The organism is Nocardiopsis sp. ATB16-24 (assembly GCF_030271535.1).
Classification (GTDB): Bacteria; Actinomycetota; Actinomycetes; order Streptosporangiales; family Streptosporangiaceae; genus Nocardiopsis.
This window is the reverse complement of sequence record NZ_JASCXJ010000005.1, coordinates 57,672-113,611: the sequence shown is the minus strand read 5'-3', so window position 1 is coordinate 113,611 and position 55,940 is coordinate 57,672. Positions and strand designations below refer to the sequence as shown.

Annotated in this window: 55 protein-coding genes and 1 pseudogene (2 of these 56 cut by a window edge); 25 read left to right on the top strand and 31 right to left on the bottom strand. The window is 66.8% G+C overall.

Annotated elements, in window-relative coordinates; genetic code table 11:
- Positions 1–782: the 3' portion of an LLM class F420-dependent oxidoreductase gene (locus PFX91_RS08115; RefSeq protein ID WP_285730592.1), read on the top strand. Its footprint begins 85 nt before the window's first position; 782 of the gene's 867 nt are visible here — the last part of the coding sequence; its start codon lies beyond the left edge, outside the window; it ends in the stop codon at positions 780–782.
- A 10-nt stretch (positions 783–792) separates the two neighbouring features.
- Here PFX91_RS08115 and PFX91_RS08110 read toward each other — a convergent pair whose 3' ends face one another.
- Entirely contained in the window at positions 793–1,695 is a 903-nt protein-coding gene (locus tag PFX91_RS08110) for a serine hydrolase (RefSeq protein WP_285730591.1), read from the bottom strand.
- Positions 1,692–2,585: a LysR family transcriptional regulator gene (locus tag PFX91_RS08105; RefSeq protein WP_285730590.1), complete on the bottom strand. Its 894-nt coding sequence runs from the start codon at positions 2,583–2,585 to the stop codon at positions 1,692–1,694. The genes PFX91_RS08110 and PFX91_RS08105 overlap by 4 nt, the downstream gene beginning before the upstream one ends.
- A 227-nt stretch (positions 2,586–2,812) precedes the next feature.
- Here PFX91_RS08105 and bla point away from each other — a divergent pair, with 227 nt between their 5' ends.
- The 5 genes from bla (at position 2,813) to PFX91_RS08080 (ending at position 6,480) form a co-directional block, all read left to right on the top strand.
- Positions 2,813–3,727, top strand: coding sequence for a class A beta-lactamase (gene bla, locus PFX91_RS08100; protein WP_285730589.1), 915 nt, complete (start codon positions 2,813–2,815; stop codon positions 3,725–3,727).
- 114 nt (positions 3,728–3,841) lie between these two features.
- Complete coding sequence (locus PFX91_RS08095; RefSeq protein WP_285730588.1) at positions 3,842–4,192, top strand: DUF3817 domain-containing protein; 351 nt, start codon at positions 3,842–3,844, stop codon at positions 4,190–4,192.
- A gap of 126 nt (positions 4,193–4,318) precedes the next feature.
- Entirely contained in the window at positions 4,319–4,717 is a 399-nt protein-coding gene (locus tag PFX91_RS08090; protein ID WP_285730587.1) for a PI-PLC domain-containing protein, read from the top strand.
- On the top strand, positions 4,657–5,352 hold the full coding sequence (locus tag PFX91_RS08085; RefSeq protein WP_285730586.1) for a PI-PLC domain-containing protein: 696 nt from the start codon (positions 4,657–4,659) through the stop codon (positions 5,350–5,352). Before PFX91_RS08090 ends, PFX91_RS08085 begins: the two co-directional genes overlap by 61 nt.
- Before the next feature lie 318 nt (positions 5,353–5,670).
- Positions 5,671–6,480 (top strand): peptidoglycan recognition protein family protein, encoded by an 810-nt coding sequence (locus tag PFX91_RS08080; protein WP_285730585.1) that lies wholly within the window; start codon positions 5,671–5,673, stop codon positions 6,478–6,480.
- A gap of 227 nt (positions 6,481–6,707) precedes the next feature.
- Here PFX91_RS08080 and PFX91_RS08075 read toward each other — a convergent pair whose 3' ends face one another.
- Positions 6,708–7,079, bottom strand: a complete 372-nt coding sequence (locus PFX91_RS08075; RefSeq protein ID WP_285730584.1) for a hypothetical protein — start codon at positions 7,077–7,079, stop codon at positions 6,708–6,710.
- Here PFX91_RS08075 and PFX91_RS08070 point away from each other — a divergent pair.
- The 3 genes from PFX91_RS08070 to PFX91_RS08060 all read left to right on the top strand — a co-directional run bounded on the left by PFX91_RS08070 (position 7,061) and on the right by PFX91_RS08060 (position 9,251).
- On the top strand, positions 7,061–7,411 hold the full coding sequence (locus PFX91_RS08070; protein ID WP_285730583.1) for an SDR family NAD(P)-dependent oxidoreductase: 351 nt from the start codon (positions 7,061–7,063) through the stop codon (positions 7,409–7,411). The genes PFX91_RS08075 and PFX91_RS08070 overlap by 19 nt on opposite strands.
- Positions 7,412–7,536: 125 nt before the next feature.
- A complete protein-coding gene (locus tag PFX91_RS08065; RefSeq protein WP_285730582.1) occupies positions 7,537–8,622 on the top strand; it encodes an S-(hydroxymethyl)mycothiol dehydrogenase in 1,086 nt (361 codons plus the stop codon).
- Positions 8,619–9,251, top strand: a complete 633-nt coding sequence (locus tag PFX91_RS08060; protein WP_285730581.1) for an MBL fold metallo-hydrolase — start codon at positions 8,619–8,621, stop codon at positions 9,249–9,251. The genes PFX91_RS08065 and PFX91_RS08060 overlap by 4 nt, the downstream gene beginning before the upstream one ends.
- A 191-nt stretch (positions 9,252–9,442) precedes the next feature.
- Here the strand turns inward: PFX91_RS08060 and PFX91_RS08055 are convergent, their stop codons facing one another.
- The 4 genes from PFX91_RS08055 to PFX91_RS08040 form a co-directional block, all read right to left on the bottom strand.
- On the bottom strand, positions 9,443–9,907 hold the full coding sequence (locus tag PFX91_RS08055; RefSeq protein WP_285730580.1) for a GNAT family N-acetyltransferase: 465 nt from the start codon (positions 9,905–9,907) through the stop codon (positions 9,443–9,445).
- Positions 9,864–11,030 carry a hypothetical protein gene (locus tag PFX91_RS08050; protein ID WP_285730579.1) on the bottom strand — a complete coding sequence of 389 codons (1,167 nt, stop codon included), beginning with the start codon at positions 11,028–11,030 and terminating at the stop codon, positions 9,864–9,866. Before PFX91_RS08050 ends, PFX91_RS08055 begins: the two co-directional genes overlap by 44 nt.
- Before the next feature lie 385 nt (positions 11,031–11,415).
- Positions 11,416–11,874, bottom strand: a complete 459-nt coding sequence (locus PFX91_RS08045; RefSeq protein WP_285730786.1) for an Hsp20/alpha crystallin family protein — start codon at positions 11,872–11,874, stop codon at positions 11,416–11,418.
- A 230-nt stretch (positions 11,875–12,104) separates the two neighbouring features.
- A complete protein-coding gene (locus tag PFX91_RS08040; protein ID WP_285730578.1) occupies positions 12,105–12,689 on the bottom strand; it encodes a DUF4352 domain-containing protein in 585 nt (194 codons plus the stop codon).
- Between the two features lie 847 nt (positions 12,690–13,536).
- On the opposite strand from PFX91_RS08040, the gene PFX91_RS08035 reads away from it, so the two are divergent.
- The 3 genes from PFX91_RS08035 (at position 13,537) to PFX91_RS08025 (ending at position 16,596) form a co-directional block, all read left to right on the top strand.
- Positions 13,537–14,898, top strand: a complete 1,362-nt coding sequence (locus PFX91_RS08035; RefSeq protein WP_285730577.1) for a multidrug effflux MFS transporter — start codon at positions 13,537–13,539, stop codon at positions 14,896–14,898.
- A gap of 226 nt (positions 14,899–15,124) precedes the next feature.
- On the top strand, positions 15,125–16,093 hold the full coding sequence (locus PFX91_RS08030; RefSeq protein ID WP_285730576.1) for an MSMEG_6728 family protein: 969 nt from the start codon (positions 15,125–15,127) through the stop codon (positions 16,091–16,093).
- A 245-nt stretch (positions 16,094–16,338) separates the two neighbouring features.
- Positions 16,339–16,596: a hypothetical protein gene (locus PFX91_RS08025; protein ID WP_285730575.1), complete on the top strand. Its 258-nt coding sequence runs from the start codon at positions 16,339–16,341 to the stop codon at positions 16,594–16,596.
- Between the two features lie 108 nt (positions 16,597–16,704).
- Here the strand turns inward: PFX91_RS08025 and PFX91_RS08020 are convergent, their stop codons facing one another.
- Positions 16,705–17,553, bottom strand: coding sequence for a helix-turn-helix domain-containing protein (locus PFX91_RS08020; protein WP_352231639.1), 849 nt, complete (start codon positions 17,551–17,553; stop codon positions 16,705–16,707).
- 17 nt (positions 17,554–17,570) lie between these two features.
- Between PFX91_RS08020 and PFX91_RS08015 the strand changes: the two genes are divergently transcribed.
- From PFX91_RS08015 to PFX91_RS08005, 3 genes are all read left to right on the top strand, one after another.
- Positions 17,571–18,425, top strand: coding sequence for a universal stress protein (locus PFX91_RS08015; protein WP_285730574.1), 855 nt, complete (start codon positions 17,571–17,573; stop codon positions 18,423–18,425).
- A gap of 93 nt (positions 18,426–18,518) precedes the next feature.
- Positions 18,519–18,914: a helix-turn-helix domain-containing protein gene (locus PFX91_RS08010; RefSeq protein ID WP_285730573.1), complete on the top strand. Its 396-nt coding sequence runs from the start codon at positions 18,519–18,521 to the stop codon at positions 18,912–18,914.
- A gap of 145 nt (positions 18,915–19,059) precedes the next feature.
- A protein-coding gene (locus tag PFX91_RS08005) for an IS5 family transposase (RefSeq protein WP_285730572.1) occupies positions 19,060–19,927 on the top strand; the annotation gives its coding sequence in 2 pieces (ribosomal slippage) (positions 19,060–19,338 and positions 19,340–19,927; 867 coding nt in all).
- A gap of 15 nt (positions 19,928–19,942) precedes the next feature.
- Here PFX91_RS08005 and PFX91_RS23250 read toward each other — a convergent pair.
- Positions 19,943–20,179 (bottom strand): annotated as a pseudogene (locus tag PFX91_RS23250) (alpha/beta hydrolase fold domain-containing protein); the annotation flags it as partial.
- Positions 20,180–20,353: 174 nt separating this feature from the next.
- Positions 20,354–21,262 (bottom strand): helix-turn-helix domain-containing GNAT family N-acetyltransferase, encoded by a 909-nt coding sequence (locus PFX91_RS08000; RefSeq protein ID WP_285730571.1) that lies wholly within the window; start codon positions 21,260–21,262, stop codon positions 20,354–20,356.
- Positions 21,263–21,351: 89 nt separating this feature from the next.
- On the opposite strand from PFX91_RS08000, the gene PFX91_RS07995 reads away from it, so the two are divergent.
- The 4 genes from PFX91_RS07995 to PFX91_RS07980 are packed head-to-tail and all read left to right on the top strand — an operon-like array spanning position 21,352 to position 25,190.
- Complete coding sequence (locus PFX91_RS07995) at positions 21,352–22,842, top strand: NAD(P)-binding domain-containing protein (protein WP_285730570.1); 1,491 nt, start codon at positions 21,352–21,354, stop codon at positions 22,840–22,842.
- Positions 22,839–24,080, top strand: a complete 1,242-nt coding sequence (locus PFX91_RS07990; RefSeq protein ID WP_285730569.1) for an MFS transporter — start codon at positions 22,839–22,841, stop codon at positions 24,078–24,080. Before PFX91_RS07995 ends, PFX91_RS07990 begins: the two co-directional genes overlap by 4 nt.
- Positions 24,081–24,139: 59 nt before the next feature.
- On the top strand, positions 24,140–24,370 hold the full coding sequence (locus PFX91_RS07985) for an NAD(P)-binding protein (RefSeq protein WP_285730568.1): 231 nt from the start codon (positions 24,140–24,142) through the stop codon (positions 24,368–24,370).
- On the top strand, positions 24,333–25,190 hold the full coding sequence (locus tag PFX91_RS07980; RefSeq protein ID WP_285730567.1) for an NAD(P)-binding domain-containing protein: 858 nt from the start codon (positions 24,333–24,335) through the stop codon (positions 25,188–25,190). Before PFX91_RS07985 ends, PFX91_RS07980 begins: the two co-directional genes overlap by 38 nt.
- Before the next feature lie 159 nt (positions 25,191–25,349).
- Here PFX91_RS07980 and PFX91_RS07975 read toward each other — a convergent pair whose 3' ends face one another.
- The 3 genes from PFX91_RS07975 to PFX91_RS07965 all read right to left on the bottom strand — a co-directional run bounded on the left by PFX91_RS07975 (position 25,350) and on the right by PFX91_RS07965 (position 27,869).
- Complete coding sequence (locus tag PFX91_RS07975; protein WP_285730566.1) at positions 25,350–26,429, bottom strand: ArsO family NAD(P)H-dependent flavin-containing monooxygenase; 1,080 nt, start codon at positions 26,427–26,429, stop codon at positions 25,350–25,352.
- A gap of 61 nt (positions 26,430–26,490) precedes the next feature.
- Positions 26,491–27,558 (bottom strand): ACR3 family arsenite efflux transporter, encoded by a 1,068-nt coding sequence (gene arsB, locus PFX91_RS07970; RefSeq protein ID WP_285730565.1) that lies wholly within the window; start codon positions 27,556–27,558, stop codon positions 26,491–26,493.
- The gene (locus PFX91_RS07965; protein ID WP_285730564.1) at positions 27,555–27,869 is read right to left on the bottom strand and encodes an ArsR/SmtB family transcription factor; all 315 of its coding nucleotides are present in this window, start codon (positions 27,867–27,869) and stop codon (positions 27,555–27,557) included. The genes arsB and PFX91_RS07965 overlap by 4 nt, the downstream gene beginning before the upstream one ends.
- A 93-nt stretch (positions 27,870–27,962) precedes the next feature.
- Between PFX91_RS07965 and PFX91_RS07960 the strand changes: the two genes are divergently transcribed.
- Positions 27,963–28,370 carry an arsenate reductase ArsC gene (locus PFX91_RS07960; RefSeq protein ID WP_285730563.1) on the top strand — a complete coding sequence of 136 codons (408 nt, stop codon included), beginning with the start codon at positions 27,963–27,965 and terminating at the stop codon, positions 28,368–28,370.
- Positions 28,371–28,597: 227 nt separating this feature from the next.
- Here PFX91_RS07960 and PFX91_RS07955 read toward each other — a convergent pair whose 3' ends face one another.
- The 3 genes from PFX91_RS07955 to PFX91_RS07945 form a co-directional block, all read right to left on the bottom strand.
- A complete protein-coding gene (locus tag PFX91_RS07955) occupies positions 28,598–29,278 on the bottom strand; it encodes an arsenate reductase/protein-tyrosine-phosphatase family protein (RefSeq protein ID WP_285730562.1) in 681 nt (226 codons plus the stop codon).
- Between the two features lie 456 nt (positions 29,279–29,734).
- Positions 29,735–30,274 (bottom strand): flavin reductase family protein, encoded by a 540-nt coding sequence (locus tag PFX91_RS07950; RefSeq protein ID WP_285730561.1) that lies wholly within the window; start codon positions 30,272–30,274, stop codon positions 29,735–29,737.
- Between the two features lie 904 nt (positions 30,275–31,178).
- Positions 31,179–32,222, bottom strand: coding sequence for a ParB/RepB/Spo0J family partition protein (locus PFX91_RS07945; RefSeq protein ID WP_285730560.1), 1,044 nt, complete (start codon positions 32,220–32,222; stop codon positions 31,179–31,181).
- 392 nt (positions 32,223–32,614) lie between these two features.
- Between PFX91_RS07945 and PFX91_RS07940 the strand changes: the two genes are divergently transcribed.
- The 3 genes from PFX91_RS07940 to PFX91_RS07930 all read left to right on the top strand — a co-directional run bounded on the left by PFX91_RS07940 (position 32,615) and on the right by PFX91_RS07930 (position 34,919).
- Positions 32,615–33,259, top strand: a complete 645-nt coding sequence (locus PFX91_RS07940) for a TetR family transcriptional regulator (RefSeq protein ID WP_285730559.1) — start codon at positions 32,615–32,617, stop codon at positions 33,257–33,259.
- Between the two features lie 369 nt (positions 33,260–33,628).
- Positions 33,629–34,036 (top strand): ArsR/SmtB family transcription factor, encoded by a 408-nt coding sequence (locus PFX91_RS07935; protein WP_285730558.1) that lies wholly within the window; start codon positions 33,629–33,631, stop codon positions 34,034–34,036.
- A complete protein-coding gene (locus tag PFX91_RS07930) occupies positions 34,029–34,919 on the top strand; it encodes a permease (RefSeq protein ID WP_285730557.1) in 891 nt (296 codons plus the stop codon). The genes PFX91_RS07935 and PFX91_RS07930 overlap by 8 nt, the downstream gene beginning before the upstream one ends.
- 232 nt (positions 34,920–35,151) lie before the next feature.
- Here PFX91_RS07930 and PFX91_RS07925 read toward each other — a convergent pair whose 3' ends face one another.
- From PFX91_RS07925 to PFX91_RS07865, 13 genes are all read right to left on the bottom strand, one after another.
- Positions 35,152–35,748, bottom strand: coding sequence for a cupin domain-containing protein (locus PFX91_RS07925; RefSeq protein WP_285730556.1), 597 nt, complete (start codon positions 35,746–35,748; stop codon positions 35,152–35,154).
- Positions 35,749–35,937: 189 nt separating this feature from the next.
- Positions 35,938–36,813: an amino acid kinase family protein gene (locus tag PFX91_RS07920; RefSeq protein WP_285730555.1), complete on the bottom strand. Its 876-nt coding sequence runs from the start codon at positions 36,811–36,813 to the stop codon at positions 35,938–35,940.
- Between the two features lie 517 nt (positions 36,814–37,330).
- Positions 37,331–37,618, bottom strand: coding sequence for a hypothetical protein (locus PFX91_RS07915; RefSeq protein WP_285730554.1), 288 nt, complete (start codon positions 37,616–37,618; stop codon positions 37,331–37,333).
- Between the two features lie 144 nt (positions 37,619–37,762).
- Positions 37,763–39,412, bottom strand: a complete 1,650-nt coding sequence (gene phnE / locus PFX91_RS07910; protein ID WP_285730553.1) for a phosphonate ABC transporter, permease protein PhnE — start codon at positions 39,410–39,412, stop codon at positions 37,763–37,765.
- Between the two features lie 77 nt (positions 39,413–39,489).
- Positions 39,490–40,305, bottom strand: a complete 816-nt coding sequence (phnC, locus tag PFX91_RS07905) for a phosphonate ABC transporter ATP-binding protein (RefSeq protein WP_285730552.1) — start codon at positions 40,303–40,305, stop codon at positions 39,490–39,492.
- 53 nt (positions 40,306–40,358) lie between these two features.
- Positions 40,359–41,264, bottom strand: a complete 906-nt coding sequence (locus PFX91_RS07900; RefSeq protein ID WP_285730551.1) for a phosphate/phosphite/phosphonate ABC transporter substrate-binding protein — start codon at positions 41,262–41,264, stop codon at positions 40,359–40,361.
- A 50-nt stretch (positions 41,265–41,314) separates the two neighbouring features.
- On the bottom strand, positions 41,315–42,457 hold the full coding sequence (gene aepY / locus PFX91_RS07895) for a phosphonopyruvate decarboxylase (protein WP_285730550.1): 1,143 nt from the start codon (positions 42,455–42,457) through the stop codon (positions 41,315–41,317).
- On the bottom strand, positions 42,454–44,049 hold the full coding sequence (gene gpmI / locus PFX91_RS07890; RefSeq protein ID WP_285730549.1) for a 2,3-bisphosphoglycerate-independent phosphoglycerate mutase: 1,596 nt from the start codon (positions 44,047–44,049) through the stop codon (positions 42,454–42,456). The genes aepY and gpmI overlap by 4 nt, the downstream gene beginning before the upstream one ends.
- Entirely contained in the window at positions 44,046–45,362 is a 1,317-nt protein-coding gene (gene aroA, locus PFX91_RS07885) for a 3-phosphoshikimate 1-carboxyvinyltransferase (RefSeq protein WP_285730548.1), read from the bottom strand. Before aroA ends, gpmI begins: the two co-directional genes overlap by 4 nt.
- A 58-nt stretch (positions 45,363–45,420) precedes the next feature.
- Positions 45,421–46,194, bottom strand: coding sequence for an SDR family NAD(P)-dependent oxidoreductase (locus tag PFX91_RS07880; RefSeq protein WP_285730547.1), 774 nt, complete (start codon positions 46,192–46,194; stop codon positions 45,421–45,423).
- The gene (locus PFX91_RS07875; RefSeq protein WP_285730546.1) at positions 46,191–46,664 is read right to left on the bottom strand and encodes a hypothetical protein; all 474 of its coding nucleotides are present in this window, start codon (positions 46,662–46,664) and stop codon (positions 46,191–46,193) included. Before PFX91_RS07875 ends, PFX91_RS07880 begins: the two co-directional genes overlap by 4 nt.
- Before the next feature lie 260 nt (positions 46,665–46,924).
- Positions 46,925–47,689, bottom strand: a complete 765-nt coding sequence (locus tag PFX91_RS07870) for a transposase family protein (RefSeq protein WP_285730545.1) — start codon at positions 47,687–47,689, stop codon at positions 46,925–46,927.
- Positions 47,690–48,347: 658 nt separating this feature from the next.
- Positions 48,348–50,885: a molybdopterin-containing oxidoreductase family protein gene (locus PFX91_RS07865; RefSeq protein WP_285730544.1), complete on the bottom strand. Its 2,538-nt coding sequence runs from the start codon at positions 50,883–50,885 to the stop codon at positions 48,348–48,350.
- A gap of 917 nt (positions 50,886–51,802) precedes the next feature.
- On the opposite strand from PFX91_RS07865, the gene PFX91_RS07860 reads away from it, so the two are divergent.
- Positions 51,803–52,366 (top strand): CG0192-related protein, encoded by a 564-nt coding sequence (locus PFX91_RS07860; RefSeq protein ID WP_285730543.1) that lies wholly within the window; start codon positions 51,803–51,805, stop codon positions 52,364–52,366.
- A 131-nt stretch (positions 52,367–52,497) separates the two neighbouring features.
- On the top strand, positions 52,498–53,532 hold the full coding sequence (locus tag PFX91_RS07855) for an IS630 family transposase (protein ID WP_285730783.1): 1,035 nt from the start codon (positions 52,498–52,500) through the stop codon (positions 53,530–53,532).
- A 121-nt stretch (positions 53,533–53,653) separates the two neighbouring features.
- Here the strand turns inward: PFX91_RS07855 and PFX91_RS07850 are convergent, their stop codons facing one another.
- Positions 53,654–54,847, bottom strand: coding sequence for an IS701 family transposase (locus PFX91_RS07850; RefSeq protein WP_502888275.1), 1,194 nt, complete (start codon positions 54,845–54,847; stop codon positions 53,654–53,656).
- A gap of 66 nt (positions 54,848–54,913) precedes the next feature.
- A protein-coding gene (locus tag PFX91_RS07845; RefSeq protein ID WP_502888280.1) for an IS701 family transposase crosses the window boundary here: on the bottom strand, positions 54,914–55,940 show its 3' portion. 266 nt of this gene lie beyond the right edge of the window; only the last 1,027 of its 1,293 coding nucleotides appear in the window; its start codon lies beyond the right edge, outside the window; the stop codon is at positions 54,914–54,916.

Below are 55,940 nucleotides of genomic sequence, written 5' to 3'. Positions count from 1 at the left end.
AGATCGAACGTCTGGGTTACGGCGCCATCTGGATCGGCGGTTCCCCCGGGGCCGAACTGGAGGAGGTGTCCACGGCCCTGGCCGCGACGTCGCGGATCGCGGTCGCGACCGGCGTCGTCAACATCTGGGGAGCCGACGCCTCCTCTGTGGCCGACTCCTTCCACCGGATCGAGTCTCGGCACCCCGGCCGGTTCCTGCTCGGCATCGGCGCCGGACACCGCGAGGCGAACGGCCCCCAGGCCGCCCGTCCCTTCCGGGCCGTGGTGGACTACCTGGACGTCCTCGACACGAGAGGCGTCCCCCGGGACCGACGTGTGATCGCCGCTCTGGGGCCGCGCATGCTCCGACTGTCCGCCGAACGCGCCGCCGGCAGCCACCCCTATCTGGTCACTCCGGCGTTCGCGCGCACCGCCAGGGAGGACTTCGGCGATCGGCCGCTCCTGGCCCCCGAACACAAGGTCGCCCTGGGACCGGACCCCGAGCGGACCAGGGAGACGGGCAGGCGAGGACTGCGTCCCTACCTCGACGCGGGGCTGGTCAACTACCTGTCCAGCCTCCGCCGCCTCGGCTTCACCGACGCCGACTTCGAGGGGGGTGGAAGCGACGCGCTGGTCGACGCCTTGGTGGCGCAGGGCGACCCGGAGTCGGCCGCGGCCGGGCTGCGCGCGTACCTGGAGGCGGGCGCGGACCACGTCCCCGTCCAGCCCCTCTCCGAGGACGGAGAGCCCCTGCCGACCCTGACACGGCTCGCCCCCGCACTGGGTCTGACCCCTCGGGGCTGAGCCGGGGACGCTACGTGCCGCGCAGGTGGTCGCGCAGGCTCCGCGCCACCCACGCCATGAGCGCCTCGGCCCCCGGCTGGTGGAAGGCGGGCACACGCGACTCGGTGAGCACGGCGACCGCGAAGGTCTGGCCGTCGTCGTGTTCGACCACCCCCACCTCGTGGCGCAGGTTGAGCAGGGTCCCGGTCTTGGACGACCACCGGGAGGCGTCGGAGGTGAAGTCGGGAGCCAGGCGCTGGCGCAGCATGTTGGCCCCCATCAGCTCGCGCACCCTGGAGGCCACCTCCGGGTCGATCCGCGAAGGCCGCCACAGTGCCTCCAGCAGGTTGGTGAAGGACCTCGCCGACCCCGAGCTGGCGCGGGTGACGTCGAGTTGGGCGATGGGGTGCCCGCGTCCGGCGGTGACCGCCGCGATGGCCAGGGAGTGGGCGAGGTGGGCGTCCGCCGGGTCGAACCGGTCGACCGGGAGTTCGCTGAGCTCACGGATCCTGTGCCGGACCGTGATCCCCGACACCCCGGCCGTGCGCAACGACTCGGCGATCCGCGCGGGCGGGGTCAGGTCGAACAGGATCTCCGCGGCCGTGTTGTCGCTCATGCAGGTGCTGAGGTAGAGCAGGTCCTCGACACTGATCCCGACCGGGTGGCGGAACATGCTCAGGCCGAGGGGGCCGGGGACGGTGCCCTCGCCCGGCCGCACGGTGATCTGCCGCGCGCCGTCGAGTTCACCGGTCCGTATCCGTTCGAGTGTGGCGACGGCGAGCGGGACCTTGACCAGGGAGGCCGTCGTGAACTCCAGGTCCGGCTCGATACCCAGTTCCTCACCGGTGTCCAGGTCCCGCACCAGGAACGAGCCCCGTAGGCCACCCGCCTCCAGTTCCGCGCGTAGTTCCCGCAGCAGGGCCGTGGTGCTCATCTGACCGTCTCCACCCCGTCCCTCGCGCCCAGACAGCGGGCGATGGCGCTCGCCATGAGCGTGCGCAGACGTTCTGCCTCGTCTCCGGTGTCGGCGACCACGTCGTAGCCACGGGCCAGGCGGAGCCCGCCCAGCGTCCGCCAGTACAGCCCCAGTTCCTCGGCCTGTCGGGAGGAGCAGAGCAGGAGGTCGTCGGAGACCAGGACCTCCGCGGCGGCCGAGGCCAGGGTGGCCGCGACGGTGACCTGTGTCGGGCGCAGGCCCACGGAGTCGCGCAGTCGGGTCAGGCGGTCGCGCACGTGCGGGACGTCGTCCTCGGGTTGGAGCCAGACACGACGGCCCCGGGCGGCGGGCCTGTCGCGGGGCGGACGCAACGTCTCCAGGTGGATGACCTCGGTTCCCGGCTCCCCTGCTCCGGCCAGCCCCAACGGAACCGACCAGGCCGCCTCGTCCGGCGGTACGCACGCCAGGGCGGCGCGGACCTCCCGCGTGCCCAGGAGTTCGGCGCGCGCGGAGGGCGAGGCCGTGCGCGTCTCCAGGTGCATCCCCTCCTGGCGGGCCTGGGCGCTCAACAGGGCGAGGTCGCGTGTGGAGCAGGTGTCGGGCACCGCCAGCCGCAGGGGTCTGAGCATCGCCCGTTCCGCGTCGTGCTCCACCTCCTCGGCCAGCCGGACCAGGCGCCGGGCCGAGGGCAGCATGTCGCGACCGAACTGGGTCAGGGTCGCCCTGCGGGTGGAACGGTCGAACAGGCGCGCGCCCAGGTGTTTCTCCAATGCGGCGATGCGTCTGCTCGCGACGGGCTGGGGTATGCGAGCCGCCGCGGCGCCGAGGGTGAAACTGCCCCGATCACTGACGTTGACGAACGCCTTGCAGGCGCCGACCAGATCCATGACCCGAGATTATGTCGTTTCCGCATGGAAGTGACTGTTTCCGTCTTGGACAGCATCGATTCTCGTGGTCAGACTGCTACGCGAAGCCACCCGCGAAGGTGGCACCGCGCGGGGCGCCACGCGCGGCGATCCGCCCGGAGCACGGTTCCCTGGGCCCGGCCGTGCTCCGGGACGACCAGGTGCACACCCAGGTGCACACCGCACCCAGAACAGGAAAGAGCAGACAGATGTTGCTGTCATCCACCCGGCGCACCGGGCTCGCGGCCCTCGCCGCCCTCGTCATCGTCCCCGCCACCGGCTGCGCGACGTCCGGAGAGGCGACTCCCGGGTCGACCCGGTCGGCCGAACCCGTCGCCTCCGCCGCCCCCCAGGGAGAGTTCGAGCGGTTGGAGGAGGAGTTCGACGCCAGGCTGGGCGTATACGCGGTGGACACCGGCACGGGGGAACAGATCGCGCACCGACCCGACGAGCGGTTCGCCTACGCCTCCACCCACAAGGCCTTCACCGCCGCGCTGACGCTCCGGCAGAACACCCCCGAGGAGATGGAGGAGGTCATCACCTACACCGCCGACGACCTGGTCGAGTGGTCGCCGATCACCGAGGAGCACGTCGGCACCGGCCTGACGTTGCTGGAGGTGGCCGACGCCGCCGTTCGCTACAGCGACAACACCGCCGCCAACCTGCTGTTCGACGAACTCGGCGGCCCCGACGGGGTGGAGGAGGCGATGCGGGAACTCGGTGACGACGTGATCGAGGTGGACCGCATCGAGCCCGAACTGAACGAGGCCGCGCCCGGGGACGAGCGCGACACGAGCACCCCCCGGGCCATGGCCGAGAGCCTGCGCAAGTTCAGTCTCGAGGACGTCCTGTCCGAGGACCGGCGTGGGGTGTTCAACGACATGCTCATCGGCAACACGACCGGTGACGACCTGATCCGCGCCGGTGTCCCCGACGGTTGGGAGGTCGGCGACAAGACCGGAAGCGGCGGTTACGGAACACGCAACGACATCGCCGTCCTGTGGCCCCTGGAGGGCGAGCCCATCGTGATCGCGGTCATGTCCAGCCGTGACGAACAGGACGCCGAGCGCGACGACGCCCTGATCGCCGGGGCCGCCGAGGTCGTGGTGGAGGCCTTGGCGTAGGTGGCCCGCCCTCGGGGACGAGCGACCCCGGAGGTGGCCTAGCCTGAGAACCGGTCCGGGGCCCGAGCGGCCCCGGACCGGTCCCGTCCGATCGCGGCGAATCCGAGGAACAGCGTGAGCATCAGTCCCCGAGTCACGGCCATCGTCTTTCGTGTCGTGGCGATCCTGGAGGCCCTGACCTGGATCGGGCTGTTGGGCGGTATGTACGTCAAGTACCTGGGCGGCGGCAGCGAGCTGGGGGTCCAGGTCTTCGGCCCCCTGCACGGCGGCGCGTTCGTGGCCTACGTGGCCGTCACCGTCGCCGCCGCGCTGCACTTGCGCTGGAGCCTGTGGCCGACCCTGCTGACCCTCGCCGCCTCCGTGCCCCCGCTGGGAACGTTGCTGGCGGACTGGTGGCTGCACCGCACCGGGCGCCTGACACCTCCCGCCGAAGAAGGCGAGCGCACGCCCGAGACCGTGGCCTGACCTCGCGGCACCCGAGGGGCACACGCGTTCCCTCGGGTCCTTACATCTTTCTCCTTCGCCCTTTGCGCTCACGCGGTGACCTGTGGTTGGTTGACGACCAGTCGGTACCCCCGCGCGAAAGGCCCCATGCCCCCCGCCCGCACCACCGCGGCCGCCTGCGCCGCGTTCACCCTCACCCTGGCCCTGCTCACCTCCCCCGCCCAGGCCTCGGTCACGGAGGATCCACTCTCGCGGACCACGTCCGTGGGCGTGCACAACGCCTACGAGAAAGGGACCTTCCCCTACTTCGCCGACGCCCTCGACTCGGGGGCGGGACTGCTGGAACTGGACGTGTGGACCGACGAGTGGTTCGGCGTCTGGAGGGTCGACCACGAACTGCTCGGACAGAGCAACAACTGCGCCGGCGCCACGGCCCCCGAGGAGCTGGGGGAGGCGACGGCGACCTCGCCGACTGCCTGCGCGACGTGCGCGTCTGGCACGAGACCGACCTCGGACACCGGCCGCTGCTGCTCAAGGTCGAACTGAAGAAGGGCTACCACGCCGTGGCGGGGCTGGGCCCCGCCGAGTTCGACGCGCTCGCCGACCGGATCCTGGGGGACGCCCTGTTCCGTCCGGCGGACCTGCTCGCGGGCGAGCACGACACCCTGGACGAGGCGGTGCGCGCCGATGGTCGGCCCTCATGTGAGGCCCTCGCCGGGAAGGCGATCGTCTACCTGATCCCCGGCACCTTCGAACAACGCAACCCCTTCGACCGTCTGTGGACCGATCAGGAGCAGGCCACGTACCTGCGCGACCTGGCGGACGAGGGCTCCCTGGACCGGGCCGTCACGTTCCCCGCCGTGCTGGGCGCCCGCAGTGGTGACCCCCGTGAGCGCTACGCCGAGGATCTGCGTGCCTGGTTCGTGATCTTCGACGGAAGCGCCCCGTCCTACCTCGGAGGGATCGACACCTCCTGGTACGACCGCAACGGCTATCTACTGGTGATGACCGACGCCCACGCGGTCTCCCCCGCCATCGACGCGCGCAACCCCGGCGGGGAGGAGGCGACCGCCCGTGTCCGGGAACTGGCGGAGGCGGGGGCGACCACCGTCACCAGTGACTGGTCGGGTCTGCCCGAGGTCCTCTCCATGGTCGCCTCCCGAGGCTCCTTCGCGGGTTGACCCCGCACCACGGGCTTGTGCGCGTGGGGGCCTCGGTCCCCACGCGCATCTTGTGGGGACTCCGGCAAAAGGCCTGGCCAAGACCTCGGCAAAGGAGCGCCAGAAGGGCAGGGAAATACAGCGTGGGTCCGGCCTTCCCCGCTTATCGTTTCTTCGCTGCCGCTACACCGCCACCCGGTACCTGCCCATGGGGCAAAGGGTTGACGTTCCAACCGGAAACAGCCGCGGAAATCCACCATGCAACCCTTCGCGCACCGTGAGTGGTCCGCGTTCTCTCAGGAACCGGCAAGTACCCACACCAGCCACGAAGGACTGCCCATGACCGATGCCCACTGGTCGGATCCGACCAGACGCGCGCTCCTGCGCGGAGCCGTAGTGACATCCGGAGCCATCGCCCTCGGCGGGACCCTCGGTACGGTCGGCGCAGCGAGTGCCTCAGCCCGGACCACCGAGCCTCATCTGTACGCGCGAGCCGACTGGGGCGCCCGCCCACCGAAGAACCGCATCCAGGTCCTGACCAACCCACCGCGCCACATCGTGGTCCACCACACCGCGACGGCCAACAGCACCGACTACTCGCTCCGCCACGCCCTGGCCCTGTCCAGGTCGATCCAGAACTACCACATGAACAACAACGGCTGGTCCGACACCGGCCAGCAGCTGACCATCAGCCGCGGCGGTCACATCATGGAGGGGCGCGACCGCACCTTGCCCGCCATTCGCGCGGGCCACCACGTGGTGGGCGCCCACGTGGCCAACAACAACAGCACCTGCATCGGCATCGAGAACGAGGGGCTCTACACCTCGGTGAGGCCGCCCCAGGCCTTGACCGACTCCCTGGTGAAGACCTTGGCCTGGCTGTGCGGGGCCTACGGTCTCAACCCGCACAACGCGATCCTGGGTCACCGGGACTTCAACGTCACGGCCTGTCCCGGCGACGTACTGTACGCGATGCTCCCCGAGCTGCGCGACCAGGTCGACCGGGCCCTACAGTCCCACGACGTCGAGCTCGACGCCCGCCTGGGACCGTTCGAGTACGGTCCCACCTACCCGCCCGTGCCGAAGAACGAACTCGTCCGCGAGTTCTACCACGGACCCGCCCGAGGACCGGACGACTTCACCCGTTAGGCGGTGTCGGTCGGAGTCCTCCGTCTCTTCGAGCGACTCCAAGGCGGGGAACCCGCGGTGTGTCGACTCGCCTTCGTGAGTCCGCCTACGGCACCTCCGGCGCTTCGTCGACACCGGCACGCCCAGGGCGCTTCCCGCTCAGCGTCCTCTTCCCACCGTCCCATCGCGGTGTCCGTCGCATCCTGACGGGCACCGCGACCCTTGTCCTTCACACGGTCCAGGTCCCCTCACCGTCGGGCGATCAGGGCGATCCGCAGCCCTTCTCCCTGGCGCCGAGCGGTCTCCTCCAGATCGCCGCGCGCCTCCGCGATCTGGGCCAGGACGTGGGAGGCGTGGAGGATCCCCCAACGGTCGCCCAGTACGCGCAGGACTCTCTCGGCCTCGTGCTCCTGATCCCGTGCCCTGTCCAACCCGCCCTGCACCAGCTCCGTCCGGGCCAGGCTCACCAGGGCGACCGCCGTCCCCCATGTGTCGCCGCCCCGCCGGAGGACGTCGCGGACACGCTCCAGCCGGGTGAGCGCGCCGTGGGAGTCACCGAGCCACCAACGGGACAGTTCGAGGAACCAGGCCAGGCGGGCACGTGCCACGGGGTCTGCCACCGCTCCAGATCCTCGTGGACGGTGGCGCTTCGGACGCGGCCGTGCTCGGCTTCAGCCGGGTTCTGGCCTCCGAATTGCTGCCGCGGGGCGTCCGGGTGAACACGGTGGCCCCGGGTTTCATCGACACCCCCACCATGGGCGTCGCCGAGCTCACCGATGCCGAACGTGAGGAGTTCAGGAGGGTGGGCGACGAGGCCACCCCGATGGGCCGCCACGGCACGGTCGAAGAGGTGGCGCGCGCCGTGCTCTTCCTCGGCTTCGAGGCGACCTTCACCTCAGGCGCGGAGTTCCCCGTGGACGGCGGTCTGGGACTGGGGCTGAGCGCGGACTGACACAGGCCCGTACCGGCGCGGTCCACACGGTCCCGGCTGTGAGGGATAGGCGCGTGGCCGGTGGGGCATGGTGACGGGGACGGCGCGGTACCCGTGCCGTCTCCGGCCACGTGTGGGGGTCAAGGATGTCTCAGCGCGTACAAGGGGTGGTCTCCCGTTCCAAGGGAGCTCCCGTCGAACTGACGACGGTCGTCGTTCCCGATCCGGGTCCGGGGGAGGCCGTGGTCAGGGTGCAGGCCTGTGGGGTGTGCCATACCGACCTGCACTATCGCGAGGGCGGTATCAACGACGAGTTCCCGTTCCTGCTCGGACACGAGGCCGCCGGCGTGGTCGAGTCGGTGGGAGCGGGGGTGACCAACGTCGAGCCCGGCGACTACGTGATCCTCAACTGGCGGGCGGTGTGCGGCGACTGCCGCGCCTGCCGTCGGGGAAGACACCAGTACTGCTTCGACACGCACAACGCCGAGCAGAAGATGACTTTGGAGGACGGCACCGAACTGTCTCCCGCCCTGGGCATCGGCGCGTTCGTGGAGAAGACCCTGGTGGCGTCGGGACAGTGCACGAAGGTCGATCCGCAGGCCTCGCCCGCCGCGGCCGGCCTGCTCGGCTGCGGGATCATGGCGGGGATCGGCGCGGCCATCAACACCGGGGGCGTGGGCCTGGGCGACTCGGTCGCCGTCATCGGCTGCGGTGGAGTGGGCAGCGCGGCCGTCGCCGGTGCGCGGGTGGCCGGGGCGAACCGGATCATCGCGGTGGACCTGGAGGACCGCAAGCTCGAATGGGCTCTGGGCTTCGGCGCCACGCACACCGTCAACGCCTCCTACACCGACCCCGTGGAGAGCATCCGCGATCTCACCGACGGTTTCGGCGCCGACGTGGTCATCGACGCGGTGGGCCTGCCCAAGACCTACGAACAGGCCTTCTACGCCCGTGACCTGGCAGGCACCGTGGTTCTGGTGGGGGTGCCCACCCCCGAGATGCGCCTGGAACTGCCCCTGTTGGACGTGTTCGGTCGCGGTGGGGCGCTGAAGTCCTCCTGGTACGGCGACTGCCTGCCTTCGCGGGACTTTCCCATGCTCATCGACCTGTACCTTCAGGGGCGTTTGGACCTGGACGGCTTCGTCAGCGAGGAGATCGGTTTGAGTGACATCGAGGACGCCTTCGCCAGCATGGAACGCGGCGACGTACTGCGATCGGTGGTGATCCTGTGAGCGACGCAAAGGTGGAACACCTGACCACCTCGGGGACCTTCGCCCTGGACGGCGGGGAGTGGGAGGTCGACAACAACGTCTGGATCGTGGGCAACCGCGAACAGGCCCTGGTGATCGACGCGGCGCACGACGCGAACGCGATCCTGGGCGCGGTGGGGGACCGTGAACTGGTGGCGGTGGTGTGCACGCACGGCCACAACGACCACGTCAACGCCGCTCCGGCGCTGGCCGAGGCCACCGGCGCACCCATCCTGCTGCACCCGGCCGACCGGGTGCTGTGGGACATGACGCATCCGGAGCGGGCCCCGGACGCCGAACTGTCCCACGGCCAGACGCTCCAGATCGCGGGGACCGAACTGACCGTGCTGCACACCCCGGGTCACGCCCCGGGAGCGGTGTGCCTGTACGCGGCCGATCTGGGCGTGTTGTTCAGTGGGGACACCCTGTTCCAGGGCGGCCCCGGGGCGACGGGGCGGTCCTATTCGGACTTCCCGACGATCGTGGAGTCCATCCGTGACCGGTTGCTGACCCTGCCTTCGGAGACGGTGGTCAACACCGGGCACGGTGAGTCCACCACCATCGGTGCCGAGGCTCCCCACCTACAGGAGTGGATCGACCGGGGCTACTGAAACCGGAGCCGTGGGGTGTCCCGGCCGGGACACCCCACGGCGTGACAGGGGCCGCACGGGGAAGGATCCGCGGATCCGCCCCTGCGCCGCCCCGTCCCACGGGGGCGTGTTCCCCGAGGTCTTCGCCGCAGCGGCCCCCGTTCCGCCCGGACATCGGGGTACGGGGGCGCTTCGAGGCCCGGGCGAGGAACCTAGCCGAGCAGCAACTCCCCGACCTTCTCACCTCCCAACACCCTTCCGGTGGGACGGAAGCCAAGGGCCAGGTAGAAGTCCTCCGGTCCTTCCTCCCCCGGTACCCACATCACGGTGACGCGGTCGTTGCCACGGCGCCGGGCCTCCTCGCACACGGCCCGGACCGCGAACCCGCCGTAGCCCCTGCCCTGTCTGCCCTCGGCGATGTTGAGTCGCCAGATCCCGCAGCGGAAGTCCGGTTCGCTCTCGTGGGGTGCGAAGTTGGCCATGACGAAGCCGACGGCCTCGTCACCGTCCATGATCAGGCGCGGCCAGGCGCTCTCCCGGGCGGCGTAGGCCTCGGCCAGGGAACGTTCCACGGGTGCGACGAACCGGTTCTGGTCCTGGCGCACCTTCACTTCGCACGCGGTGAGGACGTTGTCAGGGGTGATCTCGACAAGACGGGGGGAGGAGGGTGCGTTCATCCCCGTACCCTATGTTTCCGAGAGCGGGCGGCGCCATGGATCCTCCTCGCCTTGACGGTCCGGAGGCAGCGAGTCCGCTCCCGTGCTCCATCGCGGTGAGCAGAGCGGGAACGAGCTCGGCGGAGCGCTCCGAGAGTGCGTCGGGGTCCAGCAGCACACGCAGGGCTCCGGGGGCGAAGGTGCCCAAGGCGCGTTGGAGGAGGGGCTCGTCCAGACGTGTGCGCAACCGACCCACGGTTCCCGGCCAGTGCCGTTCCTGGACCGCGCCCAGCGCCACGGCGGTGAGCCAGAGTTCGAACAACGGTCCCGTGTCCTCCCCGAGGTGGTCGGCGCAGTCTCTGCGTAGTTCTTCGGGTCGCGCACCCCACTCCGTGAGCACCCGCAGTGTGGGGCGGTGCGCCTCGGGGAAGTCGTTGCCGGTGTCGATGACCACGGATTCGCCTGTGCTCCACCTCAGGAACGGCAGCAGCGAAGGCAGGGGAAGGTCGGGGCCGTCGAATCGGGCCCCCTCGGGCGCGAAGCAGACCGAGCGCCGAATGCCGTGGTCATCGTTGCCTTTGAGGCTGGGCAGTTCCTCGTGTTCGACCAGGTTGGGCACGGCGGCCAGGGTGGGGACGTCCCGCTCTCTCAGGAAGCGCAGGGCGACGCGGTCGTCGGAACGACCTGGGGCGGTGTCCATGAAGCGGGCCATGTCGATGGCCGTGGCGCGTGGCAGCACCAGCGCGAGCGTCGGCATGTAGGGGTTGACGACCGGGACGATGCCGGAGCCGGTGATGACGGCCCACCGGGCCAGGTAGGCGGTCCGCGACCCCCATTCCACGAAGAAGGAGATCGCCGCCTCCGGGTGCCTCTCCACGGCCCTGCGGACGGAGGCGGCGAAGTCGAAGGACACGCGCACGTCGTCCTGGAGGACCAGATGATGGGTGGAGTCGGCGTCCGTCGCATGGGAGAAGGCGACCTGGGAGGCGCGCAGGGAGCTGGGCGGACCGTCGGGGCGGGGATCCAGGGCCATCCTGGCATCGAGGACGTCCAGGGAGTCCAGGACCCTGGAGGCCGCGTCGACCCTGCGGGGGTGGGCCATGACGGACGCGGAAAGAAGAACGGGAGAAGGGGGGTTCTGCATATTCTCAGAGTAACCGAGAAACCAAGGAGGGAAGAATCCTGAAGAACAATTCCCCTGCCTGGCGCCCCCCTTACTCAAAAAGGGTAACACGCCCATGAAGAGGAATTCAAGAATGCTTTTTTCGTCTCGGTTTGGGGAACCGAGGGCTTCGAGGACGATGCGCTCGGTCCGTCCTCAGGGCCCGCGGGGCCGGCGCCCTGGGCAGCGGGGCCGACCGGCACCGCCGGGCCTCCTCCGGCCGTGATGAGGCCGGTCCCGGAGGTCTCCCGTCTCGGGCTCCCGGGGCCGGCCGCTCCTCGGCGGGTCGGGCCGCGAAACGCCGTGCGGGGGTCCACCCCCGTGCTCCCCGCCGTTTCCCGGCGGCGGCCACGACCCGCCGGGCGGTTCAGCCCTGGTCGATGGAGATGCGCCGGGCCTTGCCCCGGTCGCTCTTGGGAACGGTGATGCTCAGAATTCCCTTGTCGAGTGAGGCCGAGACCCGTTCGCCGTCGATGTCACCGGGGAGGATCGTCCGGTACTCGAACCGGCCGTAGCGGCGCGTCCGGCGATGCGTGCGCTCCCCGCTCTCCTGCGCCTCCCCGGTCTCGCCGGTGATGACGAGCTCGTTGTCGCTCATCTGGAGGTCGATGTCATCCTTGGACATGCCGGGGACCTCGACCTCCACCTTGTAGGAGTCCTCGGTCTCCATGACATCGGCCAAGGGGACCCACGCGTCACCCTGTGAGGTCTCCCCCATCGCCGAGCCCAGGAGCTTTCCCATGCGCTCGTAGAGCTCCTCGAATTCGGAGAACGGGCCCCACTGGGCGGGGATCGTCCGCTGTCTGCGCATGCTGGGCAGCATCATCGTGCTCACTCTTTCCATGCCGGGTCGGAGAATGGTTTTCAGGCATCCCCTACCTCGATGATCCTGGGATATGCCCGGCGAGATGGAAAGTACGGGATATATGCTCGGAATTTACCTCCTGAGAAGAAGGCGTCGAGCCGTCCGTGTCCTCTTCCCCGGGAGCTGGCCCTCAACGCGCCCCGTACACCCTCCGCCCCTCGCCTGAGACACGGAAGAACGTCCTGGAGCCCTCATCCTCCTTCGACCCGGACCACGAGGAGGGCGTGTGGGGGCGCGGTGTCCTTCACACGGACCTCGGCGATCTCGGTGCCCTCGGGAACGTCGACCACGGCGGTACCCGAGGCACGGTCCCCGGGGTCGAGCTGTTCGAGGAACAGGGCGTCGTCCTCGATCGTGGTGCTGGACTCGTGGATGTTCCCCTCGTCATCGACGAGACTGATCGCCGAACTGTCGAAGTATCCGGGCTCGTTCCCGGTGTTCTCCACCGTCACGTCGACCAGCGCGAACTCGCCGTGCGCCCTTTCCTCGGTGAACTCGTTGGTGTAGGTGGAGGCCGTGCCGATCCCGTCGACCGTGGTCCGCCACTGTCCGATCGTCCCGGGCTCACCGAGATCCACGACCTCCCTCGGGCCGTCGTCCCCCGGTCGGTCCGCGGTACCCGTCCCGGTGCCGTCGTCGATGAACACGGTCGCCGCGTAGGCGATGACCACGGCCAGGACCAGCACCACCACGACGCCGCCGCCCAGCAGGATCCAGGAAGGGCTCCTCCTTCCCCGCCGGGATCGCCGAGGCCTCTTCGGTGGATGCTCGTGCATGTCGGCCCCTTTCCGGAGGCGGACCCCACAGAGAGGGTCCCCCGTCGTCTCCCTTCCAAGGTTCGCTCATTCCCCTCGGACCGGTCGGTCGCACACGGCCGGAACCTCATGAACGCCCCGCCGGGATCCCCCGGTCCTGGGGGAGGTCTCCTTCGCAGGACGCCCCGGAGGCCTCCAGGGCGTGTCCCGGCGGCCCTCTCGGACCGCAGGACCGGCCGGTACACGCTTCGGGTGAGCCGACCGAAGAGGCCCCTGGGGCGGCCGTGGAACCTCGATCCGGCGACGGTGCCGGGTAGGCGCCCCCATCCCGCACGGAGGTGCCGACGGTCTTCGCGTTCACGGGCTTCGAGGTCCGCCGAAGATCGTCGAGCGCGGGCGTGGTCTTCCGGTAAGGCGTCGCCCGGGGCCGGTCACGCGGTCGTGCGGGCCCTCGCGGGCCCAAGGGGCCGCCTCGCCGGGGACGGGGGCGGTGAGGTCGCTTTCCAGACCGGGACCGGACGCGAGCACGCCCTTCGCCGCGTGCGCCACACACGATCGCTCCGACACGTCCTCTCCGTGGAGACGGGATACCAGCACCCGGAGAGCACGGAGGTCCTCCGGCCGCATGGGCGGCGTCACAAAGAGACCGAACCCCCTGCCGTCTGGGCTTTCGCGCACCGTAATTCGGATCACGCGAGGAATCGGGTCAAGGCGGGATTGCCCACTCCTAGCCTTGTGTTGGAGGCGGAAGTGATCCCACAGATCACGTGATCCCCACTTGGGACTTCTGCCGGCGCCCCGCCCGAAGGCGGTTCACGGCGCCCCACGCACCTCCCTGTTCGTACCTCTCCTTGCGTTGGAGCCTTAGGTGACCCTTGTTTCCGCACGCCCGGATCGTCGTGCCCTGATCACCAAGGACGTCCAGAACGTCCCGTCCGCCCACACCCCCCGGATCGACGATGCGCCGCACCAGGGCGGCGCACCCGAGCACCGTCGCACGACCCGCCGTACGGACGCGTCCCGGACGCACCGCCGCACGCTGCTGCTCGTGTTCGTGCTCGGCGTACTGTCCGCGATCGGTCCGCTCGCCACGGACCTGTACCTGCCCGCGCTGCCCCAGATCGCCACCGACCTGGGCACCAGCGAGGCCAGCGTCAAGCTCACCCTGACCTCGGTCATGGCCGGACTGGCCTTGGGCCAGCTCGTCATCGGCCCGCTCAGCGACCGTTGGGGACGCCGTCCGCCGCTGCTGGTGGGGATCGGGGTGTTCACCGTCAGCACCCTGGCCATCGCGGCGGTGACCAGCGTGGAGATGTTCAGCCTGCTGCGCTTCGTGCAGGGACTGTCCGCCGCCGCGGGACTGGTCGTCTCCCGCGCCATCGTGCGGGACGTGTTCGACGGCGACGCCGCGGCCACGTTCTTCTCCCGACTGGTGCTGCTGGCCGGGCTGGCGCCCATGCTCGGTCCGATCCTGGGCGGCCAGCTGCTGTTCCTGGGGCCTTGGCAGCTGCTCTTCGCCGTGCTCGGCGCGATGGGCCTGGCGACCTTCGCCCTGGTGCTGTTCGGTCTGCCCGAGAGCCTTCCCACCGAGCAGCGCGGACGCACCGGCCTGGGGGCGCAGATGCGGGTATTCGGCGGTCTGCTGCGTGACCTTCGCTTCCTCGGTCCCACGCTCACGCTCGCGCTGAGCTTCGGCATGAGCTTCACCTACATCTCGACGTTCTCCTTCGTGGCCCAGTCCCGCTTCGACAGCAGCGCCCAGGAGTTCAGCCTGGTGTTCGCGGTGACCACGCTCGGCATGATCCTGGGCAACCAGGTGAACGCCTTCCTCATCGGCCGGGTGGAGATCCACCGTCGCCTGTTCCTGGGACTGATCGGGTCGATCGTGTCCGTGGCCTCTTTGACGGCCCTTGGCGCCCTCGGGGGCGCGAGCCTGGTGACGGTGACGATCGCGCTGTTCGTGATGATGGTGTTCACCGGTCTGGTGTCGCCGAACGCGACGGCGCTGGCCCTGGACGGGCAGTCTCCGAAGGTCGCCGGCAGCGGTTCCGCCCTTCTGGGCACGATGCAGTTCGGTATCGGCTCCGCTCTGGCCTCGACCGCCGGTCTGGCCGGCCCGGTGACACTGTCCAGCATGACCACGGTCATGCTCGCCACGGCCGTCGGCGCGGCGGTGGTGTTCACGGGGTTCTCCCTTCGCGTGCGGCGCGCCCCGCTGGTCGCCGCGTGAGCGCCCCCACGGGCGTACCCACGTCCACGTGCCCGGCCATGGTCGGCGAAGCGGGTGGGCGATCGGCCCCAGGGGCGTCGGTCCCCGGCTTGGCCGGGGAGATCACCGCCTCCCGCGCCCGACGTCACGAGGGTTTCCGGCCGGCCCGTGCCTTCCGGAGAAGGTCCTTTGGGGCCGGGCGGGTACGACCTGACCAGGGGACACCTCCCGGAACGGACGGGGAACGATGCAGACCTTCTTGCCGTGTTCGACGTTCGGCGAGTGCGCGCGGACGCTGGACGACCGCCGTCTGGGCAAACAGCGGGTGGAGACGATGCAGATCCTGCGGGCGCTGGTGTGGCCGCGTTACGGGTGGAAACGCCACCCCGCCGTGGCGATGTGGCGGGGCTTCGTACCGGCCCTGGTCGGTTACGGGGTGGCGGTGTGCCGTGAGTGGCGTTCCCGTGGACACTCCGACTCGGTCCTGCCCTCACTGTTGGACTTCAGCGGGGGCGTGGTGCCCGAGGAGGAGGCCTTGTGGGAGGCCGACCTGTTGCCGCCGTGGCTGGGGTCGGGGGACCTGCACCTTTCCCACCGTTCCGCACTGGTGTCCAAGGACGAGGCGCACTACCGCCCCCTGTTCCCCGACACCCCCGACGGCCTGCCCTACGTCTGGCCCCGACCGGCCTTTCCTCATTGGCCCCTGCGGCGGGACCGCTCCGAGCCGATGACACCCGCCGAGGCCTCCCGTCTGCTGGGGTCCTCCGACACCACACCCGAGCGGACGGCGTTGGTCGACCGGTTGGTCGACGGTCACGACGTGTGCCTGCGACTCACCGAGGCTCCCGACACCACGCCCGGACTGCTGGCCGGTCTGTGCACGCCCGGGGAGACGCTGTGGTTGGTTCCGGGGGATCCACCGCCCAGACCGGCCGTGGTCTTCGCCCCCGGGCCCCTGGGCGTCGTCGGCCGACCCTCCCGGTCCGCCGCCCGGCGGGCCGGACCCGAGGACGAGGTCGCGATGCGCGCGGAGGGAGGTGAGCCCGAGTTCCGCTTCCGCAGAGTCGACCCCACGGCCGGAACGCGAGTGGCCGTTCCGCCCGGCGTCGGACTGGTCGTCGTCGAGGGTTCCGAGCTGCCCCGGCCCCCCTGCTCCGCGCCCGTGTTGCGCCTGGTGGCGCCGCCTGCGGTCACCAATCCTCTCCCAGGGGTCTGACCGTCTCCCCGCGGACCGGGCAAGAGGCGGTTCAAAGAACCCTTCCGTCCCTTGCCAAGAGTTTCCATGCGAAGGTCCTCGACTACCCCGCGAACGTCTTCCCCGGGATATCCGCGGTCGAAGAGGTATCAATGCCGAGCGCCGGGGTAGCACTCCCCCAGAGGTAAAAGTTCCCTATTCGTAATGTTTACGCCATCTCGCAAGGCCGGCTTCGGACCGGTCACGATGACGAGAGGAGAACCGAGATGAGGAACCCTCTGAGGACCATGAAGCGCCGCCTGACCCCGGCGGGGGGCACCGCCTCGGGCAGGGGCGCCGGAACGCGTGATCCCCTGGCCCGCGTGAAGAGGACGGCCCGGTCCGCCGCGAGGTCGCCGAAGGGGCGTGACCTGCTGAGCCGCTCGACTCGGCGCACCTCCCCCTCCGGTCGACGCCCCTCGACCCGCAGGGGCCCCATGGGCTGGTTGGACTCCCTGTCCAGGGGCAGGAAGCCACGCCTGTGACCGGACCCGTTCCCTCCGGTTCCGTGGAAGATCGCGGAACCGGAGACGCGGGCTTTCGTGCGGACGCCCCGGCACGGACCGCCTCGCGGCCGTATCGACAGAGGAGTCTCAGCGCAGCAGCCTGCCGGTTTCGATCCGGCGCCCGCTCACCTTCGTCGGTGTGATGCGCACATAGGTGTCCCGTCGTCCCCCCGCCCACGGTCGGAGCGGGACCGAGTTCTCCAGTGAGGCGTTCTCCTCCGGATCGGTCACGATGCGTCCCTGCCCGGCGATGAGCACGCTCCACCCCTCACTCATGGTGTCGTCGAGGCGGTCCACCTCGAAACCGAGCGGACCCGAGGCCCGTCTGGCGATCTCCCCGTCGGTCTCGGTCATGAAGACGACGTCGCCCCTGACGACCATGTAGTTCACCGGGAGGACGACCGGAGGGCGGCCCTCGTCGGCGAAGGCCACGCGCCCCACACCGCCGGGTCGGATGAGTTCCATGCACTCGTCCGGGTCCAGCACGCGCATCCGCGGATGGAGTTCGGCCGTGGACGCGGCTCCGGGCGGCGTGTCGATGTCGGCTCCCAGAAGACGGTCGGGGGTGGTGTGCAGGGCCCGGGAGAGTCGGTAGAGCGCACTTCGGCTGAGGGAGGGCGGATGTTCCTCCATGTAGGCCACGTATCCGGCCGCCATCCCGGCACGTTGGGCGAGTTCCTCACGGGTGAGTCCCAGTTCCTCCCTGCGTCGGGCCACCCTGCGGCCGATGTCCCCACTGGCGTGTCCGCCCTCACTGGTTCCCACGATCGATGCCTCCCGGCGCGCTCGGCGTACGGCGGGGGCGGCGCACCCCTCCTCCAGTATCGACCCGCGTCGGGGAACTGACCAGAAGGGTGCGGTGGTGTCGACCCGTTCGGGACGTCGGCTGTCGAAGGCGATGGTGCTCGGGGCATGATGGCGGGCATCACCGAGCACGAAGGGACGGGATCTCCATGCAAGGACCGGTCGTCGTCGGAGTGGACGACTCCGACGCAAGCCTGAGAGCCGTGGAGTGGGCCGCCGAGGAGGCGCGGCGGCGCGGCCTGCGCCTGTCCATGGTGATGGCGTTCCCCGCGCCGTCGCCCGACTCGGCCTTCATCTGGCCCCAGGAGGAGATCGACAGGAACACCCGTGCCGCCCTGGACAGGGCCGAGGAGAGGGCGACCTCTCTCGCCCCCGGTCTCGACGTGGACAGGACGGTGGTCACCAAGAGCGCGCCCCTGGCGTTGCTCCAGCACGCGGAGAAGGCCGCCATGCTGGTCGTGGGCTTGCGTGGACGTGGCGGCTTTCCGGGGTTGAGGGTGGGCTCGGTCGCCTACCGCGTGGCGGCGCGTGCACCGGTACCGGTGGTCGTGGTCGGCCCCGAGCCCGTGAGCGGCGATCGGCGCGAGGTCGTGGTGGGCGAGGACGGTTCGTCCCACGCCGAGCGGGCGGTCGCCGAGGCGTTCGCGGCCGCCGCCGTCGGGTCGGGGACGGTACGGGTGGTACGGGCGTGGAACCCGCCGGTGTTGCCCGTGTCCACCAGAGGCTTCTCCTCCGGTGAGCGTGAGGCGATCGGCGTGGCCGAGGAAGGATCCCTGGAGCGAAGGCTCGCTCCCTGGCGGGACAGGTACCCCTCGGTGGAGGTGCGCACAGAGGTGGTCGAGTCACGCCCGGTCGCCGCACTGGTGCGCGCCGCGCAGGACGCCCGGCTCCTCGTGGTGGGGGCCTCCGGTCGACACGCCCTGTCACCCCTGGCCCTGGGGTCCACGGCACACGCCATGCTGCACCGCTCCCCCTGCCCGGTCATGGTCGCCCACGCCCCATGACCGGCCCTCCCTCGGAAGGAGGAGAGGTGGGCGGGGTCGTGGGAGTCACGGCCCTGTCCGACCCCTTGTCTACCTTGAGGCGAGGAGGTGTCGATGCGACCGAACGAGGAGCGCAACCGCAGGCTGCTGCGTGCACGGGACGCGATGGACCGCGACTTCGCCGAGCCGCTCGACGTACCGGGACTGGCCCGGGTGGCCCTGATGTCGCCCGCCCACTTCTCCCGTTCCTTCCGCGAGGTGTTCGGCGAGACCCCGCACCGCTACCTCCAACGCCGCAGGATCGAACGAGCGATGGCGCTGCTGCGCGAGAGCGACCGCAGTGTCACCGACATCGCCCTCGCCGTGGGTTTCGACAGCCTCGGCACCTTCAGCCGCACCTTCCACAAGGTGGTGGGGCTGCCGCCCTCGCGCTACCGGGAGAGGAGCACACCCTCACCGGCGGCGGTGTGCTTCGTCAAGGCCTGGACGAGACCGAGCAGTTTCGGATAAGCACATCAGAACCGCCCACCACTAGCGTGAACACATGTTCACGCTCATGTCCTCTTAGCGACTGTTGGGTATGCGTTCAGCTACGCAGGGCGATGGCCGGGGCCGCCGGTGAGAAAGCAAGACATCCCCGCCAGAATTGCGCTGTGTGTGCAGATGCAAATCCGGCGGGGATGCCCGCCCATGCTACCCCTCCAACCTTTCCGACCCGGTCTGGGCGGTGATCGAACCGCTCATGCCCACCCGCAACCCGCGCACGGGCGGAGCACCCCGCAAGTACGACGACCGGCTGGCCCTGGACGCGATCTTCTTCGTGCTGCGCTCGGGCTGCCGGTGGCGGATGATCCCCCGTGACCTGTCGCCCTGGGACGCCGCCTACCGCTGGTACCGCACCTGGGCCGCCGACGGCACCATCGACCGCGTCCACCAGGGCCCTGCGCGCTCGGGTGCGCACCGCCGCAGGCCGCGCCCCAGAACCCTCGGCCGCGGTGCTGGACGCCCAGTCGATCAAGTCCAGCGAGGGCGGCCAGGCCCGCGGCTACGACGCGGGCAAGCGCACCACCGGACGCAAACGCCACCTGATCACCGACACCCTGGGCCTGGTGCTGGTGGTCGCGGTCACCTCCGCCTCCGTGCAGGACCGACCCGGCGGCAGGCGTGTGCTTGGGGCACTGGCCGCCCGGTTTCCCTCGGTGGGTCTGGTCTGGGCCGATGCCGGCTACGCCAACAAGATCGACAACAGCCTGTTCACCTGGGCCCGGGAGAAGTTGCGACCGGTGGTCCAGATCATCAGGCGCAGCGACGACGTCAAGGGCTTCCAGGTATTACCGCGCCGGTGGGTGGTCGAGCGCACCTTCGGATGGCTGGTGCGCAACCGCCGCCTGGCCCGCGACTACGAGCGCCTTACCGCCAACTCCGAGACCATGATCAAGATCGCGATGATCCGGTTGATGGCCACACGGCTCGCGGGCGAGAGCGTGCGCTGGAGCAACCGCCCTGCCGGTCAAGCCGTGTAGCCACCCGCATACCCAACAGTCACTGAGGGCGACAGCGTTGACGGCGGCCCAACACACCGTGGTCTCTGCGTCGTCGATCGCCGCAGGACAGGGGTGTTCGGGCGGTCGACGGTAGTTCACGGAGAGTACGGCAACTCCACAGGCCTGGGACAGGATGCGAGCGGCTGGGCCATAGGACTCGACGTCGCTCATGACCCATCCGCTGCCGTGGAAGCAGCAGGACCGGCAGGACTGCGGCTGTGTCGGGCAGATCCAGCCGTGCGGGCAGACCGGCGAAGGTCAGGTCACGTACCCGCGCCAGCGCTGTCCGGGGCAGCCGGGCCATCTCTTCCGGTTGGGCCTGACGAACTTGGCGGGCTCAAGAGTCTGCCGAGGGCATGTACGTCCTATCTGGAGGCGGAAGGCAGGTGGTGGATACGACCAAGGTCAAGAAGTGGAGCAGTCTTCGCCGTCAGCGCGGGGCACGGTGCCGAATGCGGTTTCCTCGATCGGGCTTCGCCGCTCGAGCAGGACGGTGTCGCGCCAGACCCCGTGGTGGCGGGCGACGCGCTCGCGCACACCGACCGTGCGGTAGCCCGCCTGGTGGTGCAGGGAGAGACTGGCGCGGTTCTCGGGGAAGATCGAGGTCTGCAGCGTCCACAGTCCGGCGGCGTCGGCCTCGGTGACCTGCCGGTACAGCAGGGCCTTGCCCACGCCCCGGCCGCGCGCGTCCTCGGCGACGTACACGGACGTCTCGGCCACCCCGGCGTAGACCTCGCGGTCGGAGACGGGTGAGGCGGCGGCCCAGCCTACGACGCGGCCGTCGGCCTCGGCGACCCATCGGTGCCCGGCCTTCCACTTGCCCTTCAACGCCTCCACGTCGGGGACCTCGGTCTCGAAGGTGGCGTGGCCGGTGGCGATGCCCTGGGCGTAGATTTTCCGAACTGCCTCTAAGTCGGCGTCGGCCATGGCGCGGGTGGTGACGTCGGCAGGCAGGTCAGTGGGGCAGCAAGGGCGGGTGTTGAGCATGCCCATCACCGCGTCGGCGGCGTGTGGCAGGCCCGTGCAGCAGGTCGGGTTGATCGCCACCCGGGTGGAGGTGCCCACCTTGGCGAGGGTCACGAACCCGGCGTCGGCGAGTTTACGCAGGTGGTGGGAGACCGTGGGTTGGCGGACGCCCACCATCTCGGCGAGCTGGCCCACGCTGACCGATCCCGGGGTGGTGGCGATGGCGTGCAGTAGCCGCACCCGCATGGGTTCGGCTAGGCAGGCGAACCAGGCAGCGTAGGTCTCGGCGTCGGATTGAGGGAGTGCGGGAATAGTGCGCTCAGGCTGTATCACGGTCATACTTCCCATTATCGACCATGATCTATAGTTGCATCTATCGATAGAGATCGATAGAGTTTTTCTCCATAGACAGCAGTCAATGAAACAGGAGAAGCGTCATGGCCGACAAGCCTCCCGTCGTGGTGATCGGAGCCGGACCCACAGGCCTGGCAGCAGCAGCAGAGCTGGTCGCGCGCGACCTGCCGGTCCTGGTTTTGGAGAAGGGGGACTCCGCCGGAGCGGCGGTGATCGAGTGGGGGCACGTGCGCCTGTTCTCGATGTGGCGCGACCTGGTCGCCCCCGCAGCGGAGAAGTTGCTCGCCGCCACCGACTGGCAGCGACCCGACGACGCGGGCTACCCGACCGGCCGCGAGTGGGTCGAGGCCTACCTCGCTCCTCTGGCCAGGGCCCTGGGCGAGCGGGTCCGTTTCGGCGCCGAGGTGACCGGTGTGAGCCGCCAGGGCCGTGACCGGGTCGTGGACGCCGAACGTGAGAAGCAGCCCTTCACCGTGCGGGTGCGTACCGACCGTGGTGAAGAGCGCCTCCTGGCCCGCGCGGTCGTCGACGCCTCCGGCACATGGGGCTCACCCAACCCCGTGGGCGGTGACGGCTTGCCCGCGCTGGGCGAGATCGCTGCGGCCGCGCACCTGACCTACCGCGTCCCGGACCTGACCGACCCCGACGCCCGGGCGCGGTACGCGGGCCGCACCACGGCCGTGGTCGGGCGCGGGCACTCGGCGCTGACCGCACTGGTCGCCCTGGCCTCTCTGGCTCAGGAGAGCCCCGGTACCCGGGCGGTGTGGGTACTGCGGCGCGGGGAGGTCGGTGACGCCTTCGGTGGGGGCGCGGCCGACCAGCTGGCCGCGCGCGGCGCCCTGGGTCAGCGGGCCCGCAAGGCCGTTGAGACCGGACATGTCGAGGTGGTGACCGGGTTCCGCACGGCTGAGATCCGCACGGAACGAGACGGGCTTCTCGTGCTGGTCGACGACGACGGCCGGGAGCTGGAGCCGGCGCACGAGGTGATCGCCCTCACCGGGTTTCGCCCCGACTTGTCCTTGCTGTCCGAGGTCCGCCTCGGTCTGGACCCCACCCTCCAAGCGCCGGTGGAGCTGGCCCCACTCATCGACCCCAACCAGCACTCGTGCGGTACCGTCTACCCGCACGGTGCCGCCGAGCTCTCCCACCCCGAGGAGGGGTTCTTCCTGGCCGGGATGAAGTCCTACGGTCGCGCCCCGACCTTCCTGACCCTGACCGGCTACGAGCAGGTGCGCAGCATCGCCGCCCACTTGGCCGGGGATCACGAGGCAGCCGCCCGGGTGGAGCTGGTCTTGCCGGAGACGGGAATCTGCAATGGCGGAGGCCTGTCCGATGAGCCGGATGCGGCGGCTGAGAGCGATGGCTGCTGTGGCCCCGCGCCCAAGCCGACGAAGGAGCCCACAGCTGAGCAGGGTGACTGCTGCGGCAGCCCGGCCGGCTCCGAGGCTCCGGTGATCTCCCTCGGCGACAACCACGCCGTGTCCTCCGAGAGGACGGCCCCGTCCACCGGGAACAACTGCTGCTCCAGCTCTGCGCAGCAGGTCGAGCTGGGCGAACCGCACCGAGTCTCGTGACACCTGTGTCCGGTCGGGTCTTCGGCGCACCCGCCTCCGCGATGGTCGGGGCGCGCCGGGGCCTGGCGGTCCTGTGCGTCACCGTCACCGCCAGCTACGGGGCTTTGTTCTACGCCTTCCCTGTCCTGGCTCCGAGCATCACCGCCGACACCGGGTGGTCCTTGACGACGGTGACCGCGCTGTTCTCCGCCTCCCAGGTCGTGGCGGGATTGGCGGGCATTCCGGTGGGGCGCTGGGTGCAGGCCCGGGGCCCACGCCCGGTGATGACGGTGGCGGCTCTGCTCGCGGCTCCCGCTGTGGTTGCCATCGCCTTGGCCCCGAACCTGTGGGGCTTCGCCGTCGCCTGGCTGGTGTCCGGAGCTGCGATGGCCGGACTGTTCTACCCTCCGGCCTTCGCCGCCCTGACCCACTGGTACGGGCAGGACAAAGTGCGAGCTCTGACCGCGCTGACCCTGGTCACCGGGCTGACCAGTACCATCTTCGCTCCCCTAACCGCGCTGCTGGAGGGGATGTGGGGCTGGCGAGGAGCCTATCTGGTGCTCGCGGCCGTCCTGCTCCTCGTGGTGGTGCCCTTGCACGCTTTCGCCCTACCGGGAGGCCGATCTTCCGAAAACGATGCCCATCCGAGCGGCCAGAAGAAGGATGTGCGCTCTGTGGTGCGCAGCCGCGCCTTCTGGGCTCTCACAGCGGCTCTGCTCCTAGGGTGCTTCACCATGAACGCGGTCGTGATCAACATCGTCCCCCTGCTGAAGGAACAGGGCTTCGGCACAGCAGAAGCGGCCTGGGCCCTGGGGGTGGGCGGTGTGGGACAGGTGCTCGGCCGCCTGGTCTACGCACCCCTGGAACGACGGACCGGCCCCGTGGTGCGCGCCGCGGCCGTCCTGGGAGCCTGCTCGGCGGCCACTCTCCTTCTGGCTCTGACCCCTGGCCCCCTGGGAGTGGTCTTGGTCGTCGCGGCCCTGGCCGGCATGGCACGGGGCATCCTCACCCTCCTCCAAGCCACCGCCGTATCCGACCGATGGGGAACGAAGCACTACGCCACCCTCAACGGCGTCATGCACACCCCGCTCATGCTGGCCATCGCGCTCGCGCCGTGGGCGGGCGCGGCGCTGGCCGGTTCGCTGGGCGGCTACCCGGCGGCGTTCGCGGCGTTGGGAGCCTTGGCGGCGTTGGGCGCACTGGCCGCCCTAGCCACCCGCGCCAGGGACGAGCGAATTCCCTCCGGCGTTCCTGCTTGACCACCCCGGCGTACTCCCCTGTGCAACGACCCCTCCACACCAACGAAGGAACCCCCGTCATGGAAGACTTCTCCCTCGCCGTGATCGGCGCCGGCCAGGCGGGCCTGGCCGCCATCGGGGCCGCCAACCGCCAGGGTGTGCGCCCCCTGGTGCTGGAGGCCGCCGACCAGCCCGGCGGCTCCTGGCCGCACTACTACGACAGCCCGACCCTGTTCTCCCCCCGACCGCTTCTCCTCCCTCCCGGCACACGCGATGCCCGGCGACCCAGACCGCTACCCGCACCGGGATGAGGTGGTGGCCTACCTGCGCGAGTACGCCTCACACCTGGACGCCGACCTGCGCTGCGGCCAACTGGTGGAGCGGACCGAGCGCGACGGGGACGGTTTCGTTCTCACCACCGCCGACGGCTCACAGGTGCGGACCCCGGCCGTGGTCTCCGCCACCGGCGGCTTCACCCGACCGCACCGCCCCACCCTCCCCGGGCTGGCGGACTTCACCGGGACCGTGCTGCACGCCGCCGGGTACCGCTCCCCCGAGCCCTTCGCCGGACAGCGCGTCGTGGTGGTCGGCGGCGGCAACTCCGGGGTCCAGATCGCCACGGAGCTCGCCGACATGGCCAGGGGCAGCCTGGCCACCCGGACTCCGGTGGCCTGGGCGAACCAGCGGCCCCTGGGCCGGGACGTGCACTGGTGGTTCGTGCGCAGCGGTCTGGACGCCGCCCCACTGCGCCGGATCTGGGAGAGGGGCCCGGTACTGGTCAACGACGACGGTCGCTACCGTGCGGCCTTCGCCTCGGGCAATCCCGACCAACGCGAGATGTTCACTCGACTGGAGGGTGAGAAAGTGGTGTGGGCCGACGGCACGGTGGAGAAGATGGACACCGTCCTGCTGGCCACCGGGTACCGGCCCACCCTGGACCATCTGGCCGCCACGGGTGCGCTGGATTCCCACGGAAGTCCGCTGCACCGGGGCGGGGTCTCCACCACGGCCCCCGGACTGGGGTACGTGGGGCTGGAGTTCCAGCGCAGCTTCTCCTCGGCCACTCTGCGTGGAGTCGGCCGGGACGCCCGCCACGTCGTGCAACGACTTCTCGCCCACGTGCGCCGATGACGAAAACGTTCACCTCCGCCCGGGGAACGCACGTTGAGAAGACCCGCCCGAACCGGATCACACACTTGGGAAAGAAGAAGACCATGCAGCAGGCAGCGGCAACCACTGCGTCGGAAGCGGCCAACTCAGAGGAGGAGAAGGCGATCTCTCTTCGCCACCTCACCCTGTTCCGGCCCCTGTCTCGGCTTTGAGAGCTCGCGTGATCTGCGCGACGGTCGCCTTGGCGGTGCGCGCCGCACCGATGAGGGTGGCCGAGGCAGGGCCTGTCCAATCGCCGTAGCCCAGCAGATGCAGGCGGGGCTGGGCCACCACTCGGGTTCCCTCCACAACGACCCTGCCCTGTTCGTTGACGAGCCCCAGGGAGTTGAGGTGGCCCAACACCGGGTGGAACCCCGTGCACCACACGATCACGTCGCAGTCCACTGTGCTGCCGTCGGCCCAGGCCACGCCGGTGCGGGTGAGGCGGTCGAACATCGGCTCGGCTTTGGTGTCTCCGCGTTTACGTGCCTCGCGCACGCTCGGCACTACCACGATGTCTCCCAACTCCGCGATTCCTTCAGGGCGGTTTTCTCCCTGTTCGGCCGCTTTCTGTGAGCCGGTGGCGAGGGCGAAGAGCGCCCTGCCGTCGACGTCGTCGGGCAAAAACCGGGGCGGGCGCGAAGTGACCCAGGTGGTCTGCGCGACCGTGGATATCTCAGCCAGGATCTGGGCCGCCGAGTTACCACCGCCTACCACCGCGACGCGCCGCCCGACGAACTCTTCGAGGTGGCGGTAGTCCACCGTGTGGAGCTGCTCGCCCTCGAAGGCGTCACGTCCTGGGATGGCGGGGATGTGGGGCGCCCGCCAGGTACCGGTGGCACTGATGACGTACCGGGCCGACCAGGTGTCCCCATCGGTGACCAGTCTCAGTCGGCTTCCCGCCCGCTTGACCCGACGCACGTGTACCGAGCGCCGGATCGGGAGAGCATAGCGGCGCTCGTACTCGGTCAGATACCAGGCTACGTGCCGTGCGCTCGGGTACTCCTGCCCCTCCTCCGCGGGCATCCACCAGCCGGGCAGCATACTGTGCGCGGCCGGGGAGAACAGCCGCAAGGAGTCCCAGTACTCGGGCCAGGACCCTCCCGCCTCCTCACGGTCGTCCAGGATGATGAAGTCAACCTTGGCCCGGCGCAGAAAATAACCGGCCGCCAGCCCAGCCTGCCCACCACCGATGACCGCGACGTCGACCAGGTGTTCCATCCATCCTCCGATGATCACGTGAACGGGCCCGTGTCCCCACGGGACCCATGGATTCGCCGTCCTATCGGCGCTCCGGTACGAAGCGCCTGCGCCAGGCCAGCGAAGCGTAGATCAACGCGATCAGGACCGGCACCTCGATCAGCGGCCCCACCACCCCGGCCAGCGCCTGCCCGGAGGTGATGCCGAAGGTGGCGATCGCCACGGCGATGGCCAGCTCGAAGTTGTTGCCCGCTGCGGTGAAGGCCAGCGTGGTGGTGCGGTCGTAGTCCATCCCGATCGCCTTGCCGAAGGCGAAGGTGCCGAACCACATCAGGGTGAAGTAGATCAGCAGCGGCACGGCGATACGGGCCACGTCCAGGGGCCGGCTGGTGATCCGTTCGCCCTGCAGGGCGAACAGCAGCACGATGGTGAACAGCAGCCCGTACAGCGCCCAGGGGCCGATCTTGGGCAGGAAGGCCGTCTCGTAGCGTTCGCGGCCCATCCTCTTCTCCCCGAGCGTGCGGGTGAGGAAGCCGGCGGCCAGCGGGATGCCGAGGAAGATCACCACGTTCAGGGCGATCAGCCACGCCGACACGTCCAGTCCGTCGGTGTCCAGGCCCAGCCAGCCGGGCAGCAGGTCCAGGTAGAACCAGCCCAGGGCGCCGAACAGCAGCACCTGCAGGACCGAGTTCAAAGCGACCAGCACGGCGGTGGCCTCGCGGTGGCCGCCGGCCAGGTCGTTCCAGATGACGACCATGGCGATGCAGCGGGCCAGCCCGACGATGATCAGACCGGTGCGGTACTCGGGCAGGTCGGCCAGGAAGATCCAGGCCAGCGCGAACATCACCGCCGGTCCGATGAGCCAGTTGATCACCAGGGAGGACAGGAGCAGGCGGGTGTCGCGGGTGACGGTGTCCAGGCGGTCGTAGCGGACCTTGGCCAGCACCGGGTACATCATGACCAGCAGGCCCAGGGCGATGGGCAGGGAGATCCCGCCGATCTCCATCGCGGACAGGAGTTGGTTCAGGCCTGGGACCAGGCGGCCCAGTCCCAGGCCGGCGGCCATGGCGAACAGGATCCACACCGCCAGGAACCGGTCCAGGGTGGGCATCCGTGCGGCCACGGGGGCCGTGGTGTCGGTGCGGGTCATGGGCAGGCTCTCTTGGTGTCGGCGGCGATGGTGCGGCGGGCGGTGGCGGCGAGGTCGTTCAGGTCTTGGGCCAGTCCCTCCAAGGCCTGGGGGCGCAGCCGGTAGTAGGTGTAGCGGCCGCACGGCTCGGTCTCCACCACCCCGGCCTCGCGCAGCACACGCAGGTGGTTGGACAGGTTGGTCTGCTTCGCGCCGGTCTCGGTGACCAGGTGCGTGGTGCACAGGGTCTCGTGGGCGAGGAGGGAGACGATGCGCAGGCGCAGCGGGTCCCCCAGCGCCCTGATCAGATCAATTTCGACTGATGTCAGCATGTGCTGATGATGTCATATCATTCGACACTGATGCGAATTGATCATCGGTCTGGGCCGCGCCCGGTCGGATCCGAAAGAAGAAGGTGGGACCCTATGGCCGACATCCCGTCCGTGCTGTTCGTGTGCGTGCACAACGCGGGCCGCTCCCAGATGGCGGCCGCCTGGCTGGCCCACCTGGCCGGCGAGCAGGTGGAGGTGCGCTCGGCGGGTTCGGCCCCGGCCGAGTCGGTCAACCCCGCCGTGGTGGAGGCCATGGCCGAGGTGGGCATCGACATCACCGACCAAAAGCCCAAGATCCTCACCTCCGAAGCCGTCGAGGCCTCCGACGTGTGCATCACCATGGGCTGCGGGGACGTGTGCCCGGTCTTCCCCGGCAAGCGCTACCTGGACTGGGAGCTACCCGACCCGGCCGGGCAGGGCGTGGACGCGGTCCGCCCGATCCGCGACGAGATCAAAAAGCGTGTCGAGAAACTTATCGCGGAGCTCTCCACTCAGGGGTGAACAGCACAGCTGGCACGACACAAAGCGGGCCCTCGGATCATCCCGCCGTCCCGCGCCACCAAGGCGGAACTTCGAGCCTCGCTCGGACTCGGAAGAACTTGTGGCCAACAGCGGTAGGGACAGGCCATGGTGGCGGCGTGGGGATCCCTTGAACTCCTTCTCCAGGCCACGTGAGGCGATGTTCAAGGTGTACTGCTGGTCGACGGTAAACCGGCGGGGATGGCCGGTCACGATCTCTTCTGATGTCGGACAGCGGGCGCGAGCCGCTCGATATGACCGCTGATCTGAGTGAAAGCATCCTCGAAGGCGGTGGCGGTGTCCGCCCGTATCGGGTCGGGAATCGACCAGTGCAGACGATCGCGGGCGGGAGGGAGTTCCTCGTGGGCGCTATCGCAGACCGCCACGATCAGGTCGCCCTCGCGCAGCACGTCGTCCACGTGGGCGGGGCTTCGGGATCCGATCCGCAGACCGTGACTGCGGGCTGTGACCAGCGCGCCTTCGTGGATGCGAGGGCCGGGATGGGTACCGGCCGAGGCCGCAGGGACCGGGCTGTGGTGTTCCCACAACGCGGCGGCCAGTTGAGAGCGGGCCGTGTTGCGGGTGCACACGAACACCACGCGGGGCGTGTTCAGGAGAGAGGTCGGTGTCAGGGCTGTGAGCGCTTCGGGGCGAAGGCGAATGTAGACCCGGCGCTGGTCCGCTTCGGAACGGACACGGGTGATGACGTCCGCCTCCTCCAGGATACGTAGGTGGTAGGCGACGAGGTTGGAACGCATGCTCAACAGTTCGCCCAGTTCGGTGGGAGAGGCATCACCCATTCGCAGGACGTCGGTGACAGCCAGGCGGGCACTGTCCGCCAGCACCGCGTGTAACCTGGCCCGCTGTTCCAAAGCAAACTCAGCGTTCATCGGACCAACATTCGCAGGGTGAATATACGGGGACAATCCTTCTCTCCTTCTCTTCGTTCGAAGCCCGGCCTGGGCTTCGATGCCCGCCCTGGAGTGCGCCATGCCTGTTGCTCGGGAACCACGACGCTTCCGATCCGCTCGCTCATCGCCATCCGCCCTTGTTCCGGCCTTTCCAAGTTCGGTCTGAGCACCCCGCTGTCTTCGAGCAACAGGGGGTCCCACTTCTGGGTGAACCTGGCCAGGTGCACCGTGCGACGGTGCGATCCGGCACGCCGGCGCTCGTTCTCCGGGGCTGTCGGGCCAGGAGGATGAGCGACGGCAGGGAGCTCCGGACTCAGAACGGGACCGAGGTGGAGTCCGCGAACATCTTCCTTTCGACAACTCTGGTGGCGCCACACGAGACCGTCTGCTGAACCTGACCTGGGACCGGCCCCAGTCGGTTTCCAGCGAGACGGCTCAGTCAACGGTTGGCGACCCCGCGTCCCGGAACATGGTGAATTCACTGTTGCCGTGGAGGAAGGACGCCGACGGTTCGAGACCGTCGCAGGAGAGCATCCGCCCGAGGATGCTCTGGTGGTCACCGACCTCGAAGCACGACACCAGGCAGCAGTCGAAATAAGCCACTCCTTCGACCGCTATAAGAAGGCCCGTGACCGGGGCCGGACGTAACGGGATCCCTTTCCAACCCTGAGAACCTCTAGGCAGCCCGGGAGCGGAGAAGCGTAAAGCAACAGAATCCTGGTGCGCGGCCAGGACCGTCACAGCGAACTCGCCGCCGTCACGGACCGCATGCAGGGACCTCGACACCCTTTTCAGGTAGAACACCACCAGTGGCGGTTCCAGCGAGGCGGTCGTTAACGAGCTCACCGTGACCGTGTACAGGTCCCCGTCAGCACTGATCGTACTCACGATCGAGACACCGGAGGGAATAGCCCAAGAGGTCCCTCGGAGATTAGTCTTCGGGATGCCCAGAAGGGTCCTGGAGGAAAGGGGCATAGGTTACTCCGTTGAGATGAGGACGGATGCCATGTGCCGAAAGCTCTGGCGAGGCCGTGGAACACTGCTCTTGGGGCCCAGGCATGCGGATGAGAATATTTACCCATGAAATCATGGGGTCGTGGTCGATACAGGTCGTGGATACGTGCGTCTTCAAGGCTCAGGACCTGCGGCCCGTGGGAAGTCCGCGTACTGTCCGTCGCCCACACCGATATCCTAATCCGCCGACACGGCAGAGGAAAAGATGGGAGACATTGCCGTGCGTCGCAGCTACTACGGCGAACGCACTCCGCGCCCTTGCGTTCACTGTTGAGGCGGGGAGACCAAGGCGCCATGACATTCGGTTCAGAGCAGAGCGACCCAAAACCCCTCCGTTTCGGTGGTTCTTCCTGATCTGAGGAGAAGGATAGATTCTTTTCCTGGCTACTCGAAATAGAACAGTCGATACTCACCTCTCGCGGAATATCCTTTCCGGGAGTCGTGGAGATGTCTCTGGCTCTGCGCCAGAGGACCTTCGAACCTCAGAAAACCCCGGAGGCAGCAGAGGTCGGGAAGCCGGATCTGCCCGTCCCGAAATTTCCTCATCCCTTTTCCTCGACCGACAGGGATTCATCAGAGGAAGAAATAGGCAACAGCAGACGATCTGATTCGTCAGCGGCGCGATATGAGAACCATGCCATGTAAAAATTCAGCAACTTCCGCACCCCGTGCTTGGCAAAGCCACCTCGATGCATATTGAACACAATCGTGCTTCTGGTTTCGTCCTCGCTGTTCAGGCATGGCTCTTCCCGATCCCGAGAAGCCTTCCATGGCGGGAATCAGTTGCTGAAAATAGCTTCGCACCAGGGACGGAAAAGCCCGGCCAAGTTCTCTTGTCCGGGCTCCAATCCATGTACACCGGCCGTCAGGTGATGGCACTCGCATGAGTCGGTTGATCCCCGCGGCGCTCCAGTAGGGACGCGATGACATTCCAGTTCACGGCACAGGCACGCGCAACGGCCGCGATCCTGGCGGCCTGGTGTGAGGGGATACGTTCGACAAGCTCGGCCTCATCGTGGCGTATGACACGGGTCTCGAGCCAGCGGATCATCGTACGACCTTCGTCGTTGTACCGAAGAGTAGGGTCCTTCTTAAGCGAGTCGAGCACGACCCCGAGGTCGATAGGACGGACCTCGGCGGAACGCTGCCTCGTGTTTTTCGCCCTTGCACGAAGTTGTTCGTTCAGTTCGATCGAAGGCGGATGGCCAGCGGCGGTCAACACGTCTTCGCCTACCGGGGACGCAGAGGTGTCCTCGCTGGGTGGGGGGCTGTCCTCGCTTTTCAGTCGGTCACGGATGCCTCGTACCGTCTCCACGGAGACGCAAGCCAACCTAGAGATTTCTCGAAGCGATGCTCCCGGGTTTTGCGCCAGGAGGTCGGCAGCCCTTTGGCGTCTCTCGCCGTGGTCGACGGCTCGGACGCGGCCGTCGAGTCCGACTCGGACCGCGGACCGGACCGCGGGGTCGGTCGAGGTACGGCGCAGGGCACCGACCGTCTTTCCGGACAACCCGACCCTGGCAGCGATCGCCCGGTCCGACCATTGGGGGTGACTGGCCAGAATCTTCTTCGCGGACTCCCTACGGTCAGCCAGAGTCAGAGGAAGCCCATGGCGGATGTTCGCCTCGACCGCAGCGAGAAAACAGTCGGGAACCGATCCGTCGAAGTAGACCACCTCGATGGTTGTGCGGCCACTCATACGTGTCGCGTGCAGGCGGTGCATACCGTCGATAATCCGCATCGTCGACCGGTGGACGAGGATCGGAGGTAATTCGTCAATCCGCTCGGCCAGGCGTGCTACATGATCACGGTCGATCCCTTCCACCCGGGGGGAATCGGCGTCCAACAGGACGTTGATCGGGACTCGCTCCGAAGTGGTCGCCATCTCAGCTCCTTTGACGAAGAATGCCATCCATGGTCAGGGTGACGGATTCAGTACGGCCGCCAACGGTGCGCCGAATTCCTTCGCCATGACAGAGCCAGGGACGGATTCGGTGCGGAGCGCGTGGATGTGGAGGCCGTGGTCGAGCCGGGCAGGGGAAAAGCACGAGGACGTGCCGACATGCATGGGGCGTCGGGCCAGTGCTGAGGTGAGTACTCACGGAGACTAAGAATAAAGAGTATTCTCTCTGTTTTCAATCGGCAACAGATAACTTGCTCTGTTTTTCTGGGATGTCTGGCACCGTACGTTCCTGAGGATGGTACCGAGGCAGATGCGAATAGTCGCGCCAGTGGTCCTTGACGCAGGTAGTGGACACGTGTGCCCACTGATCATGATCAATATCGATCTCGGAAGGCAGGATCATGGCGAGGCAGGAGCGGTCGGAGCGGACGCGGGTTCTTCTCATACAGGCCGCGGGCGTGGAGTTAGTTCGTTCCGGGTACGCTGGCACAACTCTGAATCGGGTCAGTAGCCGGGCTGGCGTGACTATAGGAGCGCTGACCTTCCACTTTCCGTCCAAGGCAGCGTTAGCCGAAGCCGTATGCGAATGGGGGGCCGGCGTCACGCGATGTGCGGTGCAGCACGCGACACAGAGCGTCGATTCCCCCTGGAGTGGGCTCGATGCCGTCCTACGGATCCTTACCGAACTCCTACGTGAGGAGGCCGTGGTACGGGCGGCGGCGCGGCTCTCTCGCGAGTGGACAGAGGCCCGGCCACGATGGCGAAGCTCCTGGATCCCAACAGTGGAGTCCCTAGTGGACGAGGCGTGGCGGCGCGGCTCGCTTGCTGCGGGAACCGACCCCGAGGCCGTCATGGAACTGGTGGAGCTCCTGACCACCGGTGCCGAGGCGGTGATGGTACGGGAGCTTCTCGAGCAGTCGGAAACCGGCGCGGATGATGTTCGCAGCGGGCTTCCTGAGATCTGGCGGATGGTTCTCCCTGCCCTGGCCCGAGTACCAAGAGGCGGTAAGGATGGACCGGGGACTACGGTCGCTCCAGGAAGTTGATTGTCCCGTTGGGCAGACCTGAACCGAAGGTGCCCGATACTCCGCGCTCCTGGTACGAAACACCATGCCTCTCGAGCGCTGGACCCGATTTCCTCCTCCTGGTGTCCTCCCTTGGCCCGCTTTCCTTCGAGGTCGACTCGACGCCCGACTACTGGCTGTTCGGGCAGGGACCGAGGCCCGTGGGCGTTTACCCGGCAGAACGGGTTCGCTGATGGCAACAGTTCTCGCTGATGAGATCATGGGTGATGCCGCAACGGCGCCCTGACCAGGGAGATGTCGGTGCTTTTCTCCCCGCTGGCAAGGCGCCACCGAAGGTCGCAACAGCGAAAGCTGTTGACATGGATAATTACTGTTGATAGGAGTAGGGTCATGTCGAAGGAACTGGACATCCGGTTGCTCGAAAACGAAGAGCTGTCGAACTGGGAGCGGGCGCGTCTGCTCGTTCCCAAACTGAAGGCGCTGGCAGACGAGAACCGCACGATTCTGTGCCTTCTCCTCGCCGAGCGTCCTCACACCGTCAAGGAGCTCCAGGAAGCCACCGGACTCAGCCAGACCCTCATCAGTCACCACCTGCGCCCCCTGCGTGAGCAGGAACTCGTCAAGGTCATGCCCCGTGGCCGGTCCAACGTGTATGCGCTCTGCTGCGAAGAGTTGGGAATGCCGGTCCGCTGGCTTGCCTCGCTCGCGGCGCTGACCCCCGAAGGCGCCAAGGCCTGCTGCCTCAGCGAAAAAGACGACGAAGCGACTAACCCCCCAGAGGAACCAACAGATGTCTGAAAACTGGATCGAGACGATCAAGACGTTCGGAACGATCGCGATTGAGCTGGTCCTGCTCTTCTTCGCGGTTGCCTTTATCGTCGCCCTTTTACAGCGTCGGTTGGGTGAGGAGAGGCTGCAGCGCTGGCTGGCGGGAGGAAAGCTGATGGCCCCTCTGAAAGGGGCCGTTCTCGGTGCGCTCACCCCCTTCTGCTCGTGCTCCACGCTTCCGATGCTTATGGGCCTGCTGAAGGTCGGGGCACCCTTCCGAGGGGCGGCTGCGTTCCTGCTCGCATCTCCCCTGTTGAATCCGATTATTCTCGGCATCACCTGGATCCTCTTCAGCTGGCAGATCATGATCGGCTACTTCCTGGTGGTCTTCGTCGGCACGATCGTGCTCTCTCTCCTCCTGGAGGTGTTGGGGATGGAGAAGTACGTTCGTCGGGTCAAGGTCACTGCGGAGGGACACAGCGATACTCCCTGGCAGGGCCTCAAGGCCGAGGCCCGTCCCGCCTGGAATCAGGCAGTGTCGTTCTTCAAACCGCTGGCGATTCCGATGCTGATCGGTGTGTCGATCGGTGCCTTCATCTACGGTGTGGTCCCCCAGACCTTCCTTGCCTCCGTCGCGGGTCCCGACAACCTGTTCGCCGTGCCGGTCGCCGCACTCATCGGCATCCCCCTCTACGTTCGCACCGAGGCTGCCCTCCCCATCGGCCTCGCCCTGCAGGCGGCCGGAATGGGGTTGGGCCCGGTGTTCGCCCTCATCATCGGCGGAGCCGGAGCTAGCGTCCCCGAACTGGCCATGCTGGCCGCGATCTTCAAACCGCGGTTGGTCGGCGCCTACGTTGCCTGCATTCTGGCGGTCGCTATCGCCGGTGGTCTTCTCATCCCCCTCCTGGTCTGATTCGCTCCGTTCCCACACCTGCGGTTCCTCTCCGGTCGACGACCGTGGGAGGAGCCGTAATCGTCGTTCCGAGGGTCGGACAGTGATCGGTTCCCTGCAACGGGAGGTCATCGGTGCGCTGTTCCTGTCGGTACGGAGGCGGTGCGCGGTGGGTTCGACCGCGGGGAGAGCAAAGAGCCGGTGGCCCCGTCGCGGGACGGGACCACCGGGCCGGAGTCCGATCCGTGGAGGATCAGAAGTTGACCGAGACGACCTTGGCCGGGCCGGAGCCCTTGGTCGCGGTCAGGGTGTGGGGGACGTTCGGGGCGATGTAGAAGCTGCCGCCCTGCGGGATCGTCGCCTCCTTGGGGTTGGCCGGGTCACCCCACTTGAGGTGGATGTCACCTTCCATGCAGAAGATGACCTCGTGGGCGTCGTGGCCGCTGTTGAACGCCGCCTTGTCCGGGTCGTCGACGTTGACCTCGAGAAGGAGCGGGACGAGCTTGGGCAGGGTCCGGGTACGCACCAGGCAGTTGTAGGTGTAGTACTCGGTACCGGCCCGCATGCCCTCGACCACCGGGTTGTCACTCGGCATCTGAACGCGGACGCCCTCGTCGAGGTCGGTGACGAACTCGGGGGTGAGCTCTGAAGTGGAGGTCCCCAGGATGCCGGCGATCTGGGTCAGCTTCTCGAGGGTCAGCTCGCCGCTGTCCTTCTCCTCCATGGCGACGACGTCGTCGACGCTCAGACCCAGCATCTTCGCGAAGGACCCTCGGTCCATCTTGATGTGCTCGCGGCGGTCCTTGATCTTCTGACCGTAGGTTTCTTCAAGGGCAGGAGTTGCTGCCATTTCTCTTTCTCCTTCGGTGATTCGGTAGTGGCGAAGCGGCAAAGGAAACTGAGCGGTGATTCGGCTGACACACCTGGTGGCGGGTCTGCCGGGTGGGACCGGGTGGCACTGGCACCTCCTTCTCCCCTTCGCGGTTCACGGTGCGGGTTCGCACCGTGAGGTCGTGAGGGCTCCGCGCCGTACAACGGCTCAGGTCGTGGCCGAGAGGGACGAGATACGCGTGCACGAGACGCCGTCTGGCCAGTCGCTGAAGGGCCTGAACAGGTGGTCGTAGTCCGTGTCCTGCGCCGATCCGCGCATGATGAAGCATTCGGCTCCAGCCGAAGCGCAGGCCAAAAGCGCGTCGAGTTTCGTCTTGAGCGCCCCGGTCGAGTCCCACGGGCTCTTCGCCCACAGCGCTGAGTAGGCGCGCTCGGGGAAGGCCGGATCGACATGGGGCAGAACGTTCTTGCCGTTGGGGCCGTCCAACAGGATCCCGGGGACATCCGTCAGGCTGACCACCCGCAAGTCGGCTCCCAGTGCCCGGATGAGAAACTCCGGCACTCGGTCGCTGGAGAGGCCGTGGAGCCGGCCGTCCATGTCCAGGACGCTGTCGCCGGACAGGACCGGAAGAGCACCGGAGTCGAGCACCTTAGCCAGGACGTCGCCACGCGCAGAGAACGATCCGTCGTCCTCCAGAACCGACATCGCGCCGAGTTGGAGAGGAAGCGCCCGGACACCCTGGCGCCGCAGGGCTTCCGTCCACGCCCAGCGGACATCCGCGAGCGCTTTGGTGAGAGGGATGCATCCGAACGGGTCAGCGTCGTCGTTTCCGCGGAGTGCTCCGTGCCCCACGGCCCCACCACCGGTGATGAAGACGAGACGTCCGCGATGCTCGTGGAAGAGCCCGGAAATCATTCGAGCGTAATCCGCTATCGCTGACATGTCGAGACTGTTCTCAACGCTCTTGTCGGAGAAGAGGCTTCCGCCGATCTTGAGGGCGAGGAGGGTTGTCTTCTGCGAGCCCTCATGGGGAGCTGGACGTTCTCTGCCGAGTCGCTTGTCGATCGCGGGGATGACGCTCACTGTGATCGTTCTCCACTTTCCTGCAGGGTAGACAGGTTCGCGTCTGCAGTAGGGCGGCCCTGCGCCCTGCTGAGTGAAGTGCGAACATGAACTCCGAATGCACGTCTCCTGAAATATCTACGACGTGCTCTCGGCCGACGGGGAGGACGGCGGGGTGTCGGTTCTCAGATCGCCCTTCGGTGGCGATCCTACGATTTCGAAACAGCAACTGTTCGACTGAGATGAACCCTAGAGGCAACATGTCAGACATGTCCAGAGGGTGTGACACATGCTTTCCTCTGATGTGTGCCGATCAGCCCTTTCAATACGATCAAGGAAGAGTTTCTGCACGTGGGAGCACCCATAGGCAAGCACCTGGGGTTGATGACGTCAGCACCGAAATGGTTTGTGCGTCGCATCTGGCAAAAAACAGCCTGTACCGATCTTTTGATCGATACAGGCTGTTTTTCTGTTGGTCGATATTGTTTCCGGGGAAACCTTGATACGAGTCCCCGGGGAGCTCTTTGGGATTGTCGACCTAGCGGGAGGAGGTTTCCTCAGCCCTCACGTCGACCTTCGCCGGGGTCTCCGCCTGAGGCGTCTCGTCTTCTTCCTCGGTGACGCTCACTGCGCCGCAGCAGCTGTTCAGCTCTTGCTGGGAGCCACCACCGATGAGCTTCTTGAAGAGTCCTCCGGCCATGTTTGGCCTCCAATCTGTTTTCGTTCTGACGAACCGCTGGTGTTCGCAGATGGAAATCGATGCCCCGCTCTTCGGGTGGCCGTTGGGACAGGAGCCCGGGAAGGACCCCGGCACACGGAAGTCCACGTCAGGATGGTTCCTGGATGGATTCCCTCCGGCCTACGAGGCGTCGTGATGGACCTCTGGGACAGGAAACGTCTTTCTCCCCTCCATTAATAACAACAGCCAAAGCTGGTGTCAACCACGAGAGTTGGTCAATCTTTGGTGGCCTCAGCGGACCAAACGCCTCAGGAGCATGCTGACCAGTTCAAGAGCGAAGACCACCGTGAATGTCATGAGCGTGATCAAGGTGATGACCTCGTATTCACGCGTCTGCGTTGCCTGCAGGAGGTAGAAGCCCACCCCGCCGGCTCCGACGAGCCCGAGCAGGGTCGCGGACCGGATGTTCACGTCGAGTTGGTACAAGAGCCCGCCGATGAGCGCGGGGGCCGCTTGGGGAAGGACCGCTGTGAAGTAGCGCTGGGTCCTGGAGGAGCCGAGCGCGGACATCGCTTCCAGTGGTCCGGCGTCAACCTCTTCAAGAGAATCGGCGACGAGTTTTCCGAGGAGACCGACCGACCCCAGCGCCAGCGCGAGCACCCCTGCCACCGGCCCCAGTCCGATCACCACGACGAACACAATGGCCACGATCAGTTCCGGCAGTCCGCGGACCACGAGGACGAATCCTCGGAAAGCCCCGTGCACTGCCCGATTTCCCGAGATGTTCCGGGCGGCAAGTGTTCCGACAGGTACCGCCAGCAGTGCCCCCAGGAAAGTAGCAGCCAGGCCGATCTGGACGGTCTCCACAAGGGCGAGCAGCAGCCGGTCCAACATGCCCGCGTCCCCGGGCGGCCAGAACAGCCCCAAGGTCGTGAAGAAGCCCGCCCAACCGGCCGAGACCCTGGCCTCCAGTGCACCGCCACCGAACAGGGACGCCCCCACGGCGGCGGCGACGATGACGGTGTACACCCAACGGCGCGCCCGGGCGAAGCTGAAGGGGGGAGAGACCCGTCGTGCCGTTCCCAACGGTGAGGCCGTGAGGGGTGGTGTCAGCGGCACGTCCGTGCCAGAGGGGCGGCGTCCACGGAACAACCGGGTGCGAAAGCGATGAGCACCGGATTCGCCCTCCCCGGATCCGCGCAGGAGGACCCTGCGGATCGAAGCGGACACCATCTCGGTCAGCAGGCACAGCAGCAACAGGATCAGTGCCCAGGAGATCCCGAGCCCGAAGTCAAGGCGTGCGAACGCGTTCGTCATCTCGAAACCGATGCCCGCCACGCCCACGACTCCGAGGACGGCCGACACCCGCAGGTTGATGTCGAAGCGGTGAAGCCCGATAGCGATGAACGCCGGCAGGACCTGGGGAACGACCGCGGTGAGGAGCCGCTGGGTGCGGGTGGCACCGATACTGTTCAGGGCTTCCCGAGGACCAGGCGATGTCTGTTCGATCGCGTCGGCGTAAAGCTTGCCCACCATTCCAATCGAGTGCAGACCCATGGCGAGGATGCCCGGGAGCACCCCCAGGCCGAACAGTCGAACGAAGAGGATGGCGAGGACGACATCGGGAACGGCGCGGGCGGCCACGATCACTCCGCGTGACGTGAACCGGTGCAGCTTACTCGGGGTCGTCACAGATGACGCCCACACCGCCAACGGAAGGCTGAGCGCGATAGAGAGCAGTGTGGCCAGGAGGACAGTGCTCAGTGTGATGCCGGTCTGCTGAAGTACTTCCTCGGCGCTGGGGAGGGACAAGGGCCAAGTCCGCCGTATGAATATTTCGGCGTTGGAGACCCCCTGGACCAGGGCCGCGATGTTCACTCCAAGGGAGCTCAGCGACCAGATTCCGGCACCGACGAACAGGCAGAGGAATCCGACGACCACCCCGGTACTCCTCGGAGGACGCTGCGGGGCCCTCGGGAGAGACCGACGAACGGGTGGGCGTACCGGCGGCGGTGCGATCATCCTGTGACGTCCAATGCCACCGGTTCCGTCCCAGGCACGGTGTTGTAGACACTCATCGCGGTCGTGGTGTCCAGGATGGTGGTAGAAGCGTCCAGCATGACCTCGCCATCGCGGAGCCCGATGACCCGGTCCGCCCACCCCAGGGCCAGCTCGACCTGGTGCAGACTACCGATGACCGTCAGCGATCTTTCCCGCGCGATCTCGCGCAGCAGCCGCATGACCGTGTCGGCGCTGTCCGGATCCAACGAGGCGACGGGTTCGTCGGCGAGGAGAATGACCGGGTGCTGCATCAGCGCTCGTGCGATGGCCACACGCTGCTGCTGGCCCCCCGAGAGGGTACTGGTGCGCTGGAACGCATGACCGGCCATACCGACCCGGTCGAGGTGCTCCAGCGCTTCCAGACGCAGGGCGCGTGAGTAGGAGAACAGGCCGAGTCGAGGGCCCACCAGTCGCCCGAGCGCGCCACTACAGACGTTCTCCAACACGCTCAACTGTCCGACAAGGTTGAATTGTTGGAAAACGAAACCGGTTCTGCGGCGGATCTGACGCAGCTGAGACCGACGTGCTCGCGCCACATCGGTGCCCAGCACTCGCAGGCTTCCACTGGTCGGCCTGTGCAGACAGCAGATATGCCTGAGCAGGGTGGACTTCCCCGAACCGGAACGGCCTAACAACGCCAGGATCTGCCCTCTTGGGACATCGAACTCGACTCCGCGTAACGCGGTCACTCCCCCGTCGAACTCCTTCGTCACCTGTGTCAGTGAGACGACTGGCCCACGACCGACATCGTCGAACACCGCTTGATCTACCATGTGAACCTCGAATCGTCCGTGGGGGTGGATGAAGATGCGGGTGCGCATGTGCGCTATCCCGCCTCGCAGGCTTCGGCCTCGGTGATCTGGCAGATCTCGCGGATGGGGTCATAGAGTGAGTCGTCGGCCTCCGTGAACCCCCAGTAGCCAGCGATGTCATCGACTCCGAGTGCGTCGGCGTTCCCCCGCTCCAGCACCGCTTCAGTGATCGCGTCGCGAAGTTCGGGATCCAGGGAGTTGAGGATGGCCAGAGGGGAATTGACGACCGGTTCGGACGTCCAGATGACGGTGTAGTCGTCGTGATCGATGCCTTCCTGCTCCGGCAGGACTTCGTTGTACAGCAGGTCACGGATGGCTCCCGCGTCGCATTCTCCGTCTCGGACCGCCAGGAGGGAGGCGTCGTGCCCGCCAGAGAACCTCTCGGTGTAGTCACCCTCGCTCAGACCAGCCTTCATCAGTCCGGCCAGCGGGTAGAGGCGACCAGAGGTGGAGTTGGGATCGACGAAGCAGACCGTCTTTTCCCGCAGATCGGCGAGTTCGCTGATTCCGCTATCGGCTCGGGTGACCATGTAGGAGTGGTAGCTGGGGCTACCGTCCTTCTCGTAGAGTTCGGCCGCGATCGGGGAGATGTCGACCCCCGAGTCCCTCGCCAGGACGTAACTGAACGGTCCGTACATGGCGATGTGAACGGTGCCCGCGCGTTGGGCCTCGATGAGCGCGGCATAGTTCGTCATGACCTGTAGATCGACCTCCTTACCGGAGGCGCCGGCGATCAGGTCTACGAGCGGCTCGTATGAGGCGTTCAAGGAAGCGGCGTTCTCGTTCGGGATCAAACCCATGACGAGTGTGTCGGGTTCGGAGGCGCTTTCGTCACTTGAGGCGCCGCCACAAGCGGTCACCAGCGCGATGGTGACGGCCACAGCGCAGAGCACGGTCGTTCTGGAGAGCTTTCCAGGCATAGTGCAAGCCCTTCCGGTCAGAGGGGGAGTTTTCTGGGGGATGGGCTGTGTCAGTCGTACACAGCGTTCGAGGAGGATCTACGCGTCGCGGCCGTGAAACGACCCCGCATGACCTCAGGGGGGTGAGTACTGGTCGCGCGCGGAGGCATGGGACCGCGGCGCGCACGGGTCGGCACGACGAGCATGTGCGGTCCCGGCGAGGACAGCGCGGCGGTGACACCCGTGTGGAGTTGCTCAGGGGTGGCGCATCGCCTGGCGTCGGCGTATCCAGCCGCCGCAGCCACCTTTTCCAGACCGGTGGTGTTTGATGTCGTGCCCTGGCCGCCGGTCGATTCGTGGATACCGTTGTCCAGCACAATATGGACGAGGTTGGGCGGTGCCTGGGCACCGATCACCGACAGCGCCCCCAGGTGCATGAGCGCGGCGCCGTCGCCGTCGAGAACTACGACGGGGCGGTCGGGCCGGTTGAGGGCGATGCCCAAAGCGATCGAGGACGCGTGCCCCATGGAGCCCTGCATGTAGAAGTTGGCCGGCCGGTCCTCGACTCCGAACAGCTCGCGTCCGGTGTAGCCGGTGGTCGCGACCACCGGGGCGTCACCGAGGAGCTTGGTGATCAGGCGGACGGCGTCGACGCTGTCCATCCGGTCGGTGCCCGCATGTTCGCGTGCGACCCCACGGACCGGTGCCGCAGCATCAACCGCGTGCTTCTCTACGAGTACGAACGGCGCATGCCCTTCGTCCAGTGTCGTTGTCACGGCTTCCAGGACCTCCTGGAAACGCGCTTCATCGGCGTCCGCGCGCAGTATCCAGTACGGCAGGCCCAGGAGATCCAGGTAAGGGGTGGTGGTCGGTCCCATGACGGCGTGCTGGGGCTCGTCGCCGGCTGGGTCAGGCCAGCCCCGCAGGCTGACGAAGGTGAGCACCGGGATCCGGTAGGTCATGATCAGCGAGGTCAGGGGGTTGATGAGGTTACCGAGTCCCGAATTCTGCAACATGATGTAGGCACGCTCACCGGCCAACGCGGCGCCGGCGGCCGTGGCAAGCGCATTACCCTCGTTGGCCGCGGCGACGTAGCGGCCCGGCGTGCGACTCAGCAGAGAGATCGGTCCACCGAAGTACGAGCAGGGGACGCCGCTGGCGAAGCCGAAACCGTGCCGCTCCAGTTCGTCGCAGAAGAATGCGGCGGAAATCATCGCTGTCCTTCCTGGGCGGCTCCGGTCAGGCCCGGCGTCGCCGGGTCGAGGGTGGGCTCTCGCAGAAGCGAGGGAGCGGTCATCGACGAAGGGACGGGGAGTCCGAGTAGGCCAAGGACGGTCGGGGCAATGCTGGTGATCGCCGCCGGAGCCGTGGATAAGGCGGCATCGCCGCGTGTGCCCGCCGGGACCAAGACGCAGTGCACGGGATTGTGCGTGTGTCCCCCGTAGGGGACGGCCTCGTCCTTGTTTCCGGAGGACCGCAGCATCTGCTCGGCGTTACCGTGGTCGCCGACGATCAGCATCCACCGGTCTGCGGCTCGTGCTGCTGCGTGGATACGCGACACCGCTGTGTCGACGGCCTCGGCCGCGCGCCGGGTCGCGTCGAAATTTCCGGTGTGGCCGACCACGTCGATGTTGGCGAGGTTGGCCACGATGAGGTCGATGTCGTCGCGTCCGCACGCTTCGGCGATGGCGTTGGCCACGCCCGCAGCATTCATCTCCGGGTGTTCGTGGACCGGTCCGTCTGGGGCGCCGGTGATCTTGAGATGCTCCTCTCCTTTCCTTGGCCGGGAATCCCGCCCGTTGAGGAAGAAAGTGACGTGCTCGAACTTCTCCGGCTCCGCGACGCGCAGCGACCGTGCGCCGGCCTCTTCGAGCACATCGCCAAGCCCTCCTGAGGCGTCCGCCCGGGAGACGAGTGCGGGGATCGCGGTGCGGGTGTCGTACTGGGCCAGGCTCAGCAAACGCACCTGGTCCCGGCCGCTCGCGGCGAGGAGGTCCACGACCATGTCTGCCAGCGGCGCCGTGCGGTCGCTGCGGAAGTTGGTGAACAGGATGCCGTCGCCGTCCTCAACGCGTGCGCGGTGCCCCGAGAGGCCGGTGATGGCCGTAGGTGGGATCGCTCCATCGCCACCGGAAGGATGTACCGCTTCCTGGGGGGTAGCGACGGTGTGCTCCGCCTCACCATCCAGAAGGAGCCGAGCAGCCGCGGACGTCAGATGCTCCTTTCCGCTCTTGTCCATCGCGTAGTCGCGTCCGACCACTCCGGAGATCGAACCGATCCCCCGTTCCTCGGTCATGGCGGCGAGCCGGGACAGGTACTGCGCGGCTGTGCCGTCGGCCACGTCACGACCATCGGTGATCACCCAGATCTGGACCCGGTACAGCGCGGCCTCCCAGGCCGCCCGCAGGATCTCCGGAAGGTGGGCGATGTCGGAGTGGATCCGCCCGTCGGAGCACAGCCCCACCAGGTGGAGGGTTCTCCCGCTCCGTGCCAGCGCAGCACATGTGTCACGCACCAACGGGTGGGATCGCAGATCGCCTGAGCGCACATCCCGCTCAACGCGCAGACTGTCGTACTCCACGGCACGGCCCGCACCCATGACCAGGTGGCCGGTCTCCGAATTGCCCACGGTTCCCTCGGGAAGGCCGACCGAGTTCCCCGAGGCGTCGAGAAGTCGTCCGTTGGGTCCGGCGGAGAGGGTGTCGAGGAGCGGAGTGCGAGCTGCGGTGAGGGCGTTCGCGGGGCTGGGAGGTGCGTGCCCCCAGCCGTCGAGGACCAGGAGGACGCCCGGTGCGAGGGTGGTCACCGGTCGCCTCGCAGGGCCTCGAAGCGGTCCCAGAAGTCGGGGAAAGACTTGGTCACGCACGCGGGGTCGCGAATGACGACGCCCGGAGTGCGTAGGCCGGCGATGGCGAAGGCCATGGCGATCCGGTGGTCGTCGTAGGTGTCGATAACCGCCCCCTGAGGTTCCTTGCCGCCGTGGATCGTCATCGTGTCCTCGGTGGTGTCGACGGAGACGCCCATCTTGCGGAGTTCGGTACTGACCGCGTCGATCCGGTCGCACTCCTTGACGCGCAGGTTGCCGATTCCGGTGATGTGGGTCGTTCCGCGGGCGTAGGCGGCGACGACGGCCAGGGTCGGGGCGACGTCGGGCATGTTTGACATGTCGATGTCGATCCCGGTGAGCGGTCCGCCCGTCAGCGTGATACCGGTGGTGTCGGAGAGATCGGCGCACCCCATGTCGGCGAAGGCGGTGACCAGGCCGACGTCTCCCTGTGCGGAGTCCAGACTGATCCCTGGGATGGTGACCCTCCCGCCGGTGATCGCGGCCGCGGCGAGGAAGTAGGACATGCCGGAGGCGTCGGACTCCACCGTGATGTCGCCCCCGCGGTAGCGCGCGGCACCTGGCACGGCGTAGCGCTCGTACCCTGACCGCCAGAGGGGGACCCCAGCGGTGGCCATCGCGGCGATCGTCATGTCGACGTAGGGCTTGGAGACGGGATCCCCGTCCACAGCGAGTTCGAGGCCCAGTTCCGTTCCGACCGAGCCGATGAGCAGGCTACTGGTGAACTGGCTGCTCACGGTGCCGTCGACGCGGGTGGAGCCGCCGCGTAGGGTACCGCCGCTAACCTCGATCGGCGGAGAACCGTTGCCCGCCGTGCTCTGGGCCTCGACGCCGAGTTTGTCGAGCGCTTCGAGGAGATGTCCCATGGGCCGTTCGCACATGCGCTTGTTCCCGGTCAGGACCGTGCGGCCTTCCGCCAGGGCCGCCATGGTGATCAGGAAGCGGATCGGCGTACCCGCGTTTCCCATGTCGATGGCGGTGTCGGGTGCGCGCATGGGACGGCCGTTGGGGACCACGAAGAACGTCTCGTTATCCGCGTCGGCTTCGACGTCCACGTGTCCGAAAGCACGCAGGGCCTCGGCCAGGAGCAGGGTGTCCTGGGAGTGCAGCGCATGACGAAGGATGGTCGGCTCCGAGGCCAGTCCCGCGATCGCCAGGAACCGATTGGTGTAGCTCTTGGAACCGACGACGGTGACCGTGGCGTCGAGGTCTTTGAGGGGGGTTATGCCGACCTCGGGGAGGTCCATGATCGGATTGTGGGTCGAACGTGCCACAGCGGTGTCCATCCTTGAGTCGGGGTGAGGTTGATGCTTGGTACGGGTTGGCGGGGTGTCAGTTCCGCCGGTGAACCTTGTGCTGCGCGGCTTGGGCTCGGGGTCGCACGACGAGGAAGTCGACGTTCACATGTGCGGGACGGGTGACTGTCCAGGCCACGGCGTCAGCGATGTCCTCGGCTTTGAGGGGTTGGTCGACTCCCGCGTAGACGGCTGCCGCGCGGTCTTTGTCGCCTCGGTAGCGGTTGAGGGAGAACTCTTCTGTGTGCACCATGCCGGGGGCGATCTCGACGACGCGCACGGGTTGGCCGCACAACTCCAGGCGCAGGGTTCCGGCCAGGGCGTGTTCGGCGTGTTTGGCGGCGCTGTATCCCCCGCCGCCTTCGTAGACGGTGAAGGCGGCGGTCGAGGAGACGAGAACGATGGTCCCGTTCCCACTCTTGATGAGGAGCGGGAGCAGGGCCTGCGTGGTTGCGAGCGCTCCCATGACGTTCGTCTCGAACATGGTGCGCCAGTCGGCGGGGGCGGCGTCCGCGACCTCTTCGGTTCCGATGGCGCCGCCAGCGTTGTTGACGAGTACGTCGCAGCGGGTCAGTCCGTTGACGACGGCCTCGATGGCCAATGGGTCGGTGACGTCCATGGGCTGGACGTCGGCCGCTTTCCCGTTCGCTGCGATGCGTTTGGCGACCTGTTCCAGGGCACTGACCCGTCGGCCGGTCAGGACGACACGGTAGCCCTCATCGGCCAGTCGGTAAGCGGTGGCCGCACCGATTCCGCTTCCGGCGCCGGTGACAAGAGCGGTCGGTTGAGTCTTTTGCGGAGAAGGGCTCATCGGTACGCGCCCTTCTGCGGAACAGAAGTGGTGGAGAAGAGCGATTCCTCAGTCAGTAGCGTGGTCTGGGTCAACCAGACGTGAGCTCCTGGTTGGAGGAGAAGACGGAGGTCCGCTCTACTCTGCCCGGACGTGTCGACCGAACCGCCGAGGAAGGCCAAATGGGCCTTGCCCGCGGCGACGTCGGGAAAGCACGAGATAACGGTGAACGTTGCCTGAGCCGCGGTGGGGTTGTGCACCCCCAACAAGCTGATCAGCGTACTCGGGGTGCGCTCGAGGCCGTTCGGCGATACGCGGAAAGCGCTTCGCAGTCCGCTTCCCAGAACCGGGATCGACACGGAGGCCGCAGGGGAGAGAACGTGGGAAAGATCCAGATCATTTCCCGCACAGGTGGACGGATAACCGACCCCAAGTAATCCGCAGACCATTTCTTGACGGCGCAGGCCGGTTTCATTCTGGACACTCGTCATTGATTACCGAATTTCATATTTATTTTTGCGGAGGTCATTTGATCCAATGACCATAATGACTGTCAAGGGACCTTTGGGGTCGAAATTCAGCGGGCGAAGGAAGATGCGATAGAGAAGGTATAAATCGGCAGAAGCATTGTCAATGAGCTGGCCGCGGAGGCATGAAGAGAAAGTGTCGTCTGTGTCTCATGTGAAAACAGAGAACAAGAGGGCAACAAAGTTACGCAATGTCACCTTGATGGTGATTCATGGAGCCTTTTTCATCCTGCTTCTCGGAGCTGAAGCACCAGCACAGCGCGGGTGATCTGGCCGGCCTGCTGTGGGCAGCAGCGTGGGCGGCGCAGGATGCCCCATTGCTTGAGCTGGGCGATCGCGCGCTCACCCGGTGAGCGGAGCTTGGCGTGCTCGGCGTTGGCGTCCTTCTTCCACCGCGGCTTGCCGCGACCCTTGAACAGGCAGAACACCACGTCCGCCAGCCCGATGTAGCCCTTGTCGCCCAGACCGAGCAGCCCTGCGGTCTTGAGGCGCTCGGCGATCTTCCACAGCCGGGCGGCCTTGGTGTCGTGCACCGAACCGGGAAGCGACCACGAGGTCCACAGCGGTTGTCCATCGGGGGCGGACACCACCTGGATGTTCATGCCGTGCCGTTTGTGCTTGCCGGAATAGAAGGGGCGGTCGGCTTTGAGGCGGTCGCAGGCGATGAGGGTGCCGTCCACGATCACGTACGCCCAGCCTTTGCGGCGGGCGCGGCGCAGCCCCTGTTCCAGGGTGGGCGCCTGCTCGGCCAGGAGCCGGATGGTTTCTCGTACGTACCGCCAGGCGGTCGTGGTATCGACGCCGAAACCGGCCGCGAGGTGGGTGAACGGCTCGCCCTTGTACAGGTGGACCAGCACCAGCAGGGCCTGGGCGGCCGGGTCCAGGCGGCGCCACCGGGAGCCGGTCCGGGCGCAATGGGCGCGGATGGTGCGGGCGGTCAGGTTGAGGGTACGGCGTGACAACGGCAGCGCGGAGCGGTGGAACTGCATGCAGAGCCCCTTGGTGCGGCAGGTTTTCGTGGTTGTTAACCCACCTACCAGGGGCTTCTTGCTGTTCAGAAGAGGCTCGGGGAGACCGGTACGAGGCTGTGACCTGCACCTTCAGGATGAAAAAGGCTCATGGTGGAGTGTCGTCCATCATTGCGTCACGAAATCTTGCCTGCCAGGGAAGCTGAGCAAGGAGGCGCCTGCCGCGAGGGTTTTTCCAATACAGAGCGCTTCCAGGGCTGGGGGCGGGACCTTGAGCCACATAGCTCGGTCGCACCCCCAGCCTCCTCAACACGCGATTGCACAGGTCGCCACCGATGCGTCCGATCGCTGTCCGACTGAGGAATTCCTCAGTCGTTCTTGAGTCACTCCTTCGTGAGTGAACTTCGAAAGTCCAGGAGGAAAGCCCTTGACCTGGTCCGATCACATGTGAGTGATGGTGCCTGAAGGGCGTGGTGCGGTCAGCCGGGATTCGCTGCCTCGCCATCACAAAGGCCGGCCATCCCCAGGAACCAGGGAGCGGTGTCAGCCACCATGCGTCCGCGGATCGAGTGGCTCTCGGAAGAGGGCGATGGCTTGTGAGGTCGCAGAATCAAGCCCTTTGAGCGGGAGGAGTCCCGGCTCAGAACTACTTATTACGTGACAACAGGTGCTTTCTCGTTCACACCTTGGTGACGCGGCAGGCGAAGCACTTGTAAGCCTGCTGTCCCGAGACATTGTCAAAGTAGCGGTCGTCGGTCAGCAGATTGGCGGACTCGTAACGATCCGCACCTGAGACGTCACCGACCACCTGCGAGGGGCCGAAGGTACTGGGTACGAAGATCGTGTCCTCGCGGATGCCCTCCCAGAGAAGAGCAGTCCCAGTGACCGCTCCGCGGGGACTCTCCACGCGGACTTCGTCCCCTTCGGCGATACCGTTCCTTTGGGCTGTTCGAGGATGGATCTGGATCAGGCGCACCCCGTTGAGCTGTTTGCCCATGGGGGTCCACTGAGTGACCGAGGCAAAGTGCACGACACTGGGTCTGCCGGTCATACCCATCAGTGGGTAGTCCTTGTGCACGTCACCTCGGGCCTGAACACCCAGCCGAACCTTCACGGTGTTGGCGTGGGGGTAGAGGGGATTGGTGACGAAAGCACTGGTGTACTCGATGGTCGGGTGCCCGCCGGTTACCTCAGGATGGGTGTAGAAGATCGGCAGAGCGGAGTGGCCGACCCCTGCTAGGGCCTCTTCCAGTGCCTCGGTGTAGATCTCAACCTTGCCTGAAGGGGTGAGGAAACGTTTTCCCTTGTTTTCCTCTCCCAAGGACTCAGCCGCTTCGTACCAGCTCGAGTGATCCATGTAGAGGGTGCTCACCCCAGGGTGCTCGGAACTGGGGCAGGGCCAGCGCAGGGGTTCTCTTCTAGCGCTCATCCGTTCGGCGTCCATGCCCTTCATCCCAGGGGTATGCGCCACGAACTGCGACCACAGGGTTCGGTAGTCCTTCCACTCAGCAGGAAAGGCGTTTGCCCAGTAACCTCTGGGGCTGCTGGCGTCCACCTCTTCCAGGGTATGGGCGAGGTCGATCCAGATTTCCCAATCCGGACGTGACTCGCCAACCCGCGGTACAGCCTGGTTCTGCCATCGGATCGCGCGGTCGTCCCGACGCATGTAGACGCCCTCCATCTCCATACCACTGCACACCGGCAGGATAATGTCGGCGAAGTAAGCGGCTTCTTCCATGAACAGGCCGGTATAGACATAGAAGTCGAGCTTTTCAAACGCCTTGCGCACCTTCGCGGTATTTGCTGATGACAGGAGTGGGTTGCCCTGGGTGATGACGGCCCTGAGTTGGTAGGGATTTTTTTCCAGAATGGATTCGGCGAAGTAATCAGGGCCTACCGGCAGCGCCTCTGCTGTCTCGGGAACGGTCGACTCAAGCGGAGGCAGGTACATTTTTCCCGGCCACGTGTTGTGCATGAAGTTGCAACCACCGCCAGGTAGACCGATATTGCCGGTGATCGCAGCGAGGAAGGCCAGGCAGCGATAGGTGTCGAAAGCTCCGAGTTGATGGGAGATGCCAGCGTTACAGACGATGGCGGCAGGAGATGCACCGGCATACTCCTCAGCGATCTGTTTGATGGTCTGGGCGGGCACACCGGTGACATCGGCGGCCCATTCGGGTGTGTAGGTGTGTTCAAGCAGATGCCGGCGCAGTTCCTCAAATCCCACTACCCATTGGTCGATGAAATTCTTGTCATACAAATTCTGCGCCACGACATGGTGCAGGATCGCCAGAAGCAGAGCCTGGTCCGTGTGGGGTTTCGAGGACACCCACAGGTCGGCTTGGGCTCCGGTAGGCGTGAGTCTGGGATCGACCACGACCAGCTTCGCTCCCGTCCTGGCGCGCTCACGCAGCAGATACTCGAAGGTGACCGGATGGGTTTCAGCCTGGTTGGTTCCGAGGAACAGAAAATACTCGGCCGAGCCGAGATCGTGCTTCCCTGTGGCCTCGTCCACGCCATAGCCGTTAGTGAAGTACCCCAGCCCGAAAGTGCTGGATAGAGCATTGGCCCCGGCATCGTTACAGACCGGTCCCACGTCGGTGTTGTTAGGGCTACCGAGCAGTGAGAACAGACGTGCGATCAGGTCTGCGGAACCCCGGGGCATACGCCCGGTGGTGCGGTTGGCGATGGCGCGGGCTTCTCCTGCATCACGTAGTCCCACTATTTTCTCAGCGATGGCGCGTAGCGCCTTCTCCCACGAGACGGGTTCGAAACGCGAGTCCTTGCTGCCCTTCTGCCCTGAGACCCGACGTAGGGGCGTGGTGATCCGGTGATGGTTGTAGACCAATTCGGGCATCATCTTCGCTTTAACGCAAAGGTTTCCATCCTGAACATGGTCCTCTTCTTCACCACTAATACCAATAACACGTCCGGATTTCAGGGATACCTTCATACCGCAATGAGAATTACAGAACTGACATGCGGTATCGACGATCTTTTCCGGAGATAGTGCCGCAGATTCCTGGGTGAAATCGAAGTCGTCTCCACTCACCACGTAATTGCTTGCCTTTGCGTCATGATTGAAATTTGAATCCGAAGAGAGAGATGCTGGAGACGGGGAGGACGAAGTTTGCAACCCCAATGCCACACCACCCCCGACCAGGCCGCTCTGAAGAAAGAACGAACGGCGACTTGATCCCGGATTTTCAAATGACATCTGGATTCTCCTTTTGCCACGCCTGGCACATGGGCGGTAGGCACGAGGACAGACTTCAAGTTCTCTCCCAGAAGAACTGATCGCGCCCAAATCTTTATAGGACACACTCGTACTCCAAAAACCTGCCCGACATCTGCCTTGGAAAGACGGAGGTCCTGGAGCCGCACCAGGCTGTCACCCTACAGTTCAGAGGGCAACCCTTTCGTGGCGCGCGGTTATTTCTCACACCTACCTTGTTCCTTGTTGTTTGACATTGGAATAATCCCCGTGGATCATGAGGCGTTCGCCATCCCGCGTCGGATGAAGTAAGGTCGATCACCGTGCCACTTCGCGGATGCTCGAGCGCAGGTCACAGCCAGAGCGAAGGTGCGTCACCCAAGGTGAGACGGCTGCCCCGAAGGAAGGCGAAGAGCAACACGGGGACCAAAGTAGTGGCCGGATCCGGCCACAGTGGAGCTTTCTGCTCGCAAGGGAGGTCAGGTCTTCTGGTGCTGACTCTGGTCCATCGTCACATCCTGCAACGAGAAGACGACATTAAAAGGATGCATCTTCTGGGAATCCTGAGATGGGTTCTATTCGCGGCAACCCAGGGGCCTGCTATCGCAGAGGCTCAGAGGATGGTATGTGGTCGGTTCCGTGGAGCGGGGGGAAGGAGAGCTCGACACGGATCCATACGGTGTGACTTCTCGCCAGAACGTCGACACTCAAAGCCAACCAGTTGGGTGCAGCGCAACGCCAGATACCACAACCCTGGTCTCAGGGTTGAGGCGCCTCAAGGTCCCGAACAGAGACTAATAGCATGGTCCCGGAAAAATAGGAAGGGTGAAGGAGCAGACGTCCTGTACTCCAATCGAAATGCCGGGGCTGGGTTGGGAGTCGGCTTCCTCCTCGAACACTTCTGACGGATACTGGTGCCCATGGCGATCATTCACAAAGCTACTGTCACCCCGAGCAAACTAACGTTGATTAGTGCCTGGCTGGACAGCCAACCGTGGGCGGGGCGGGGGTCTGATGAGGTCCTGGGCAAGTACAGATTCGACGACCCAAACGGAGAGGTCGGTGTGGAGGCCTTTCTACTCCGCCGCGGGGCACGATTGCTCCATGTGCCGCTGACCTACCGGGGCGAGCCCCTACACGGTCACGAAGACCACCTCGTCGGCACGATGGAGCACTCTACTCTGGGGACACGCTGGGTCTACAACGGCACCAAGGACGAGGTCGCCGTCGCCTGTTTCCAGCGTGCCCTCACTGGAGAACAGGAACAGGCGGAACTGGAGGTCTGGAAGGAAGGCCGCCTCCTGGAACGAAGGCCCCAGCAGGTTCTCGTCTTCAGTGAGCCTGGGACCGCCAATGACGGCAACCGACCGGCTCCGAACGGGAAGATACTGCTCCCGCATGTCTTGGACGTCGCCCCCGAGGGAAAGCGACGGCTCCGTGCCCAGTGGGGCGACGAGCAAGCGGTGCTCGCGGCGTTGGTCTAAGCGCCTACTTAGAAGTTTTGCGCGTAACCCCAGGCCAGGACGCGGCAGCGAGCGCGTGTTGACAAGGACCCCGCCAGGGGTTGGATCGAAGTTGCACCATCGTCTGACCACCCGGCGAGGTCGTGATCAGTATGCGCCCGCCCACCGTGTTCGCCCAAGCCCCCACCAGCGACATCACCCACCTGCACCACCAACTCAAAGGCCCCTGGAGAGTGGCCCTGCGCGCGGTGATGGTTCTGCTGTCCCTGCACGGCCTCACCCCCGCCCAGATCGCCGCGCTGCTGGACTACCACCCCGCCACCGTGCGCCGCTGGATCACCCGCTACAACCACCAAGGCCTGCCCGGACTGGCCGACCGGCCCCGCACCGGCCGTCCCCGCCTAGGCGGCCCACGGCTGTACGCGCGGATCACCGCGCTGCTCCAGCGCCCCGGACCGTGGACCCTCACCCACATCCGGCGTCACCTGGGCCGACCCCGCATGAGCGCGCGCACCCTGTATCGCCGGGTGCGCCAGGTCGCCGTGTGGCGCCGCCCCAAAGCCGTGGCCCGCGGCGACCCCGCACACGATGCCGTCGTGGCCGCGCTCGCCGCCCGGATGCGCCTGCTGCCTGCCGGGGCGGTCGTCTGGGTCGAGGACGAGACGCACCTGCACCTGTTGCCCACCCTGCGCGCGACCTGGACACTGCGCGGACACCGCCCGCACATCCCCACCCCCGGCCGCAACCGGCAGATCACCGTGCTGGGGGCGCTGGAGGTGACCACCGGGCGATGGGTGTACCGGTTGGGCAGGCGACGCGCGGCTGACTTCGTGGCCCTGCTGGAGCAGGTGGTGGCCGCTTTCCCGGCCGCTCCGGCGGTCGTGGTGGTCTGCGACAACGACAGCATCCACCATGCCCGTCTGGTGCGGGCGTTCGTGGCCGCCCACCCGGGCCTGCACGTGTGGTTCGGGGCGCGCTACAGCCCGCACGACAACCCGGCCGAACGCGTCTGGGCGGCGTTGAAGGCGTATGTGGCCAACACCGCGGTGAGCCGGCCCGGGCGACGACGGCAGGTGCACGCCTTCTTCCGCGCTCGTTCGCCCGACCAGCTACTTGCTACCGCCGCGCCCTGGACCAGCCCATGGTTCCCCGCTGGTTACGTGCAGGACTTCAGGAAAGGCGCTTAGCATGACAGTCGTAGATCGTTGTGTCTTCGCTTGTGGTGGAAGTATCGTGCGCGTGTTTGGTGGCGGCGGCGCCAGGAAGAAGCGGTCAAAGCACGCTGCAGGGTGCGAGCGGGGTGCAGGGTCAACGCCAAGAGACGGCGGATCTCGGCGACTGTGAGGCGACCCAGCCCGCGTGGGCTTTTGGGTCCATGGCAGCGGTCACAGCCAGGAAGGCATGGGCTGCCATGGCCATGGTGATGTGCCGATACCACGGCTCCCACTTGCGAACCTGGTAGTGGTCCAGGCCGGTCTCGTTCTTGGCCGCTTGGAAGCACTCTTCGATCGCCCACCGGGCCCCGACCACCCGCACGACCTCCTCCCGCCCAAGGGAGTCGGGATGAAAGCACAGGTAGTAGGCGATGTCGGTGGGATCGTCGACCGAGCGCCGGGCCAACAAAGTGCGCACGAACCCGGCCGGAACCTCCTCCACGGCGGGCAGAGTGGCCCAGGCCCAGTCGTAGACGCGCTCACCGCGCACCCCCTCACCGGCCGAGACACGGTGCCACGCCTCAGCGGGAGCACGGCCGATGAGGGTGTCCACGCGGCGGCGCCCATCCAGGTCGGCGACGGTCTGCTTGACCGGGACCTCCACCACGTAGGGCATCCGACGTGCTTCGCAGAAGGCGCGGAACCTCCCATCACGGCCGTAGGCGGAATCAGCGACCACCCACCCGGCCTGGACCCCAGCCTCCAGTGCACGACCGATCATGGCCTCGGCCAGGCGCGGCTTGGTCAGCACCCCTTGGGCGCGGCGCTCGTCGGGGATCCCTGCTTGTGCGCACCGGTGCGGATCATCAATCCAGGACCTGGGCAGGTACAGCTCACGATCGATCAACGCCCGCCCCTGGGGTGCGGCGTAGGCCAGGAACACACCGAGCTGGCAGTTCTCCACCCTCCCGGCGGTGCCCGAATACTGGCGCTGGACCCCGACGGAAAGTCGTCCCTTCTTGACGAAGCCGGTCTCATCCACCACGAGTACTCCCTGGGGCCCGGCCAGGGCCTGGGCGACGTAGGATCGCACCGCATCGCGCACGGCATCGGCGTCCCAGCGGGAACGGTCCACGAAGTGCTGGATCCCCGTCGGATCGTCCGCACCAGCGGCCTCGGCCAGCTGCCAGCCGTTCTTGCGTTCCACCGGTGCCAGCAACCCGGTCAGATACGCCCTGGCCCACCTGCGCGACTCCACCCGACCAAAGCACCCGGCCAAGCGGTCGAACAGCTCATCCAACCCGGCCCGCCAGGCCGCGACATCCTGTGTCGAGACATCATCCACCACGACCACAGGATAGAACACAACGATCTACGACTGTCGTGCTAACACTCCAGTTGTAGATCCGGTTTGTCATAGTTCTCGGATGGCCTGTCCGCGGTAGTGGTACTGGCGTGCGGTGGCTTGGTGCGAGCGTCTGAACAGCGACCAGCCCAGCACATGCTCGATGTCGGGTTCCGTGGTGAACAGGGCATTGAGCAGGTGAGCGATCTCGTTGCAGGTCAACGCGATCAAAGCGCCCGTAGGTGGGTTCTGGTGGCCCTCGATGGCGGCCGTAGCCGCCAGGAACGCATAAGCCAGCATCGAAAACAGACTCCGCCGCTGCCAGGACGTCCACGTCCTGACCTGGTGTTCGTCCAGCCCGGCCAAGCCCTTGCCCTGCTGGAATCCTTCCTCGACCGCCCACCGGCGTCCGGCAACGGCCACCAAGCGTTGAAGAGGCACCTTTTGAGGTGCGTAGCACCGGTAGAACGCCAGCTCACCGCTGCTGCGGTGGCGTCGCATCAGCACCCACCGGTATCCCTCAGGGATGAGTTCGGCATCGATCAGCATCCAGTCGTAGAAGCGTTCTCCTTTAGCGCCGCCGGCGGCCGAACGGCGTTGCCAGGCGGAGGCGGGCGCGAGCACCGCCAGTTCGGCGACGGTAGCTGGTCTGCGCGGCAGCAAAACGCGCTCGGTGCGTGGCACGGCCATCACGTAACCGATCTGGTGTTCCTCCAAGGCCTGGCGCAGCCCTTGGTGCTGGCCGTAGACTTCGTCGGCCGTCACCCAGGGGGCGGGTGTACCCGCGGCCACAGCGGCAGTGACCATCTGCTGGGCCAGTTCGGGTTTGGTGGCGAAGACGGTGCTGGCAGGAACGCCGGCGGCTTGGAGGCGCCCAGATTCATCGGTCCAGGAGCGGGGCAGGTAGAGGCGGCGGTCGATGAGGGCGTGCCCGGCGGGGGTCGCGTAGGCCAGGTAGACCGCGACCTGGGCGTTCTCGATGCGCCCGGCGGTACCGGTGTATTGACGTTGGACACCGACGGTCGCGGTGCCTTTCTTCAGGTCGCCGGTCTCGTCCACGACCAGGACCGCGTCCTGGTCTCCCAGGTGGGTGCGG

Excerpts from the sequence above, each read along its gene's own strand:
- PFX91_RS08010 (WP_285730573.1), top strand. The coding sequence starts at position 18,519 with ATGCGACCGAACGAGGAGCGCAACCGCAGGCTGCTGCGTGCACGGGAC.
- PFX91_RS07875 (WP_285730546.1), bottom strand. The coding sequence starts at position 46,664 with ATGACGAGTGTCCAGAATGAAACCGGCCTGCGCCGTCAAGAAATGGTC.
- PFX91_RS07975 (WP_285730566.1), bottom strand. The coding sequence starts at position 26,429 with ATGGAACACCTGGTCGACGTCGCGGTCATCGGTGGTGGGCAGGCTGGG.
- PFX91_RS08045 (WP_285730786.1), bottom strand. The coding sequence starts at position 11,874 with ATGATGCTGCCCAGCATGCGCAGACAGCGGACGATCCCCGCCCAGTGG.
- PFX91_RS07940 (WP_285730559.1), top strand. The coding sequence starts at position 32,615 with ATGGCGAGGCAGGAGCGGTCGGAGCGGACGCGGGTTCTTCTCATACAG.
- PFX91_RS07945 (WP_285730560.1), bottom strand. The coding sequence starts at position 32,222 with ATGGCATTCTTCGTCAAAGGAGCTGAGATGGCGACCACTTCGGAGCGA.
- PFX91_RS08055 (WP_285730580.1), bottom strand. The coding sequence starts at position 9,907 with ATGAACGCACCCTCCTCCCCCCGTCTTGTCGAGATCACCCCTGACAAC.
- PFX91_RS07855 (WP_285730783.1), top strand. The coding sequence starts at position 52,498 with ATGCGCCCGCCCACCGTGTTCGCCCAAGCCCCCACCAGCGACATCACC.
- PFX91_RS07980 (WP_285730567.1), top strand. The coding sequence starts at position 24,333 with ATGCCCGGCGACCCAGACCGCTACCCGCACCGGGATGAGGTGGTGGCC.
- PFX91_RS08105 (WP_285730590.1), bottom strand. The coding sequence starts at position 2,585 with ATGGATCTGGTCGGCGCCTGCAAGGCGTTCGTCAACGTCAGTGATCGG.
- PFX91_RS08065 (WP_285730582.1), top strand. The coding sequence starts at position 7,537 with ATGTCTCAGCGCGTACAAGGGGTGGTCTCCCGTTCCAAGGGAGCTCCC.
- PFX91_RS07950 (WP_285730561.1), bottom strand. The coding sequence starts at position 30,274 with ATGCCCCTTTCCTCCAGGACCCTTCTGGGCATCCCGAAGACTAATCTC.
- PFX91_RS08110 (WP_285730591.1), bottom strand. The coding sequence starts at position 1,695 with ATGAGCACCACGGCCCTGCTGCGGGAACTACGCGCGGAACTGGAGGCG.
- PFX91_RS08050 (WP_285730579.1), bottom strand. The coding sequence starts at position 11,030 with ATGCAGAACCCCCCTTCTCCCGTTCTTCTTTCCGCGTCCGTCATGGCC.
- aepY (WP_285730550.1), bottom strand. The coding sequence starts at position 42,457 with ATGATTTCCGCCGCATTCTTCTGCGACGAACTGGAGCGGCACGGTTTC.
- PFX91_RS08015 (WP_285730574.1), top strand. The coding sequence starts at position 17,571 with ATGCAAGGACCGGTCGTCGTCGGAGTGGACGACTCCGACGCAAGCCTG.
- PFX91_RS07880 (WP_285730547.1), bottom strand. The coding sequence starts at position 46,194 with ATGAGCCCTTCTCCGCAAAAGACTCAACCGACCGCTCTTGTCACCGGC.
- PFX91_RS08000 (WP_285730571.1), bottom strand. The coding sequence starts at position 21,262 with ATGGGAAGTATGACCGTGATACAGCCTGAGCGCACTATTCCCGCACTC.
- PFX91_RS07935 (WP_285730558.1), top strand. The coding sequence starts at position 33,629 with ATGTCGAAGGAACTGGACATCCGGTTGCTCGAAAACGAAGAGCTGTCG.
- PFX91_RS08030 (WP_285730576.1), top strand. The coding sequence starts at position 15,125 with ATGCAGACCTTCTTGCCGTGTTCGACGTTCGGCGAGTGCGCGCGGACG.
- PFX91_RS07955 (WP_285730562.1), bottom strand. The coding sequence starts at position 29,278 with ATGAACGCTGAGTTTGCTTTGGAACAGCGGGCCAGGTTACACGCGGTG.
- PFX91_RS07930 (WP_285730557.1), top strand. The coding sequence starts at position 34,029 with ATGTCTGAAAACTGGATCGAGACGATCAAGACGTTCGGAACGATCGCG.
- PFX91_RS07900 (WP_285730551.1), bottom strand. The coding sequence starts at position 41,264 with ATGCCTGGAAAGCTCTCCAGAACGACCGTGCTCTGCGCTGTGGCCGTC.
- PFX91_RS08025 (WP_285730575.1), top strand. The coding sequence starts at position 16,339 with ATGAGGAACCCTCTGAGGACCATGAAGCGCCGCCTGACCCCGGCGGGG.
- PFX91_RS07870 (WP_285730545.1), bottom strand. The coding sequence starts at position 47,689 with ATGCAGTTCCACCGCTCCGCGCTGCCGTTGTCACGCCGTACCCTCAAC.
- PFX91_RS07865 (WP_285730544.1), bottom strand. The coding sequence starts at position 50,885 with ATGTCATTTGAAAATCCGGGATCAAGTCGCCGTTCGTTCTTTCTTCAG.
- PFX91_RS08040 (WP_285730578.1), bottom strand. The coding sequence starts at position 12,689 with ATGCACGAGCATCCACCGAAGAGGCCTCGGCGATCCCGGCGGGGAAGG.
- PFX91_RS07995 (WP_285730570.1), top strand. The coding sequence starts at position 21,352 with ATGGCCGACAAGCCTCCCGTCGTGGTGATCGGAGCCGGACCCACAGGC.
- PFX91_RS07985 (WP_285730568.1), top strand. The coding sequence starts at position 24,140 with ATGGAAGACTTCTCCCTCGCCGTGATCGGCGCCGGCCAGGCGGGCCTG.
- bla (WP_285730589.1), top strand. The coding sequence starts at position 2,813 with ATGTTGCTGTCATCCACCCGGCGCACCGGGCTCGCGGCCCTCGCCGCC.
- PFX91_RS07965 (WP_285730564.1), bottom strand. The coding sequence starts at position 27,869 with ATGCTGACATCAGTCGAAATTGATCTGATCAGGGCGCTGGGGGACCCG.
- PFX91_RS07860 (WP_285730543.1), top strand. The coding sequence starts at position 51,803 with ATGGCGATCATTCACAAAGCTACTGTCACCCCGAGCAAACTAACGTTG.
- PFX91_RS07960 (WP_285730563.1), top strand. The coding sequence starts at position 27,963 with ATGGCCGACATCCCGTCCGTGCTGTTCGTGTGCGTGCACAACGCGGGC.
- PFX91_RS07925 (WP_285730556.1), bottom strand. The coding sequence starts at position 35,748 with ATGGCAGCAACTCCTGCCCTTGAAGAAACCTACGGTCAGAAGATCAAG.
- phnC (WP_285730552.1), bottom strand. The coding sequence starts at position 40,305 with ATGGTAGATCAAGCGGTGTTCGACGATGTCGGTCGTGGGCCAGTCGTC.
- PFX91_RS08080 (WP_285730585.1), top strand. The coding sequence starts at position 5,671 with ATGACCGATGCCCACTGGTCGGATCCGACCAGACGCGCGCTCCTGCGC.
- PFX91_RS08090 (WP_285730587.1), top strand. The coding sequence starts at position 4,319 with ATGCCCCCCGCCCGCACCACCGCGGCCGCCTGCGCCGCGTTCACCCTC.
- arsB (WP_285730565.1), bottom strand. The coding sequence starts at position 27,558 with ATGACCCGCACCGACACCACGGCCCCCGTGGCCGCACGGATGCCCACC.